Below are 54,921 nucleotides of genomic sequence, written 5' to 3' on the forward strand. Positions count from 1 at the left end.
TCGCTAGCCTCCAGGCTGGTGATCGCCAGCGCGCGTGCTTTGCCTGCCTTTACCTGCGCCATGGCGATGCCAGGCACCATGAAGCCTGCCTGCACATCGTTGTTAAGAATCGATGTAATGATTTGTGGGAAACCAGAGTACGGGATCTGCTGCAGGCTGATGCCGGCCTCATGCTCCAGCATGGCCATGCCCAAATGCGAAGAACTGCCCGGGCCCACCGTACCGTAGTTCAGCTCGCCCGGCTTGGACTTGGCCAGGCTCACGAATTCCTGAACATTCTTCGCTTCGAAGTCTTGTGGCACCACCAGTACGTTCGGGCTCGTGCCCACCAGTGTGATCGGCGCCAAGTCCTTCAGGGGATCGTAGCCCAGTGTCTTCTTGTACAGAGTAGGTGCCGTGACCATAGGTCCATTGATGGTCAGGAGTATCGTGTATCCATCAGGCTTGGCCTTGCTGGCAGCGCGCGTGCCGATGTTGCCGCCTGCACCCGGCTTGTTGTCAACGACTACCGGTTGACCCAGGTCTGCGGCCAAGGGCTCGGCAATGGCGCGTGCCAGAATGTCTGGCGAGGACCCGGCCGGGAAGGGCACAATCATCTGAATGGGCCGTTCGGGCCAGGCCGCCTGCGCCACTGGCGACAAGGCGAAGAAGGCGGCACCGGCAAGCGTCAGGGCCGAGGCGTGCAGACGTCGGCGGGTTATGGAAAATCCAGTCATCAGTGATTCCTTGGGCAGAAAATAACGGTATTTGAAAAGGGTCGAAATATTACTCAGGCCCGGCCTCGCGCGCGAGCAGGTCGGTGACGGCTCGCCCTGGCGCCATGCCGTCGAACAACACTTTGCATACTGCTTCGGTAATGGGCAGGTTGATCTGGTGCTGGCGACCGAGCGCCAGCGCGGCTCGAGCACAGCGCACACCTTCAGCGGTCAGGCCGCCGGCCAGAATGTCGTCCAGACCCTTGCCTTGCGCCAGGGCAATGCCTACTTGCCTGTTGCGTGACAAGTCGCCGGTTGCGGTGAGCACCAGGTCGCCCAGGCCGGTCAGGCCGGCGAAAGTGGCCGCTTGTCCGCCCAGCGCCTGACCCAGTCTTTGCATTTCGGCTAGCCCACGCGTGATCAATGCGGCTCTGGCATTGGTGCCCAGCTTGAGTCCGTCGGAAATTCCGCAAGCAATCGCCATGACGTTTTTCAGTGCGCCGCCGACCTCGACGCCGATGATATCGGTGCTGGTATAGATGCGGGCACTGCTGCCGTGCAAGGCCTTGATGGCCGCCTGTGCGGTCCAATCGTGCCGGGTGGCGACAGTCAGTGCTACGGGCAGGCCTTGTGCGACCTCGAGCGCAAAAGAGGGGCCCGACAGCACGCCCAGGCCCAGTTCGGGCAGGGAGGCGAATGCCTGTTGGGCGATTTGCTGAGGAAGCAGACCCGAGTCGGGTTGGAAACCCTTACACGTCCAGACGATGCTGAGCTTGCCGCGCGGCGGTGTTGCTGCGAGCGATTGCGCCAGCTTATGGCACAGGCTGTGCAGCCCCACTACCGGTACGCCAAGAATAATCAGGCTGTCATCGCGGCCGGTGTTGCAGACGTGATCGATGGCTTGCTGAAAATCAGCCGTGGCGTTCAGTGCCTGGGGCAGGGGCGTGTTGGGCAGATAGCGGGGGTTGGCGTGATCGTGTGCAATGCTCTGGGCAAGATCAGGATTGCGGGCCCATAGCAGGGTGTCGGCCCGTGCACTGGCCAGTACGGCCAGCGCGGTGCCCCAACTGCCGGCGCCCAGCACCGACACGCGTGGACGCTGCTGGCCGTTCATATGCTTACTGACGGGTGGCGCCAGGGGGCAGGATGATGCCGGAATCATCGTTGCCGCCTTGCTGCTGCTGGGCCAGTTCGGCGATGCGCTGCTCGTACATGCTCTGGAAGTTGACTTCGGCCAAGTGCAGGGCTGGTAGCGAGGTGCGGTTGATGGCGTCGGCCACGTTGGCACGCAAATAGGGGTAAAGCATGGTGGGGCAGACGATGCCGATCAGCGGATCGAGTTGCTCGGCAGGAATGTTGGCGGCTTCAAAAATACCGGCCTGGGTCGCTTCGACCAGGTACAGAACCTTGTCTTGAATGCGTGTGGTAACTGTGACGGTAACGGTGGCTTCGTAGACCGTTTCGGCCAGGCGCTGTCCGCCCACATTCAGGGAAACTTCAACGGAGGGGCCTTCCTGCTCCAGGAAAATCTGAGGCGCGTTAGGCATTTCCAGTGACAAATCTTTAACGTAGGTACGTTGCAGGCTGAAGCTGGGATCCTGGCTGGCTTGTTCGCCTTGGTTGTTCTGTTGCTGTTCGGACATGTAGTTTTCCAAAAGTGATATGGGGTAGGGCCGGGGCCGGTCAGGCTCCAGGGTTAAGTTCAGGCTCAGGCATTCAGCAAAGGCATCAGGCCGTCGGCCCGGTCCAGTGCTGCCAGATCGTCATAGCCGCCCACATGGGTATCACCTATGTAGATTTGCGGTACGGTACGCCGGCCAGTGCGTTCCATCATGATGGAACGCTGGTCGGGGTCCTGGTCGATCCGGACCTTCTGAATGTTGGTCACGCCTCGTTGCTTGAGCAGCATTTCAGCGCGAACGCAATATGGGCACACAGCGGTGCAATACATCGTTACTGTAGCCATGGAGATTCTCTTTAGTGCTTCTTGGATAGCAGCATGCCACCCTGGACCCACCCATTCAGGCCTTCGTTCAGGCTCACGGCCTGATCGTAGCCTTGCTTGCGCAGGCTGGCCGCGATACGGGCTGACTCGCGGCCCTTGTCGCAAACCACGATAATAGGCTTGTCTTTGGGCAAAGAACTCAGTTTAGCCTGAACATCGGCGGCCGGCAGGTTGCGTGCTTGAGGTATGCTGCCAGTTTTAAATGCTTCGCTGCTGCGCACGTCGAGAAACAGGCCTTGTTGCTGATTGGCCATTTGGACGGCTTGCTGTACGGTTACCGTTTTGGCGCCGCCCTTCAGCAGGTTGGGCAACATCAGCATGACGCCCGATGCGATGGCAACGAACAGGAAAATCAGATTGTTTTGGTCTAGAAAAAAGTCCACGTTATATCCCGAAAACGCCCTCGGAAAAAGGGCGGAATCCAGGGATTATAAAATGGACAGCGAATTTCAACTTTTGGGCGATTCTTATCATGCATAAACTTGTTCTGATGCGCCACGGCGAAAGCCAGTGGAATCTTGAAAACCGCTTTACGGGCTGGACTGACGTCGATCTGACTGATACAGGACGCGAGCAGGCCTTTCAGGCAGGCAAGCTACTGAAAGAGAAAGGGTTTGAGTTCGACCTGGCGTATACCTCGGTGCTCAAGCGGGCCATACGCACGCTCTGGATTGCTCTGGACGCCATGGATGCCATGCATACGCCTACGGGGCTCAGCTGGCGCCTGAACGAGCGCCATTATGGTGCGCTGCAAGGGCTGAACAAGGCCGAGACCGCTGCCAAGTACGGCGACGAGCAAGTACTGATCTGGCGTCGGGCCTATGCCATTGCACCCAATCCGCTCGAGCTCGACGATCCGCGTCATCCGCGCTTTGACCGACGTTATGCCAAGATCGCAGCCGACAAGCTCCCGGCCACAGAGTGCCTGCAGGATACGGTAGCACGTGTCCTGCCGTTCTGGAACGAATCCATTGCACCGGCCATGCGTGCCGGGCGGCGAGTACTGGTTGCGGCTCACGGCAACAGCCTGCGCGCACTCATCAAGCATCTGGACGGCATTTCCGACGACGACATCGTGCACGTGAACATACCCACTGGCCAGCCGCTGGTGTACGAGCTCGACGATGATCTGCGTCCCATCCGCCATTATTATCTGGGTGACCCGGCTGAAATCGAGGCTGCGATGGCCGCGGTTGCCAACCAGGGCAAGGCAAGGAAATAAACATGCGGCGAGCGTTGGGCTGTTGTGCGCTTTTGTGGGCGGGTCTCGCCTGTGCAGCAGAGCCTTCGCTCACGCAAAAGCAGGCTGACGCCCAGACGCAGCGCACCGAGTTGCGCGCACGCATCGCCAGTCTTCAAGACGAAATCGATCGCAGCGAGTCTTCGCGCCGCGATGCGGCCAGCCAACTGAAAGCATCCGAAACCGCTATTTCGGCCAGCAACCGCCGGCTGGCCGAGCTGGCCGAGCGCCAACGGGCGGCAGAGCGTGAGCTGAAAGACCTCGGGGCGCAAATCGTCGAGCAAAAGCAGCAGCTGACAGTGCGCCAGCACGAGCTTGGCGAGCAGATGCGGGCTCAGTATGCGGGCGGCCTTTCGCCCTGGACGGCGCTGCTGTCGGGTGACAATCCGCAAGCCATCGGGCGCGATCTGCGTTATCTGGGCTATATCACGCAGGCCCAGGCCGATGCGGTCATTGCCGTCAATCTTGCGCTCGACAAACTTGCCAGACTGCAGGCCCGTTCCGAAGAGCAGACGCAGAAATTAGCGCAGCTGGCGCAAGAGACCACCGACGAGAAAAGCAAGCTTGAGGAGCAAAAGGCTGAACACCAGAAGGTACTCAAGCGGATTGAAACCGAACTGCAGGCGCAGCGCGGGCAGGCGGCAGGCCTGAAACAAAATGACGAACGCTTGGGCAAATTGATTTCCGGCCTGGAAGTAGCCATAGCCAAGCAGCGGGAAGCCGCCAGAATAGCTGAAGAGAAACGCCGTGCCGAAGCCGCCCGTCTGGCTGAAGCGAAGCGCCGCGCCGACGTGGCCCGGAAAGCGGAGCAGGCGCGTCAGGCCGAGGCCGCAAGACAAGCCGCTTTGGCCGAACAAAAGGCCAGAACTGAAGCTGACCGGCAGGTGGCCGAGCAAGTACGTCTGCAAGTGGAGCGGGCGCGGGCAGAGGCCCGTGCCAAGGAAGAAGCTGCCGCTGCGAAGGCCAAGACCGAGGCAGCCGCTGCCGCGCAAACGGTCCGCAGTGAGCCTGCCGGCGGCTTCCAGGGGCTGGGCAAGCGCAATCCCTATCCGGTCTCCAGCAACGATATTCTGGGGCGTTTTGGTGCGGAAAGACCCGAAGGCGGATTATGGCGTGGCATTGTGCTGCGGGCCCCGCAAGGCAGCCCCATCAAGGCCATTGCGGCAGGTCGAGTTGTCTATGCCAATTGGCTGAGTGGTTTCGGCAATATCATGATCGTGGACCATGGCGCCAAGTATCTAAGCGTGTATGCTTACAATCAAAGCCTGCTCAAGCGTGTGGGCGATATTGTCGGCGCCGGGGACACCATCGCCACGGTGGGGGCCACAGGCGGACAGGTAGAGTCAGGTCTATACTTTGAAATCAGGCATCAGGGCGTACCAGTGAATCCCCTGCTTTGGTTAAGGCGGTAATTTCGTTACTATTTAGTCGTAGTGCATAATTTACGCCAACTCATGCAATGCAGTCTTGATACGTGGCGTTGAGTGCATTGACTTTATTCATACTACTTCGGGAATGTGCATGAGCACTCGCAGGTTAGGCGGTTTTGGTTTGATGTTGGTGGGCGCGTTAGGCGGTGTCCTGGTCAGTCTGGGCATCACGGCGGCGGCGCAGCGCGGCGATCCCTTGCCGCTCAAAGAACTGCAGCAGTTCGCCAACGTGTTCGCAGCCATCAAAAGCAGCTACGTCGAACCCGTTACCGACGAAAAGCTGGTCAACGATGCCATCAAGGGGCTGTTCAACGACCTCGATCCGCATTCCACCTATCTCGATGCCGAGGCCTTCAAGGAAATGGAAGCCGTCACGCAAGGTGGCTTCGGCGGCCTGGGCATAGAAATCGGCAGCGAAGACGGCATGCCCAAGGTGATCTCGCCAATCGAAGACACCCCTGCTGCACGCGCCGGCATTCTGGCGGGCGACCTGATCACGCACATCGATGGCAAGCCCACCAAGGGCATGACGCTCAGCGAAGCCATCAAGCTTATGCGTGGCGAACCCAAAACATCCATTGTGCTCACCATCAAGCGGCAAAATAACGACAAGCCCATTGTGGTGACTATCGTGCGCGACCTGATCAAGGTGCGCAGCGTGCGCAGCAAGATGCTCGACGGCAATATTGCGTATGTGCGTATTGCACAGTTCCAGGAACGCACTGTCGAAGACCTGGGCCGACAGCTTACCGAGCTTGGCAGCAAGGGCGCTCCCAAGGCGCTTATTCTCGACTTGCGCAACGACCCGGGCGGCTTGCTCGAAGGCGCCATCGGCGTGTCGTCTGCGTTCCTGAAGCCCGATGTCCTGGTGGTGTCCACCAAAGGCCGCATACCTTCGGCCAACCGCGAGTATTTCTCCAAGCAGGGCAGCTATATGCAGAACTTCCTGGGCAGCGCAGACACTCAAGACGGTGCCAAGATCGCGGCCTGGGCCAAGACCGTTCCTATGGTCGTCCTGGTCAACGTAGGTTCGGCATCGGCCTCTGAAATCGTGGCAGGTGCCTTGCAAGACTACGAGCGCGCCAAAATCATCGGCAGCCGCACTTTTGGCAAGGGCTCGGTGCAAAGCGTGTTGCCGCTCAGCGAAGATACAGGCATCAAGTTGACCACAGCGCTTTACTACACGCCCAAAGGTCGCTCCATTCAGGTAACCGGTGTCGAGCCCGATATCGAGGTTGACGATACCGCGCAAGGCAATCTGTTCCGCCTGCCGCGCGAGGTCGATTTGCAACGCCATCTGCTGAACAGCAACTTCCAGGAAGACAAGCAGGAAGCGCCTGCCGAAGAAGAGCGTAAAGTCGAGCCCAAGATGTTCGAGTTTGGTGGCGCCGACGATTATCAACTCAAGCAGGCCATCAATTTCCTTGAAGGGCGTCCCGTCAAAAAGAATAATCCCAGCCTGGTTGCCAAGGCCGACAAACCTAAAGCCGACGGCACCAAGAGCACCGACGCTGAAAAAAAAAGTCCAGTGACGCCAAATGACCCCAACGTCGAGCGTTTCAGGATCACTGCCGACGGAGTGGTGCCGGTAGAGTAATGAACGACGAAGAGCTGCTTCGCTATGCCCGGCATATTTTGCTGGATGAGTTCGGCATAGAAGGGCAAGACAGGCTGCAGGCTGCGCGGGTGCTGATTGTAGGCGCCGGAGGGCTGGGCTCCCCGGCAGCGGCTTACCTGGCCGCATCAGGGGTCGGCCACTTGGTGCTGGCCGACGACGATGAGGTAGAGCTCAGCAATCTGCAGCGTCAAATTCTGCACACCACCGATCGTGTGGGCTGGCCCAAGGCCGAATCAGGCAAGCATATGCTGGCGGCCTTGAATCCCCAGATACACATCCAGGCCCTGGTCCAGCGCCTCGACGACGAAGCCCTGGATGAGCAGGTAGGTCTGGCTGATCTGGTGCTCGACTGTTGCGACAATTTCGCCACCCGCCATGCCGTGAATCGCGCATGCGTCAAGCATCGCAAGCCGCTGGTCTCGGGGGCGGCCATCCGTTTCTCCGGACAAATCAGTGTGTTTGATTTGCGCCGTGACGATGCCCCCTGCTATCACTGTCTTTTTCCAGAAGCAGACGATGCCGAGGAGCTGCGCTGCGCCACCACAGGTGTGCTGGCGCCTCTGGTGGGCATAGTCGGCAGTACTCAGGCGGCAGAGGCCATCAAGATACTGACCGGCATGGGTGAGACGCTGGTGGGCCGCATGCTATGTCTGAATGCCCTGGACATGCAGTGGCAGACCCTGCGTTTCAAGCGCGATCCGGCTTGCCTGGTGTGCGCAGACCGTGACGGCCAGCCAGCAGCTGTCCCACCGAATTAACGCGCAAGTTCACATACAGATTGCGTCCACCGTGCAGGGCTGAAAACGGTGTGCCGGGATGAAACACATGCACGGTGCGCATGCCTACCTGACGCGCACTTTTCAGGTTGCGTAAGGTGTCTTCCACCAAAACCACCTGGCGGGCCGGCACTGACAGTCGGGCCAGCACCTGGCGCATCAGTGAAAGCGATGGCTTGGGCCGCATTTGTCCTTGCATGGTCATCTGATCAATAGCCCATACATGCTCGAAATGATGCAGTATGCCCAGGGTCTTTAACACCTCGCGGGCATAGAACAGTGGCGCATTGGTCAGCAAAATCTTGCGGCCCTTCAGCAATTTGAGCTTGCGGTTCAGGCCACTTTCGGCATGCACCAATGGTGCAATTTGAAAGTCGTGACTGAGAGCGAGGAAATTGTCGGCGTTGACGCCGTGATGGCGCACCATGCCTATGACGGTGGCGCCATAGCGTTGCCAGTAGGTTTTGCGCAAGGCATTGGCTGCATCGGAATCCAGACCCAGGGTCGTGGCCACGGCACGGCCCATCGAGCCGTCTATGGCCTTGAAGATACCTTTGGAACAATCGTGCAGCGTGTTGTCTAGGTCGAACAGCCACACGGTTTCTTTTGCTTGCGTGCGGCTTGCTGGCCGTCGCGGGTAAGCCGCAGCCCTGGCTGCATGAGCCGACTGCATTCAGTGCGAGCTGATCATGGTTCCTACGCCCTGGTCGGTCAGGATTTCGAGCAGCAGGCAATGCGGTACACGGCCATCGACAACATGCACCGACGTGACGCCATTACGTGCGGCGTCGAGCGCCGACGAGATCTTGGGCAGCATGCCGCCAGAGATCGTACCGTCTTGAAAGAGTTCGTCTATGGTTTGCGCTGAGAGGCTGCGCAGCAACTGACCATTTTTGTCGAGTACGCCGGGGGTGTTGGTCATCATGACGAGTTTCTCGGCGCCCAGGACCTCGGCCATTTTTCCGGCAACCACATCGGCGTTGATGTTGTAGGCCCGGCCGTCTTCGCCGTAGCCTATGGACGAAATGACGGGAATGAACTGATCGTCTTGCAAAGCCTTGACGACAGCCGGTTCGATGCGGGTGATATCGCCCACGTAGCCGATGTCAAGCCACTGGCCCGGGTTGTCGTTGTCGGCGAGCATTTTCTTGCGTGTCTGGATGAGGCAGCCGTCTTTACCTGTGAGGCCTACAGCCTTGCCGCCAGCTTCGTTGATCATCATGACGATGTCTTGCTGTACCTGGCCGCCCAACACCCATTCCACGACTTCCATTGTTTCGGCATCGGTAATGCGCATGCCCTGCACGAATGAGCCTTCTTTGCCTATGCGTTTGAGGGCGGCATTGATTTGCGGGCCGCCGCCGTGCACGACAACAGGATTGAGCCCCACCAGTTTGAGCAGCACCACATCGTGGGCAAAGCTGCGTTGCAGGGCTTCTTCGGTCATGGCGTTGCCGCCGTACTTGATGACGACAGTTTTGCCATGAAAACGTCGTATGTAGGGCAGGGCCTCGGCCAGCACGTCAGCTTTCACTGTTGCGGACAGACTGGCGGGGAGGTCGGGGGAAGTGGTCATACCTTCGCGACTCCTTTAATAGTGTTAGCAGGCCCTAGCTGGCCAATGCCTTGTTGACGGTGCTGAGGAATGCTTGCTTGTCGTAGTTGCCAAGATAGCGTTTGATGATATTGCCTTGCTTGTCGATAAGAAAGGCAGTGGGGGTGAGCTGTACATCGCCGAAAGCCTTGGCGATCTCGCCCTGCGCATCGATGGCTACGGTAAAGGGCAAATGCCGTGTTTCGGCATAGTTCTTTACGTAGTTGGCGGGATCATACTGCATGGCCACGGCAATGGTGTCAAAACCCTTGGGCGACAGGTCGTTGTAATGCTGAATGGTGTCCGGCATTTGCGCAATACAGGTAACGCAACTGGTGGCCCAGAACTTGACCAGCACGACTTTGCCGCGCAGGTCCTGCATAGTGGTTTTTTCGCCGGTGAGCGACGTGAAGGTGACGTTCGGGGCAGCCTTGGCCGAGCCGGAAAACTGCCAGATGCCGATTCCGGCCAGGGCTAATGCGGCGATTACGCCAATAAGTGCTTTTTTCATTGGACAGGCATGGTTTCTACGCCGCTGGAAGACTCTGGCGTATTGGTTGAGCCCGTGTTGGATGCATCATCGACGGGAGCCGGTGATGTGTCTGCTGCAATACTTTCGGGCGAAACGATCTGGAACAATTTTACTACTTTGTTGACGCCGGTGACGCTGGCGGCGACTTTGCCGGCACGCTGGCTTTCTTCTTCGGTGACCTTGCCCATCAGGTAGACGATGCCACGCTCGGTGGTGACATTGATGGTGCGGCTGGGCACTTCTTTGGTGTTGATCAGGGATGTCTTGACCTTGGATGTGAGCCAGGTGTCGTTGCTGCGCACGCTGATGGGGGTGACGTCGCCCACACGAATCTGGTTGACAACGCGGCGCACTTTCTCGACACCTTGTGCGGCGGTTTCGGCTTTTTGCTTGTCTTGCTCAGTGGGGACATCGCCGGTCAGCAGCAATAAGCCGGCGTACGATGTGGCATTGACACGGGCTTTTTCTTCGCCGAACAGCCTGCGCATTTCAGCTGCTGTCTTCAGTTCAATGGCCTGATCTTCGACCTGCTCGCCTGTAGTGCGGCGATCAGTGGCCACTACGGCGGTGGCGGCAGCGCCGCCCAGGACTACGGCGCCACAGCCCGCAAGTGTGGTGAGGCTTGCCAGGGCAAGGCTGGCCAGAATAAGACGTTGTGAAAATTGCTTTGTAGACATTAAAGAGTGTCTCCGAGTAGTAGGGCATCGATGCCATCGCACAGAGCATGCAACAGCACGATGTGAACTTCCTGGATGCGCATGGTCCGGTCGTGTGGAACGCACAAGTGGATATCGGCGTCGGTAAGGAGTTCGCCAATCTGGCCGCCGCCTTTTCCGGTCAGGGCGATGACGGCCATTTCGCGATCGTGCGCCGCTTCGATAGACCGGATAACGTTGGAAGAGTTCCCGCTGGTGGAAATAGCCACCAGTACGTCGCCGGGCTGTCCCAGGGCAGTGACCTGGCGTTCAAAGACAGTATCGAAGCCATAATCGTTGCCGACAGCCGTCAGAATGGATGTGTCGGTATTCAGTGCTATGCCTGCCAGGGGCAGGCGATCGCGCTCAAAGCGGCCGACGAGCTCAGCGATGAAGTGCTGGGCGTCGGCAGCCGAGCCGCCATTGCCGCAGGCCAGAATTTTGCCGTTGTTGGCCAGCGCACCGAATAATAGATCTACCCCGGCTGATAATGGCTGGGCCAGTTCGCGGGAGCTGGTCTTGAAAGTGTCGATTGCATCGTCAAAGTGCGATGCCATGAGAGATGTCATGTCCATGGGCCTGATTATCTCATGACCCGCTTGAAAAATTACAGCAAACCATTACAGTCGGTGTCGTGGCTGGGCTTACTCGCCAAATGCGCCGCGTATCCAGCTCAGGCTGAGTGGTTCGACGGCCACAACATCGAAACGGCAGGCCGGCACTCTGCCCCGAAAGAAGCGCCTGGCCAGCATGGGCAAAAAATATTGCGCCGTTCTGGTCAAACGCTGTTGCTTGTCGCGGTTTACACTGGCAGCAGCGCCGCCATACCGGCGGCTGCAGCGGTGACGTACCTCTATAAACACCAGAATCCCGTGATCGTTCGCAATCAGGTCTATTTCGCCTGTTTTGCTGTGCAGGTTGCGGGCCAGTACAACCAGGCCGCGAGCCTGCAAATACTGGCAAGCCAGCTCCTCTGCCCGGCGTCCGGTTTTTTGGCTGGGAGACCACTGCGGTTCGGTTCCTGTTGCCGCAGTGGTGGGTGGTAGTGCCTGTTTGCGGCGTCGGGCCCGGATGGTTTTTTGCTGCGCGGCCCTGGCCAGTTGATAAGGTAGTGTTTCATCGTCCATGCGTTACCCACCCGTTTTACAAGTTTTTTAGGTCCTAGTATGAGCGAGATACGCGAATTTTCAGACTCCCAGGCGACATGGAAACGTCTCACCGAGCGTGTGGAAGGGCAGAATTGGCCTGTCTCCAGTCTTTATGTGATCGCCACGCCCATCGGTAATCTGGGCGACTTGAGCCTGCGTGCCTGGCAAGCCCTGGCACGCTGTGATGTGATCGCAGCCGAAGATACCCGTGCGAGCAGGGCCTTGATGGATGCCTGGGGCATTTCCACGCCGATGGTGGCCGCGCATCGCCATAATGAAGCCGCCGCTGCACAGGCCATCGTGACGCGGCTGGCGGCTGGCCAACGGGTTGCGCTGGTGTCCGATGCTGGCGCGCCGGCGGTGAGCGACCCGGGCGCGCGTATCGTGCGGGCGGTGCGAGAAGCTGGCTACCCCGTCATACCCATACCCGGTGCCAGTGCGGTTATTGCCGCGCTGATGGCCAGCGGGGTTACCTCCGACGAAAATCCCGCTTTTGTATTTGCAGGTTTCATGCCGCCCAAGGCCGGTGCCCGGCAAAAATGGCTCAAGCAATGGTGTGCGGTCCCGGCGCCCATCATTATGTATGAGTCGCCTCACCGGCTGGCGGCTGCCATCAAGGATATGGCACAGGTTTGCGGTCCTGAGCGCATGCTGACGATCGCACGCGAACTGACCAAGCGTTTCGAGCAAGTGCATACCCTGCGGATGGATGAGGCGGCCGACTGGCTGGCGCAAGATACACACCGGAGCCAGGGCGAGTTTGTGCTGATCGTGCACGAGGCCGCGCAACAGGCGGTGGATAGCGATGTGGACCCGGCCATCATAGTGCTGCTGGATGCTTTGCTGGAAAACATGTCGGTTCGTGACGCCGCACGCGTGGCCGCCAAGGTATCAGGCCTGCAGCGCGATGTCTTGTACACGCTGGCACTGGCCCGCAAGGACTCAGTTTAAGGCAATGGCAGGCTGACGCCCGGTTTCCTGCTGTATGCGCATTGCTGCGTTCACGGCTTCCGTGCGCGAAGCATAGGGCCCGACCCTGACCCGATATAACTGCTTTGATTCCTGCACCTTTGCCGGCCGGCTTTCCACGCTTTGAATTTGCGAACTGATTTTTTGCGCCAGATTTTCAGCGGTATGTGCTGCTGAAAATGCGCCGAATTGCAGGTAGATCTGGCCGCTGGGCGTTGCGGCGGCTGTGGACGCTGTGCTGCTGATGACGGCGGCGCGTGCTTCTGTGCCGGGTATGTGGACGGGGTCGGTGTCGGGTGGACTGATGTCCAGACCCCGGCCATCATTGTGCTGCAGTGCGGCCATTGCGTCCGGCGTAGCCGGGAGCGCGGGCGCTGGAGCCTCGGTCTGAGTGACTAATACCGGCTTGGGTTGCACGGGGGGCGCGCTGGGGATGGGCTTGGGCTTGGCTTGTTCAACGTTATTGCTGCGTATGTCCTGATTGGTGATGGCCTCGACGATGACCTGGCCGCTGCCGGGGCCGATCAGGCCCAGCTTGGCCGCCGCCACGTATGACAGGTCTATGATGCGCGAACTGTGGAAGGGGCCGCGGTCATTGATACGCACAATCACCGATTTGCCTGAGGAGGCGCGCGTTACCCGCGCATAGCTGGGTAGCGGCAGTGTGGGATGAGCGGCAGACATGGCGTACATGTCGTAGGTTTCGCCGTTGGCTGTTTTCTTGCCATGAAACTTGCGTCCATACCAGGACGCCTTGCCTTCCTGACGGAAGGGTTTTTCGTCGCTGACGGGTACGTAGCGTTTGCCGAAAACCACGTAAGGTCGGAAGTTGGCCTTTGCATGTTTTTCGATGCGTGGTACGGCGTTGGGTATGGCTTCGATATTGGCGGGGATGTTGCTGCCAGGGCCGTCGTCCTTGTAATAGCCCCCGCCTTTTCCACTACTGCCACTGTCGCTACCCGAGGTCCCGCAGCCGGCCAGGACCAGCAGCCCTGCGCTCAGCACGATGGTGACGGCAGCGCGCAAACTGCTCATGGGAGATCGGGGGGAGGTTGGTTACGGTGGCGCACGAGCAGCGGAGAGTGATCGGCAAAGCGTTGTGCCAGTTGCTCTATGACATAGACCGATCGGTGTTTTCCGCCCGTGCAGCCTACGGCCACAGTCAGGTAGTTGCGTGTGTCCTGCATATAAAGCGGCAGCCAGCGCCGGATAAAGCCGGCGATGTCTTCAATCATGGTCTCCACGCTACCGAACTGCGCCAGCCATTCAGCCACGGGTGCATCGCGGCCCGTCATGGGACGCAAGGTGCTGTCGTAGTGGGGGTTGGGCAGACAGCGCACATCGAACACCAGGTCGGCATCGCCTGGTACGCCTCGCTTGTAGGCAAACGACTCGAAGGTCAGCACGACGGGAGCCCGGTCGGCCTGTACCAGGTCGCGTACCCATGCGCGCAGCTGGCCGGGGGTCAGGTCGGACGTGTCGATCACGTGCTCTTGTTCGCGCAGAGGCGCCAGTAATTCTCTTTCGGTATCTATGCATTCTTGCAATGAGGGTGATTTCCCTCCTTGCTGCAGACGATCAGTGAGTGGGTGGCGGCGCCTTGATTCAGAGTAGCGCTGTTTGAGCGTGTGGTCGTTGGCATCCAGGAAAATAACCCTGAAGGCCGTGCCCATGGCGCGCAGGCCGGTGATGACATCGGGCAGTTCGGCCAATTCGCCTGGCGAACGAACGTCTATGGCTACGGCGACGCGTTCGAGCTTACTTTCACGGGTGCTGGCGATGAACTCATGCAAAAATCGAACAGGCAGGTTGTCGACGCATGTGTAACCTGCGTCTTCGAGCAGGCGCAAGGCAACAGATTTGCCGGAGCCTGAAATGCCTGTGATCAGAACTATTTTGAACATGGTTGAAGGGTCCTGCAGTATGTACTGCTAAAAACTTTGTGGCCAGGATCTGTTGTGGCGAGCTGAAAGATCCTAGTCTTGACGGCTACTCTCCATAATGGCCAGTGCCTGGCGTTCGATGAACTCGCCCATGGTGTCGATGCCCCGCAAGGTAAGAATGGTATTGCGTACGGCGGCCTCGACCAGCACGGCCAGGTTGCGGCCCGCGGCAACCTGCAGCATGACACGCCGTATGGGAATACCCAGGATGTCTTCGGTCTGATCCTGAACCGGCAGCCTTTCAAAGGCTTCGGGCGAAGAGCGTATCAGCTTGACGACCAGTTTGAGCTTCATTTTGCGACGCACTGACGTTTCGCCAAAGATCGTACGTATGTCGAGCAGGCCCAGGCCCCGGACTTCAAGCAGGTTTTGCAACAGCGACGGGCACTGGCCCTCGATGATGTTGGGCGCTGTACGCGAGAGTTCTACGGCATCGTCGGCAACCAGGCCGTGCCCGCGTGAAATCAGTTCAAGGGCCAGTTCGCTTTTGCCCAGACCGGATTCGCCCATGATCAGTACGCCCAGCCCCAGGACGTCCATGAACACCCCATGCGCTGTGGTTTTTGGGGCCAGCCGCTTGCCCAGGTAAATACGCAACAAATCAATGAGCTGGGCGGCATCTATGGTGGTCGACAGCAGGGGAATCTGCTGTTTGTTGCAGAACTCGCTCAAGTCGGCGGGGGCCTGCATGTTTTCGGCCAGCAATATGGCGGGCACGCCGCCTGCAACCAGGTCTTCGAGGTGATGGATGCGCCGCTTGACATCGAAGCGGGTGTAATACGAAAGCTCTTCTTTGCCGAACACCTGAATACGCGACGAGTGGATGAGGTTCAGGTGCCCCACCAGGTCGGCGCCGGACATGCCCAGGTCGGGAATAAGCCTGTGCGCAGCGCTCAGGCCAGCTACCCAGGTGAACGGAATTTTGTCCGCGTTATCACTGACGAGTTCCTGGATAGTCAGCATGGCTCTCTCTTATTCGGGCGAGCTGGTCAGAAGCCGATGTATGACTGCCGGATCGGTTTCTGTGTTGAGGGCCTGGCGCAAGCTGGGGTCGGACATCAGGCGGGCAATTTCTGCAAGCAGGTCGAGGTGCAGCTGGGTGGCGGTTTCAGGGACCAGCAGAATGAACAGCATGCTGGCCATGCGGCCGTCGGAGGCGTCGAAGCGTACCGGATCGGCCAAGCGTATGAATGCGGCGCAGGGCTCTTTCAAGTCTTTGATGCGGCCATGTGGAACGGCCACATGGTGGCCGAGTGCCGTCGAACCGAGGCGTTCGCGAGCTATCAGGCTTTGAAAGACAGCGGTGCGGGCAATGCCGTGGTGGTTCTCGAAGAGCAGGCCGGCCTGTTCGAACGCCCGCTTTTTGCTGGTAGCAGCCAGATCAAGCACAACATTCGACAGCGGCAAGATACGCGACAATAAATTCATAGCAATCATTATATGGGCTTTGGCACCGGCCTATGCAAGTGCCATAACTAAGGCCTCAATCACGCAAGGCAATTGAGGCCGGTTACCGGTACGCCAGAGGCATTATATGGGCAGGGCTTGAACCCTGCAGGCATGGCGAAACAGCGGGGAGTTACTCGGTGGCGGGTAGTTCTTGTCGCTTTACCGGCTCGTGAGCGTGGTTCTGCATTTTGGTTTTGTACTTGATGACCTGGCGGTCGATTTTGTCGGCCAGCAAGTCAATGGCAGAGTAGAGGTTTTCGTCGACGGCCTCGCAGTGGATGTCTTTGCCACGCAGTCGCATGGTGACTTCGGCGGTATGCTTGAGGCGGTCTATCGAGAGTATGACCTGTGTGTCGATAACATTATCAAAATGTCGAGATACCCGTGCCATTTTATTCATAACGTATTCACGAATGGCTGGGGTTACTTCCAGATGACGACCAGTGATGCTCAGGTTCATATTGGGCTCTCCTTGCAAGAAAATGAATTGCGCTTGCGCGCGGTTTGCTAAATAAAAAATCCTCCTTAATAAGTTCGTAATGATTTCAGTGTATAGATTGTGCTGGGTAAATCAAGTGAGCTGGATCAAATTTTGACGTTTTTGATGAAGCACGGACTAAATGCTTGCTGCGGACGCCTTGTTTTAAATCTTTGAAATCAGCAGCTTGTGCTGATTTCAAAGGCAACTACATTTTGAAGTTCTTGCCCAGGTAGACCTTGCGTACGGCCTCGTTGTCGATGATTTCGCTGGGGTGGCCATTGGTCAGTACCTTGCCTTCGCTGATGATGTAGGCGCGGTCGCAAATGCCCAGGGTTTCGCGTACGTTGTGGTCGGTGATCAGCACGCCAATATTGCGGCTTTTCAGAAACTGTACGATGCGCTGGATTTCGATGACGGCAATGGGGTCGACCCCAGCAAAGGGTTCGTCCAGCAGGATGAAGCGCGGATGTGTAGCCAGTGCCCTGGCGATTTCCACCCGCCTGCGCTCGCCACCCGACAGCGATATGGCGGTATTGCGCCGTATGTGCCCGATTTGCAGTTCGTCGATCAGTGATTCCAGGTTTTCGCCAATTTTGGCTGAACTCAGTTGTCGCCCGTTTTCGTCTACTTGCAATTCAAGTACGGCACGTATGTTTTCTTCGACGGTCAGCCGTCGAAAGACCGAAGCGTCTTGGGGCAGGTAAGAAAGCCCCAGGCGCGCACGCTTGTGCATGGGCATGCTGGTGATGGGTGTGCCGTCAATTTCGATGCGGCCCGTATCGGTGGGGATGATGCCCACGATCATATAGAAACTGGTGGTTTTTCCCGCTCCGTTGGGACCGAGCAAGCCGACGACTTCGCCGCTGTCGACTGATAAGGAGACGTCGTGCACGACGGTACGCTTGCCGTAGGTTTTACGCAGGCCTGTAGCGTGCAAACTCCCGTGTGCGGCATTGGGAGAGCGGGTAGGAGTTTGCTTGGACGTGTGGTCAGGGTGCATATCAAGAATGGATTCGGCCAGGGTCGGCGGGCTGGTGGATGGCTATTGGGATTTCTGCTTGCATTCTGCGGCGGCTTTCTCGGAGCTGGCACGCGGTTTTGCCAGTGAGCGTACGCGTCCGCCGGCAGCGGCTGAATTGGGGCCGCCAAAGGCTTGGTAGGTGTCGGACTTTTGCTTGTAGATGACGCGTTCGCCGCGGATGCTGTCAAATGGCTTGCCACAGACGTAGCGGGTGATCACGGCCTGGCCAATCATTTCAAGTTCTTCGGTCTTGCCGTTGTACTCGGCGCGCAGGCCTTCGGCTTTGATGACTTCAAACCCCTCGGGCTTTTCCTGGCGTATGCGAACCAGCTTGCCTTTTTCGACGGTGGCCGTGCCGTATTGAAAGCCTTCGGCGTCTTCCCGCATGGTGAGCTTATCGGAATGCAGCGTCATGGGGCCACGCGTCATGATGACATTGCCGGTAAAAACACTTTCTTTCTTAACGTCGTCGTAATCGAGCGTGTCGGACAGAATCAGCGTGTCGGGTTCTGCGGCAGGTTGCTCGCCGCTGGTTGGCGCAGCGGCGTTTTGTGCGCCGGACTGCGATGTTTGCGCCAGGGTGGGCAGGGTCATGCAAGCCATGGCTACGGTCAGCAGCCATGCGACGCTAGAGCGGGGGCGTTGTAATGTCATGGTTTTTCTTCTGTGGTGTCGGATTTTTCGGATTGCTTGGGCAGGGAATCCTGGCCTGAAATCTTGACATCTGTTGCGGAAAACACCTGCAACTGCCGAGTGCTGTTATCGTAACGCATGCCCTTGCCATGCATGGTCGAGCGCCCGTTGACGACCAGGGCGGGTAAGTCGGTAAATACCACGTCTTCGTCGGGCAGCAGGGTCAGTTGCTCGCTGCTTACATCGATGGCCGAGCGGTCGGGGCCGGGCTGGCGATGTACATGGGCGTTGCCCTTCATGATGATGCGGGCGCCGTCCTGATCCATGATGGCGATATCGGACGTGCCTATGGTAATGGGTGAGTCGGGCCTTTGCCCGATGGCTTTAGCCTGAGTGATTTCATAGGAGTCGTCATCAGGATAATGCTTCATGGTCTCGCCCTCAAGGCGGTTGTTCGCCACCCCTTGCGGGTCTGTGCGTACCATGACGAAATTACGTGCCCAGGAGTCAGGCTCGTGGGTGACCCGGCGCGGTGGATCGATAGGGATGGCGCGTTGGGCAAACTCGGCGGCCCACCATGTGCCTATGACCAGGACCACAAGCAGCAGCAAAGCGACCAGCGCGGGGGCTCGTTCTCTCATTGTATGACGCCGCTCATGCGTGTGGCGCCCGGATTGAAAAAGGCGCTGAGCTGACCTTGTGCGGCCAGGATCAGGTCGCAACATTCGCGTACCGCACCGGAGCCACCGGGCCGCGTTGAAACCCAGTGGGCGACTTGTGCGACGTAAGGCGGTGCATTGGGTACGCTGGCGGCAAAACCCACTCGTTGGAGTGCGACCAGGTCGATGATATCGTCGCCCATATAGCCAGTTTCAGCGAGCGAGCAACCCTGCTCTTGCGCCAGTTCGGCAATGACCCGGGCTTTGTCGCGCACGCCCTGGCGTACCAGGGCGATACCCAGTTCAGCTGCGCGGCGGTCTATGATGGGCCCTGAGCGGCCGGTTACCAAGGCCACAGCAATACCGCTTTCGCCCATCAGGCGCAGACCATGGCCATCGAGTGCATTGAAGCGTTTGATGAGTTCACCCTGTTCGCCATACCACAGGCTTCCGTCTGTAAGGATGCCGTCGACATCGAAGGCCATCAAGCGCAGTTGTTTGGCCCGCTCTATGACGGCGGGAGCGACTTTTGCCAGAATCAGAGCCTCGGCGGGATGGGGCAGATGAGGTAGGTTCATGATCAGATCACTTTTGCAGCCAGCAGGTCGTGCATGTGTAAAGCGCCTAATAATAGCCCGCTATCGTCCACTACGAGCATCTGGTTCAGTCGCCCGGCATCCATTTGGGTTGCGGCTTCGACAGCCAGCGCGTCTGGCTCTATGGTTTTTGGATTGCGGCTCATGCCCTGGGCGACACTCAGGGGGCGGATGTCGCCGTGGCGGGCAATCAGGCGGCGCAAGTCGCCGTCGGTGAATATGCCCACGGGTTTGTGGTTGTCGTCGAGCACGATGGCCATGCCCATGCCTTTGGATGACATTTCGATCAGCGCTTCGGCAACCGGTGTGTTGGCCTGGACGATGGGCAAAGCATCGCCGCGGCGCATGATGTCGTGCACGAAGGTCAGCAGGCGTCGGCCCAGTGCGCCGCCAGGGTGCGAGCGCGCAAAGTCTTCGCGGCTGAAGCCACGAGCCTCAAGACAGGCTACCGCCAGGGCATCGCCCAGAACCAACGCCGCCGTTGTGCTGGCGGTGGGGGCCAGGTTCAGCGGGCAGGCTTCGTGTTCAACGTGTGCGTCCAGATGCAGGTCGGCGCTGAGCGCAAGCTCAGACTGCGGATTGCCAGTCATGGAAATGAGTTGGGCTCCCATTCTTTTAACGACCGACAGGACGGTGATAAGTTCAGCTGCCGTGCCTGAATAAGAGAGGGCCAGCACGATATCGTGACCGGTCAGCATGCCCAGGTCGCCGTGTATGGCTTCTGCGCCATGCATGAAGAAGGCGGGGGTGCCGGTTGATGCGAGCGTAGCCGCGATTTTGCGGGCAATGTGCCCCGATTTGCCTATGCCTGTGACTACGATTCGGCCCTGGCAGGCGAGCAGCATGCTCACCGCTTTCTGGAAGCTGCCGTTCAGGCGCGCATCAAGCGCCTGCAACGCCTGGATTTCTGTGGCGAAGGTGCGATGGGCCGAAGCCAGGGGGCTATGGTCGGCAGTCGAGGGTGTTGTATTCATTTGTTGATTTTAAACGCACAGAGGCTGCATGCCACATTGTTGCAGAATTGTGTTTGATTCGTGAATTGTTTGCACCAGCCGGTTGGCTCTGTCGATAGTGGCTGCAATCTTGTAAACTCTCTGATGTCACCACGCCCAAACCTGGGGTGGGCTGGGCCGCAGGGCATGCCGCCGTGCTTCGCTCCCGAATTCTCCTGTTTTGGCGTTTTACATGCACATTGATCCCGCCGTTTATGTACGCAACACGATACGTAGCGTTCCCGACTGGCCCAAACCCGGTGTCACTTTCCGCGATATCACTCCGGTACTGCAAGATCCGCGTTCATTTCGGGTACTGATTGATTTATTCGTTTACCGCTATATGCGGCACAGGCTTGATTTGGTGGCGGGTGTTGATGCTCGCGGTTTTATCCTGGGGTCTGTGCTGGCCTATGAGTTGAATCTGGGTTTTGTGCCGGTGCGCAAGAAGGGCAAGCTGCCTTTCCGGACGGTGGCTGAGGAGTATTCGCTGGAGTACGGGAATGCTTCGGTCGAAATGCATACTGATTCTGTGCGGCCGGGTCAGCGGGTGTTGCTGATCGATGATCTGATTGCGACGGGCGGTACCATGTTGGCGGCGTCCAAGTTGTTGCAGCGCTTGGGTGCCAATGTTATTGAGGCCGCGGCGATTATCGATCTGCCTTATCTGGGTGGCTCTGCAGCCATGAAGGAGACGGGGCTTGATATTTATACGGTGTGCAGTTTTGATGCGGGCGATGCCTGATCTCACGGTACGCTGATCGCCATCCACGCACGCGTTCCTGCTTGATGGTGCCACCCACCATAGGCCGTTTATATCCCCGTGAGACCCCTCCGTACACGTTGTCTGGTGTGGCAAGGGGGGGTGGACCGGCACGGCGTGCTTGTTTCCGCCTCTTCCTCGTCCAGCCGGGCGTCGGCCGAACTCGCTCGCTGCGCTCACTCAGACAGCGGCCGACGAATACCCCCGGCCTCCCTTCGGAAGCAGGCGGCGCACGCCTGACCGCCGGCCCACCCCCCTTGCCACACCAGACAATATGCATGGATCACAACGGGCCTAATATTTGACGAGCCCGCACCGCCTGGCCGAAAGACGCTGGGATTGCCAGCCCAGCGCTGCCGGCAATGTTGCTGCCGGCTGCACCTTGCTTTAGTTAAACCAGAACGCGTTCTATGCCGCCGGCGTTGGCGTCACGAACGTAGTCCTGCATCCAGCTTTCGCCCAGAATATGGCGAGCCATTTCGACCACGATGTAGTCGGCGTCCATGCCGGTTTCGCCTTCGTAGCGGGACAGGCCTTGCAGACATGAGGGACAGGATGTGAGCATCTTGACCTCGCCGGTATAGCCGTCGGCACGTATCGTGGCCGTGTTCTTGACGAGCTCTTCAGACTTGCGGAAGCGGACCTGGGTGGAGATGTCGGGGCGCGACACGGCCAGCGTACCCGACTCGCCGCAACAACGGTCTGTCTTGATGGTTGTATCGCCCACCAGTGACTTGACCGTTTTCATGGGGTCCTGCAGCTTCATGGGCGTATGGCAGGGGTCGTGGTACATGTAGCGCACGCCTTGCACACCCTCAAGCTGTATGCCTTTCTCAAGCAGATACTCGTGGATGTCGATCAGGCGACAGCCGGGGAATATTTTTTCGAATTCGTAGCCAGCCAACTGGTCGTAGCAGGTGCCGCAGCTGACCACCACGGTTTTGATGTCGAGGTAGTTCAGGGTGGTGGCCATGCGATGGAACAGCACGCGGTTGTCGGTGATGATTTTCTCGGCCTTGTCGGTCATGCCGTTACCGCGCTGTGGATATCCGCAGCACAGGTAGCCGGGTGGCAGCACGGTTTGCACGCCGGCGTGCCACAGCATGGCCTGGGTGGCCAGCCCTACCTGTGAGAACAGGCGCTCGGAGCCGCAGCCAGGAAAGTAGAACACCGCTTCCGTGTCGGCCGATGTAGCGGCCGGGTTGCGGATGATGGGCACGTAGTCAGGGTCTTCGATATCGAGCAGCTTGCGCGCGGTTTGCTTGGGTAGCCCACCCGGCATTTTCTTGTTGATGAAGTGAATCACCTGTTCGCGTATGGGCGCCTTGCCTACGGTGGCGGGAGGCTGGTCAGTCTGTTTGTGCGACGGAGCCGTCAGAACATCGTGCGCCATCCGCTGTGCCTTGTAGCCCACGTCTATCATGGCCTTGCGGGTGGCCTTGATGACGCGCGGGTCTTTGGCGTTCAGAAAGAACATGGCGGCGGTGGTGCCGGGGTTGAAGGATTTTTTACCCATGCGACGCAGCAGCGAGCGCATTTCCATCGAGACATCACCAAAGTCGATATCTACCGGACAGGGGTTGTAGCACTTGTGGCATACCGTGCAGTGGTCGGCGACATCTTCAAATTCTTCCCAGTGCTTCAGGCTGACGCCGCGCCGGGTCTGCTCTTCGTATAGAAATGCTTCGATGAGCAAGGAGGTAGCCAGGATTTTATTGCGGGGCGAGTACAGCAAGTTGGCGCGCGGTACGTGGGTGGCGCATACCGGCTTGCACTTGCCACAGCGCAAGCAGTCTTTGATGGCGTTGGAGATCGAGCCGATTTCGCTGCGCTGCATGATCAGGGATTCATGACCCAACAGGTTGAAACTGGGTGTCCAGGCGTGGCGCAGATCGGCGCCGGGCAGGAGTTTGCCGGCGTTGAAGCGCCCGGTCGGGTCGACTCGCTGCTTGTAGTCCTGGAAGGGGGCGAGCTCTTCTTGCGTCAGGAATTCGTATTTAGTCAGCCCTATGCCGTGCTCACCTGAAATCACACCATCAAGGTTGCGAGCGATCTGCATGATGCGGGCAACGGTTTCGTTGGCCTCGCGCAGCATCTCGTAGTCGTCGGAGTTGACGGGGATGTTGGTGTGTACATTGCCGTCGCCGGCATGCATGTGCAGGGCCACGAAAACACGGCTTTTCAGTATGCGGTCGTGTGTGGCCTGGATTTCTGCCAGCACGGCGGCGCAGTCGGCGCCTGCGAAATAGCGCTCCATCTGCGAGCGGACTTCGGTCTTCCAGGATATGCGGATGGTGTGATCCTGGACTACGTCGAAGATGGTGGCTTCAGGCTGCTGTGCCAGGCGCTCGGAGAGGGCGGTTTCCAGGTCTTGCAAACCGAGGGACGACAGGGCTTGCAAACCCTGGGCCAGTGGCATGTCGAGATTGTTGAGCAACCAGTGCCAGCGTGTGCGCACAGCTTGCAGGCATAGCGCGGCGTCGTGGGTGCGTTCGGCCAGTATCTCTTCGCGGGTATGCTCGGCGTCGTCGTGGTCTTCGGTTTTACCTATGGGCAGATCACCTTGCAAGAAGCGTTCCAGCGCGTCCAGCAGCTTTAGCTTGTTGCGCGTGGATAGCTCTATGTTGATGCGCTCGATGGCGTCGGTGTATTCGCCCATGCGATTGAGCGGGATGACCACGTCTTCGTTGATTTTGAAGGCGTTGGTGTGGCGGGCAATGGCGGCGGTGCGTGAGCGGTCGAGCCAGAAGCGTTTGCGGGCCTCGGCACTGACGGCCACAAAGCCTTCGCCGTGGCGGGTATTGGCAATGCGCACGACTTCGCTGGCGGCCAGTGCCACTGCGTCGGGATCGTCGCCGACGATATCGCCAATAAGCACCATCTTGGGCAGGCCGCCGCGCTTGCTTTTGGTGGCATAGCCGACGGCGCGCAGATAGCGCTCGTCCAGATGCTCCAGGCCTGCCAGGATGGCGCCCTGCTGGCGCCCCGCTCCGTCGAGGTAGTTCTTGACCTCGACGATGGATGGCACGGCATTACGTGCCTGGCCGAAGAACTCCATACAGACGGTGCGCGTATGGGCAGGAATACGATGCAAAACCCAGCGGGCCGAGGTGATCAGGCCGTCGCAGCCTTCCTTCTGGACTCCGGGCAGACCGGACAGGAATTTGTCGGTCACGTCTTTGCCCAGGCCCGCCTTGCGAAAGCGTGCACCTTCGATGACCAGGGTTTCGCTGCGCAGCAACACGGCGCCCGGTGCGGCCTTGCCGTCGAACCATTTGAGTTCGAAGCTGGCTTGCTGGACATCGTGTATTTTGCCCAGATTGTGCTCCAGCCGGGTGACTTCCAGCCAGTTGCCGTCGGGGTCGACCATGCGCCACCAGGCCAGGTTGTCGAGCGCAGTGCCCCACAAAACGGCCTTTTTGCCGCCGGCATTCATGGCGACGTTGCCGCCCACACAGGATGCGTCGGCAGAGGTAGGGTCAACCGCAAATACCTGGCCGGCCGCTTCGGCGGCTTCGGCTACGCGTCGGGTTACAACCCCTGCGCCTGTCAGCACGGTGTGTACAGGCTCGGCCACGCCGGGAAGCTGGGTGACTTCGACGGCGCCCAGCGTATCCAGCTTTTCGGTATTGATGACGGCCGATTGCGCGCTCAGTGGAATGGCGCCGCCTGTATAACCGGTGCCGCCGCCGCGCGGAATAATAGTCAGGTCCAGCTCTATGCAGCCTTGTACCAGTGCGGCAATTTCACTTTCGTTGTCGGGCGTCAGTACCACGAAGGGGTATTCGACGCGCCAGTCTGTGGCATCGGTCACGTGCGACACGCGCGACAGGCCATCGAACTTGATATTGTTTTTGTGGGTAATGCGTCCCAGGCGCTTCAGAACTTTTTTGCGTAGTTCGCGGGTAGTGATGAACTCGTGCTCGAAGGCGGCGACAGCGGACTGGGCCGCGCCCAGCAGACGTGCAACCTTGGTATCACGTTCGGCAACGTCGGTATCGCGACGCTTGTCGATTTCGCCCAGCCGGTGCTTCAGGGCGTGCACCAGCAGATGCTGGCGCTTGGGGTTGTCGAGCAGGTCGTCATGCAAATAGGGGTTGCGCTTTACCACCCAGATATCGCCCAATACTTCGAACAGCATGCGCGCCGATCGCCCGGTGCGGCGTTCGCCGCGCAGCTCGGACAGCAGCTGCCAGGCTTCGTCGCCGAGCAGTCGGACAACAATCTCGCGGTCGGCGTATGAGGTGTAGTTGTATGGGATTTCGCGCAGGCGCGATGTGGTGGCAGGTGCCTGGGTGGCAAGCAGGTGACTGGCTACAGGGGCGTTCATGGCAGATAAAAAGGAGGGCCCTTAAAGCATTAGTGTAAGGGATAACGCTGGGTTTATCTTGTGTGGCAGCTGTGAAGCTAGTGGGTGTCAGGAAATATCCATAGCAAGGCAGCCGTCATGGTCAGGTAGCGCAAGAACTTTCCGACAGCCATATAGAACATACACGGCCAGAACGATAAGCGCAGCCATCCGGCGACTGCGCACAAGGGATCACCGACCACAGGCAGCCACGAAAACAGCAATGCGGGAGGCCCCATTCGGTGCAGCCAGTAGCTAACATAGTCATGCCAGCGCCCACCCGTTTTGCTACGTGGCGCATCGGAACTTCCTTCCTCGTGGGCGCGTTTGTGTTTCCAGTGCTCGTAGGCTTTCTCGGCACCCAGCCCCATGACATAGCTGATGGCCCCGCCCGTGGTGTTGCCCAGCGTGGCAACCAGTATGGCGGGCCAGAACATGTCGGGTGCCAGCTTGAGATAGCCGAATACCGCAGGTTCGGAACCCAGCGGTAGCAAGGTGGCTGACAGCAGGCTGATCAGGAAAATGGTACTTAGCCCCACCTTGGGCAACGCCAGGGTAAGGAGTAGCCAATGCACCGATGCTTGCAACCATGCTTCCATACTGCCTGAGTCCGTTAATGCTGAAGTTGCGCTATGTTATTCTGTTTCTGCATTTTTACTAGCTTTTTTCAGCCGTTCGGCAACCCACCTCTCCCCTCTCCGCATCATGTCAACAGACTATCTAAAGCGCATTCTTACATCCAAGGTTTACGACGTCGCCGTTGAATCACCCCTGGAGTTCGCTCCCCAGGTTTCGGCACGCATACACAACAAGGTTTACCTCAAGCGCGAAGATACTCAGGCTGTTTTCAGCTTCAAACTGCGTGGCGCCTATAACAAGATGGCCAATCTCAGCAGCGCCGACCTCAAGCGCGGCGTGATCGCCGCGTCAGCGGGCAATCACGCTCAGGGGGTGGCTTTGTCGGCCCGCAAGCTTGACTGCCGCGCAGTCATCGTCATGCCGGTCACTTCGCCCCAGGTCAAGGTCGATGCGGTACGTGCGCTGGGCGGTGAGGTTGTGCTAGAGGGCGAAAGCTTTACCGAAGCCTACGAGCATGCCAGGGAGCTCGAAAAAAAGGAAAAGCTCACCTTTGTCCATCCCTTTGACGATCCAGATGTGATCGCTGGTCAAGGCACCATAGGTATGGAGATCCTGCGCCAGCGCCCTGGCCCCATCGATGCTGTGTTCATTTCCATAGGCGGCGGCGGTCTGATCGCCGGCGTGGCGGCCTATATCAAGCAACTGCGTCCTGAAATCAAGGTAATAGGTGTGCAGACGGTCGATTCCGCAGCCATGGCGCGCAGTGTGCAGGCGGGGCGGCGTATAACCCTGAATGATGTGGGCCTGTTCTCGGATGGCACTGCAGTCAAGCAGGTGGGCCTCGAAAATTTCAAGCTGGTGCGCCAATACGTTGACGACTTTGTGTTGGTCGATACCGATGCCATCGCCGCCGCGATCAAGGATGTCTTCCAGGATACCCGCAGCGTGCTCGAGCCGGCCGGTGCCCTGGCCCTGGCCGGCGCCAAGCGCTATGCCATGCAGAACAAATGGAAAGACAAACACCTGGTGGCCATTGCCAGTGGCGCCAACATGAATTTCGATCGCTTGCGCTTTGTGGCCGAGCGTGCCGATGTGGGCGAGGCGCGCGAAGCACTGTTTGCCTTGTCCATACCGGAAAAGCGGGGCAGCTTCCTGCGTCTGTGCGAGGCGGTGGGCAGCCGCAGCGTAACAGAGTTCAATTATCGTATTTCCGATGCCGAACAAGCCCACGTTTTCGTCGGTTTGCAGATCAGCGCCGAGGCCGAGATCGAAAAGCTGGCCAATGCTTTTCGCAAGAAGGGCTTTGCCACGCTCGACCTGACCGGCAACGAAATGGCCAAGACGCATTTGCGCTATATGGTGGGTGGTCACTCCAATCTGGCCGAACATGAGCTGTTGTTTCGCTTCGAGTTTCCTGAAAGGCCGGGGGCCTTGATGAAGTTTCTGGGCGCCATGAGCCCCGACTGGAACATCAGCCTGTTCCATTACCGTAATCAGGGTGACGACTATGGCCGCATTCTGGTAGGCATACAGGTGCCGCCCGCCGATAAAAAAACATTCAAGGCATTTCTGGATGGGTTGGGCTATCCGCACTGGAATGAAAGTGACAATCCCGCCTACCGGCTCTTCCTCTAGCGCTTTTCAAACAAAAAAACGAGCCCATGGCGCCAGACGGCCTGTACCTCCAGATAGTGAACAGCATGCCGGCATTGCGTTCGGCCGGCATGCGGGTCGCACCCGGGCATGTGCGGGCTTGGCTGTACCAATTTGTGGATGATGCCGGGACGCAGGAAGCACTGCTTTCGCTGTTGTCCAAAGACGAGTTGGAACGCGCCCGGGCTTTTATAGCGCCGGCGGCTCGCCGGCACTATATCCAGGCCCGGGCGGTCCTGCGCATGCTGCTGGGGGAGGTGCTTGAGACGTCCCCCCAGGAGCTGGTTTTTGATTATGGTTGTTATGGTAAGCCGTCGCTGCGCGACGCCGCCGCTTGTTGCTTCAATATCGCTCATTCGGGCGACTATGCGCTGCTGGCGGTTGCCCAAGGCTTGTCGGTTGGCGTGGATATCGAGCGGCAACGCGAAACGGCAGACCTGGATGCTTTGGCGCGCATGGTGTTGTCGCCCGCCGAGACAGACAGTTGGGCTGTCCTGCCGCCTGCCGATCGTGCCCCTGTGTTTTTTTCCACCTGGACAGCCAAGGAGGCTTTGGTCAAGGCGACAGGTCGAGGTCTGGGGCTGGGCCTGTCAGCGTTGGAGGTGGGCCGTTTTCCAGGCGGTGTTCCTGACGCGGGCTGCTGTGTTCAGATGGGCGAGTCTGGCGTTTTCCGCCTGGTGCCGCTGGATGCGCCCTTGGGCTATGCGGCGGCCCTGGCGGTGCATGAGCCCTCGCTCGGCCTTTCAGGCAAACAGCTCGCGTAGTGGCGCCAGGCTCAGCCTGAGGTGGGCAAAAGCGTCTTCGTGCCGGGCGTCCAGTTGCTGAGCCTGTTCCAGGCTGATTTCCATAAAACGCAGGGTTTCGCCGGGCATGCCCTGGGCAATAAAAGGCAGGTCTACGGTGGCGACATGGGCTATCTTGGCATATCCGCCCGTGGTCTGGCGGTCGGCCATCAAAATAATGGGCTTGCCGTCTGGCGGTACCTGCACGCTGCCGAAACTGGTTGCCTCAGACAGCAGTTGGGTGGTGCTGAGCAGTTTCAGTGCGGTGCCTTGCAGCCGGTAGCCCATACGCTCGGATTGCGGACTTATCTGATACTCGTCCGAAAAAAAACTCTGGACGGACGCATCCGTAAAAAGAGGTGCATGAGCGCCACGCACAGTCCGTATGGCCGACTTTGGATTCATGCCCAATATGCTTGGCAGATAGACCTTGATTTGCCATAACTCGTGCGCCAGCTCGTCCAGATTATGTTTGCGCAGATCGACATTGAGCGTCAGCGTGTCATCCTTGCGCAAGGCGCGTCCCTGGTAGCCGCCAAAGCCGCCGCGCAGATATGTGCTGTGGCTGGCCATTACAGACGTCAATGCGATGCCACCATGCCAGGCAATATAGGCACGCAATCCTATTGCCCTGGCGCCAAATGCCAGGATGTCGCCGCGTCGAACAATCAATGGGCGATTATTGGGTACGGGTTCTTTATTTAGCGTTGGGTTTAGCTGGGCGCCGCAGATCGCGATGCAGGCGGGTGCATCGAAACGCAGCGTGGGCCCGGTCAGTGTGACCTCCAGCGTTGCCTCGTTTTCGTCGTTGCCTACCAGCAGGTTGGCCAAGCGATGAGCCCGGCTGTCCATGGCCCCGCCTACCGGCACGCCCAGATGCTGGTAGCCTGTACGCCCCAGGTCTTGAAAGCTGGACAGCATGCCGGGCTTGATAACCAGTATGCTCATGTCTGCTTGTCCTTCAAGGCCTGGAATTCCGTTGGGCTGATGGGAACAAAGCTTACCGTATCGCCAGGCGCTAACAAGGTGGGTGGTTCTTGTTCCGGATCGAACAGCACGGCTGGCGTCGCGCCTATGACATGCCAGCCGCCCGGCGAGGCGTTGGGGTAGATCATGGTCTGAAGGTTGGCAATGGCGACCGAGCCGGCCGGCAGCAAAGTGCGCGGTGTGGCGCGACGGCCTATGGCCAGCCTTGTGTCGTGCACGCCGATATAGGGTGCGCCCGGAGCAAAGCCCAGCATGAATACATACGCCGGCTGATGACTGTGCAAATGGATGACTTGCTCTGGAGTCAGCCCACAATGCTCTGCCACATGCTCCAGATCGGGGCCATGTTCGCCACCGTAGCAGACAGGGATCTTTATTTGGCGTGAGGTGTCGGCCTGGGCTGGGTCCGCGAGTGCCGCCAGCAGTGGTTTTTGTATGGCCGATATCAGCTGCGTATGGCGATCGATGGTGTCGGGCAGGCCCGGTTGATAATGCAGGGCAAGCTGATTGAATGAAGGCACGATATCGCTGACGCCCGGAATATTGGCTGCGCGCAGGGCGGCAGCCGCCCGAGCGCAACGACGTCCCGTCTCGATATCGATCTGCTCGCCAAAGACCAGCAGCAGGGTCCGGTCGCCCTGAGGGACGATGCGCCAGTCAGGTTTGCCGGTTTCGGTGAGACCAGCCATGCGTGCTTTATTTTGCGAACAGGGAGTCGAGGTCTTTGAAGGACTTGAACTCCAGCGCGTTGCCCGATGGGTCGAGGAAGAACATGGTGGCTTGTTCGCCCGCTTCGCCCTTGAAGCGCACATAAGGTTCGATCACGAACTTGGTACCGGCATCTTGCAGCTTCTTGGCCAGCGCTTGCCAGACAGACATTTCGAGCACTGCGCCAAAGTGGCGTACAGGCACGTTGTGCTCGTCGACACTGCTGGTTTGCGTACTGCCGCATTCGTCGGGCGACAGGTGGGCAACAATTTGATGGCCGTGGAAATTGAAGTCCACCCATTGATCGGATGAACGCCCTTCGGGGCAGCCCAGCAAGTCGCCGTAAAAGGCGCGCGCCGCAGCCAGATCGTGTACGGGAAAGGCCAAGTGGAAGGGTGGCAAAGTAGTGCTTGCGGACATAAGATGCTCCATCTAGGGGTGGGTCGCCGGCGTCGTGAGTCCAACGGCGTGCAGGCAGTCATTTTATGTGTTTTTGCGCAGCTTTGCCCCATGCCTTTTTATGGGCGATGGGCCTGGTCAGTCAGTCGGCCTTGCTGACCCGGGTTGGCGGGAAAATTACCGAAAACAGGCTGCCGGCGCCAAAGCGGCTATGTATGCTTAGTTCGGCATTGTGCCGCATGGCCACGTGCTTGGTAATGGCCAGGCCCAGCCCGGTACCACCGGTTGCCCGGGAGCGTCCGCGATCTACGCGGTAAAAGCGTTCAGTAAGTCGGGGAATGTCTTGTGCCGCAATGCCGATGCCGGTGTCTTGTACTGAATAACAGGCGTGACCCTGTTCCGTGACATACCAGCTTACGGTAATTGTGCCGTCTTTCGGCGTGTAGCGGATGGCGTTGGTGAGCAAATTCGATACCGCCGAGGCAAGTTCGGTTTCTATGCCGTCCACGCAAAGAGTGTCGTCTATGTTTTCAATGAAGACATGCTGGCCGTTCGATAGGACACGGCCTTGTTGCAAGGTGTTGTGGATGATCGCGCTCAGGCGTACCGGCCTGCCTTCGGCCGAGGGCGAGGATTCCAGTGTAGACAGGGTCAGCAGGTCTTCCACGATTGCCTGCATTCTTTGTGCCTGTTCCAGCATCATCGCCAGGTAGCGCTGCCGCTGTTCATCGCTCAAGGATTCGTCCGGCATATCGTGCAGGGTTTCCAGGAAGCCGGACAGCACCGTCAGGGGCGTACGGAGTTCGTGCGACACATTGGCGACGAAATCCTTGCGCGTGGTTTCCAGCTTTTCTACCTGGGTGACGTCGCGGGTGACAACCAGGAACTGCCCCAGGCCGTAGCGTGTGAGCTGTACCAGCAGCGCTTTTTCGTGACCATCGCTGGTCAAGTGCAGCAACAGGGGTGCAGGCCAGTCCATCTGGCGGGCGTAGCGTGCAAACTCCGGTGCGCGCAGTATGTTGAAAATGCTGTAGTTGCGGTCAGATTTCAGGTCGAGGCCCAGATGTTCGCTGGCCATTTTGTTGCCCCAGATGAGGTGCATGGACTCGTCCAGGGTGATGGCGCCGTCGGGCAAGGCCTCGGCTGCCAGCATAATGCTATCGACATACCGGTTCAGCGAGTCGATTTCATGCTTGTCTTTACGCAGCTTGCGATAAATGGTGGCCAGGATGTTGTCCCAGGGCCCTACCGATGGGGGGGGCGGGGCTTCGATGCTGGCTGTCCAGCGTTCTATCAGTGCCAGTTGCCAACCACTGATCAGAATCATGCAGACCAGCCCCAGGGCGAAAATGCCCCAGCCCACATGGACTCCTAGCCAGGACCCGCAAGCCCAGCCAAGTATTGCCCACAAACCTATGGAAATAACGGTTTTTATCATGATGACAACGGTTCAGGCCCCAGGGCAAGTGCTTTCGGCAGGGTGCTTCCGGGTAATGCTCAGGAGGGGTTGGGCAATTGTGCAGTGAAGCGGTACCCGGCTCCGCGTACTGTTTCGATGTGGTTCTCGAGCTTGGCGGGCTCCAGGGCTTTGCGCAGGCGGCGTATATGGACATCCACCGTGCGCTCTTCCACAAAAACATGGTCGCCCCAGACCTGATCCAGCAACTGGGCGCGCGAAAACACTCTTTCAGTATGCGTCATGAAAAAGTGTAGCAGACGGAACTCGGTTGGTCCGACGGTCAGCGCGTGCCCTTCACCTGTTACACGGTGAGTGGCCGGATCCAGTTTGAGGCCACCAATCTGGATGAGGTCATCGGTCAGTTGAGGGGCGCGCCGACGCAGCACGGCTTTGATGCGTGCTATCAGCTCTTTGGGTGAAAAAGGCTTGGTGATGTAGTCATCGGCGCCAGCTTCCAGGCCTTCGACCTTGTCATGTTCAGCGCCCTTGGCTGTGAGCATGATGACCGGCACATGCCGTGTACGCTCGTCGGAGCGGAGTGTGCGGGCCAGAGTAATACCTGACGCACCCGGCAGCATCCAGTCCAGCAGTATCAAATCGGGAAGTTCCGCCCTGATCAGGGTCTGGGCTTGCTCGGCGTCAAAGGCGCGCAGCACCTTGTGACCGGCAAAAGACAGATTCACGGAAATAAGCTCCTGGATGGCAGGCTCATCTTCTACAACGAGTATGGTAGTGCTCATGGCGCGTGTTAATAGTACGTTAGGTAAACAGGTTCTGATGAAAGCCGCTAATGGCGGAACGCCCGGACCCCTGAGGGACGGCTACGCTGCGATGCCTCACATAATATGGCGTGATTGTGACAGGTTTGTGAAAATTGTTGGGCTGGGCGGCCGAGCGTGGCATTTTGACGCCCCGGGCCTGACTTGCATCACGACCCGGTACGGATAATGATGTACGATTAACAAACCATGCAAAATACCCATTCTTCTTCTCAGGCCGACGCAACGGCAGACCCGTCCCAGGCCAGTACGCACTTTGGCTTTCAAACCGTAGCTGAAACAGAAAAGGCCGGCAAGGTGGCCGAGGTTTTCCATTCGGTGGCCCAGCGCTACGACGTCATGAACGACTTGATGTCAATGGGCCTGCATCGCGCCTGGAAAGTCTTTACGGTAGGCCGTGCCGACGTGCGGCCAGGCATGAAAGTCCTGGATATCGCCGGCGGTACCGGCGACCTGGCCCGTGCGTTTGCCAAGAAGGCGGGCGCCAGCGGCGAGGTCTGGCTGACCGATATCAATGACTCCATGCTGCGTGTGGGCCGCGATCGCCTGGCCGACCAGGGCCTGTTGCTGCCCACCACTGTCTGCGACGCCGAAAAACTGCCGTTTCCCTCGGGCTACTTCGATCGGGTCAGCGTGGCGTTTGGCTTGCGCAACATGACGCACAAAGAGCATGCGTTGGCCGAGATGCGACGTGTATTGAAGCCGGGTGGCAAATTGCTGGTACTGGAATTTTCACGGGTGGCCAAGCCGCTGTCGCCCGTCTACGACTGGTATTCCTTCAATATTCTGCCCTGGCTGGGCCAGAAAGTAGCAGGCGATAAAGAAAGCTACCGTTACCTGGCCGAGTCCATACGCATGCACCCCGACCAGGATACGCTGGCTGGCATGCTCGAAGACGCGGGTTTGTCGCGCGTGCGGTATTTCAACCTGAGCGCCGGGGTAGTTGCCCTGCACGAAGGCGTGAACCTGGGCTAGGCACTTGCGGGTGCATGGTGCCCGCGTTTTTCCCGCTTGTGAACTAATTTTCTGCCAGCGTGTCCAACTTTGTGCTAATGTTCAGCTTCCAGTAAGCTTGGCCGTCAGGCAACAACTGCGGCGGCTTAAATCAAATATATCTGCATTGCGCCGGGGCGCGATGCATAAAGGAGCACTACATGTCCCAGCGATTTTCCCGGCTGCTCGCGGTAGCCATGCTTGTCTTTTCGGCGGGGGCGATGCTGACGGCTTCGTTCGACGCTGAAGCGCGCCGGATGGGCGGCGGCGGCAGCTTTGGTCGTCAATCGTCCAATATTACCCAGCAGCGCCAGGCTGTCACGCCTCCCACTACTTCCACGACAACACGCAGCACCGCGGCTGCGGCAGGCACGACGGCCAAAAGCGGTATGTCGCGCTTTCTGGGGCCTATTGCCGGCATAGCCGCTGGCCTGGGTATTGCGGCCTTGCTGTCCAGCATGGGCCTGTCGGGCGCGTTTCTTGAGTTCATGTCCAGCCTGGTGCTGATCGGCTTGCTGGTCTTTGGCGTCATGTACATCGTGCGTCGCCTGCGTGGTGATGCTGCGCGTCCCGCCATGCAGCAGGCAGGCATGAACCGCGAAAACGCACCATCGCAAAATGCCTGGCAACAGGCCGGCCAGCCCGCTGCATCGGCAGCCACAGCGGCTGCGGCTGCTGTGCCGGCAGCCCCCGTCGATCAAAGCTGGTTCATTCCTGGCGATTTCGATACGCCCACCTTTTTGGCCAATGCCAAGGCCCAGTTCATTGAAATCCAGGCAGTCTGGGATAGCGGCGACCTGACCCGGCTGACCGACTACATGACTGACGATCTTGTTGCCGAGATCAAACCTGAACTGATGACACGCACCGAAGGCAATGTGACCGAGGTCGTCTTGCTTAATGCAGAACTCCTGGGCATAGAAGCGGTATCGGGTGGTCACTTGGCCAGCGTCCGTTATTCCGGCATGCTGCGCGAGTCCAAAGACGCCGAAGCCTTCCGCTTCGAAGAGGTCTGGAATCTGTACAAGGCCGATAACGCAGGCTGGTTGCTGGCCGGCATTCAGCAAATACCGCTAGAGTACGCCAGCTAAGCAGGTTCAAGCGGTATTTGCCAGGGTCTATCAAGGGCAACAGATACCAGGAGCAAGAATGGGTCGCCGCTGGGCGGCCCATTGTTTCTTCTTAAAACCGTTAAACTGGGACTCTTGCCTGCAACACGGTTTGTCCGCCACTCATACCATGCTTTCTTTGCCGTCCTTTCTTACCCCTGCAGCTGTCTATGCGCGCATGCTGAACAAGCTCTTGCAACGCGAGAGTTGGGCGCGCGACCGGCTAAGCCGACATGCGGGGAAAACCGTCGGCTTCAAAGTGGGCAGCATCACCATGGGTTTGTCCATACAGGCAGATGGTCTGGTTCAGGCATCCGATAGGGCGGTGGTGCCTAACGTTACGCTCACCATTCCCGCAAACCAGTTGGCCGAATTGCCAGGCGTATTGCGCGCCCGCGATCCTTCACTGTTGACTGAGCTGCTGCATGTCGAAGGCGATGCCGGACTGGCGCAAGTGGTGTCTGAGCTGGCTCGGGATCTACGCTGGGACATAGAAGACGACTTGTCGCAGGTGGTGGGCGATGTTGCCGCAGCCCGTATGGTGCAAGCCGCCGATGCATTAAAAACAGGTGTGCAGACGGCGACGTCGCGCCTGGCGGGCAATGCCAGCGAATACCTGATCGAAGAAAGCGCCTTGCTGGCCAATCGGCCGGCGTATGACGACTGGTCGGAAAAGCTGCAGGCCATACGCCTTCGGCTCGACCAGCTCGATCGTCGTGTTTCGGCCGTTGCGCCGCATTCGGTACGCGAGGCCTGACTCATGTTCACCTTGTTCCGTCTGCTGCATATTCTTTTCGTTGCCCTCAGATACCGTCTCGATGAACTGGTACTGTCTGGAATCAAGCATCCCGTCGCCTATGGGTTGTTGCGCGTCGTCCGCTTTGGCAGGGCACCCAAAACGCCGCGCGGCGTGCGTTTGCGCCTGGCACTTGAGTCGCTGGGTCCCATTTTCGTCAAATTCGGCCAGGTACTGTCTACACGGCGAGACCTGATCCCGCTCGATATCGCCATTGAACTGGCCTTGCTACAAGATCGTGTGCCGCCTTTTCCGTCCGACAAGGCGGCCGCCATGATCGAAGAGGCACTCGGTGCATCGCCTCATACACTGTTCAGGCACTTTGAAACCGACCCGGTCGCGTCGGCCTCGATTGCTCAAGTGCATTTTGCGGTCTTGCATGACGGCCGCGAGGTTGCGGTCAAAGTCTTGCGTCCGGGCATGCGCGACATCATCGAAAAAGACTTGTCCCTGCTGCGTGTACTGGCTGGGCTGGTCGAGCGCCTGGCCGCTGATGGGCGGCGCCTGAAACCGCGCCAGGTCGTCGCTGAATTCGACAACTACCTGCATGATGAACTTGATCTGATACGCGAAGCGTCCAATTGCAGCCAGTTACGGCGCAATTTTTCGCCCGAAACAGGCCGCGAACATCTGCTGCTGATTCCAGAAGTTGTGTGGGAGTTCTGTGCCACCACCGTCTTCACCATGGAGCGCATGCGGGGTATACCAGTCAGCCAGGTCGAACGCCTGAAGCAGGCCAATATCGATACCCGCGAGCTGGGCCGAAAAGGGGTCGAGATATTCTTCATGCAAGTCTTCTCCGATGGCTTTTTTCATGCGGACATGCACCCCGGCAATATATTCGTTTCCGACGAACCCGCCACCCTGGGCCAGTATATTGCCCTCGATTTCGGTATTGTGGGCTCGCTCTCCGAGTTCGATAAAAACTATCTGGCACAAAACTTCCTGGCCTTTTTCAGGCGCGATTACCACCGGGTTGCGCAGCTGCACATCGAGTCCGGCTGGGTGCCGCCTACAACCCGTGAAGAAGAGCTGGAAGGCGCCGTACGCGCTGTTTGCGAACCCTATTTCGACCGGCCTCTGTCCGAAATTTCGCTGGGGCAGGTTTTATTGCGTCTGTTCCAGACCTCGCGCCGCTTCAATGTCGAAATACAGCCTCAGCTGGTGCTTTTGCAAAAAACCTTGCTGAACGTAGAAGGCATGGGGCGTGAACTCGATCCCACGCTGGACTTATGGAAGACGGCCAAGCCTTATCTGGAACAATGGATGCACGACCGCATAGGCCTGGCCGGTTTGCGCAAGCAGCTCGACAAGGAAGCCAGCCAATGGGCGCAGTTGCTGCCACAGATTCCCAGATTGGTGCATGCCAACCTGAATCGTCCCGATACCGGCCCTGGGTTAAACTTGGAACTCGAGCGCATGCGGCGTGCCCAGGAGCACACAAATCGCTTGCTGGTGGTGTTGTGCTCTATTCTGGCGGTTGCCCTGGGAACCGCCATCTGGGCCTTGACCCGTTGAGCAGGCCATAATTGCGACCTATACATAAAATCGTGCTGAAATATTCCTGTTAACAGCCTGACATATAGTGCCACGGTACACATGGCGCCCCTTTAGCGGAGCTTCCTCCGTTACTTAAGAGAGATTCCTATGCTTTACCCCGAACTGTTCAAATCAATGGAAGCCGTGCGCTGGAATATGAGTAGTGATATTCCCTGGGACGATTTCGACGCCAGCAAGCTGTCCGATGATCAGGCGTACACCATCAAGATGAATGCCATCACCGAGTGGGCTGCCTTGCCCGCCACCGAAATGTTTTTGCGCGATAACCGCGACGACAGTGATTTCTGCGCCTTCATGTCAATCTGGTTCTTCGAAGAACAAAAACATTCCCTGGCCCTGATCGAATACTTGCGCCGATTCCGTCCTGAACTGGTACCGACCGAAGAAGAGCTGCACAAGGTTCGCTTCGAGTTCGATCCCGCACCTGCCCAAGAAACCCTGATGCTGCATTTTTGCGGTGAGGTTCGCCTGAATCACTGGTACCGGCGCGCTGCTGACTGGCATACCGAGCCGGTCATCCAATCCATTTACAAAATCATTGCGCAAGACGAGGCACGCCATGCCGGCGCTTACTTGCGCTACATGAAGCGCGCCCTGGTTCATCAAGGAAAAGAGTTCGGCCATAATGCCCGTATCGCTTTTTCGAAGATTGGTGTCCTGATGGCGTCGGCCCATCGCACACCTCAGGCATTGCATCCAACCAACCTGCATGTCAACAAAGACCTTTATCCGCAAGATACGGTGCAGTCCAAATTGCCATCGCCCGGCTGGCTGGAAAACTGGCTCGACAACCAGATCTGCTTCGATAACGAGTGGGAGACCAAAGTCAGCACCCGCATACTGCACAATATGTCGCTGCTCATGGACACTACTTTCAATACTGTGCAGGATCTGAATCGCTACCGCAAGGAATTGATCAAGACGGCTACGCCGGCCTGATCGCTGGGCAAGGCACCAGAGTCGCGTCATGACTGCCAGATTCGAATCGAAAATACTGTCGCGGCCCGACTGTGTGGCGGCTGTAGGGGCCGGTGCCTTGCCGCGTCCTATTATCTTCACCAACGGTGTGTTCGATATCCTGCATCGTGGGCATGTCACCTACCTCGACGAGGCCGCACAATTGGGTGCAAGCCTGATTGTGGCCATCAATACCGACGAGTCGGTACGGCGTCTGGGCAAAGGCGACGACAGGCCCCTGAACAATCAGGCTGATCGGGCCGCCTTGCTGGCCGCCCTGGCCTGCGTCACCGTGGTCACCGAGTTTGACGAAGACACACCGCAGGCGCTAATTGAAGCGTTGCGGCCCGATGTGATCGTCAAGGGGGGCGACTACGATATGGAAACCTTGCCCGAGACTGCCAGTGTCAAGCGTTGGGGAGGCAAAGCCGTGGCTATTCCCTTCGAGTTCCAGCGATCGACCACATCGCTGATTGGCAAGATACGCGGCTAGAGTCTGCTTTGTTGCTGCACAGCGCACCGTATCTTGTGCGCGTGGCGCTGTCAGGGGTGGGCTGAGAGCAGCTCGTTGATGGCGACGATGTCCTGATCAGTCAGGACGCCGCTGCTGGCCTTGAGTCGCAGCCCGTTCATCAGGGTGTCATAGCGGGCACGTGCCAGACTGCGCTGGGTTTCGAACAGTTGCTGCTGTGCATTGAGTACGTCGATGTTGATTCGTACACCAACTTCGTAGCCGGTTTTATTGGCCTGCAGCGATGCAAGGCTGGATTGTTCGGCCGCACGCAGAGCACTGATACGCGCCAGACCGGATGTAACCCCTGAAAAATGTCGCTGTGTTGATTGCACTGCCTGGCGCTTTGCATTCTCGAGCTCATAGCGTGCCTTTTGCAGGCGTGAGGTCTGCTCGCGGACGACGGAAGAAATTTCTCCACCGGTAAAGATCGGGATGGACAGCTGCAATCCAATGCTGCTGTTGAGCGAGCGTGGGCCGCCGTCGGTGTTGTACAAACCCCGGTCGGTGGCGCTACCGGTTTGCGCTTGCAGGCTCAGGCGCGGATAGTGCTCGCTTTTGGCGATGTCTATCTGCTTCTCGGCGATTTTGGTTGCCAGTTCGGCGTGAGTCACGGTCAGACTGCTATGCCTGGCTTGCTCGACCCAGTCAGTCAGCCGGTTGGGTGCGGGGCTGGGCAAGACTGTGTTGGAGGGCAAGGTAGCCAGTTTTCCTGGCCGCTCGTTGATGAGCCTGGCGAGCTGATCCACGCTCAGTTGCAACACATTTTCAGCCAGCAGCTCACTGGCGTTGATCAGGTCGAGTCTCGCCTGTGCTTCGTAGGTATCGGCAATGGTGGTGCTGCCCAGCTCGAAGCCCTGGCGGGCGGCTCGCAATTGTGTATCGACAGCCTCTTTTTCTGCCTTGAGCGCTCGCAGCGTGTCCTGAGCGGCCAGCACATCGAAATAGGCTTGCGCAACCCGCAGTATCAGCTCCTGATAGGCATTGGCCTGTTGAACGTCGGCCAGGCCGGCAACATATTCGGCGCGCTGCAGCCCGCCCCAGGCGCTCAGGTCAATAATGGGCTGAGTCAGGGTCAGGGACCACAGGGCGCGGCCTTCGCCATTATTGTCATTCAGGCCGCTGATGCGGCGGCGATCATTCTGCTCGGCTACGCCATCCGCCGTCACATAAGGCAGCAATTGTGCTCGTGCCTGTGGGATTTTTTCTTGCTCGGCGTTGCGTTCGGCCTGGCTGGCGGCATAGATGGGGTCGCGTTGAACCGCCATTTGCCAGATTTCCAGCAAATCCTGGGTCTGGCTTTGTTGGGTAAGACCAGGGCTGGCCCAAGCGGCAAGCAGCAGGGCAATGCCCAGCCGGGCGTGTCCGGCCCGTACCATTTAGAATTTGAATTGAGTGACGGTGGTACCGCGCAAAGGCTTGATAAGCGTATCGAACAGGCGATCGGTTTCGAAGCTGGCTGCACTGGTGCGAGTGATACGGCAGGCTGTCATGACAGGAGCCTGGCCGACAACAGCTACAAGCCGACCGCCAACGCGCAGCTGGTACTTTAGGGCATCGGGCACACTAGGAACCGACCCGGTAATCAGTATGGCGTCGTATTCGGTGGTGCCCCAGCCCGCGTGCGCATCGCCGGTTTCAACATTGACATTGCCGACTTGATTACGTTGCAAATTTTCGACGGCAAAGCAGGCCAGGCGGCTGTCGACCTCGATGCTGGTGACTTGTTGCGACAACTTGGCCAGCAAGGCGGCCTGATAGCCCGACCCGGTGCCGATTTCGAGCACGCAGTCAGTGGGCTTGAGCTGCAGTTCCTGAGCCAGGCGGGCTTCGACCTTGGGGGTCAGCATGCTCTCGCGGGTGTCGACTGAATTGATGATCAGGGGCAGTTCAACGTCGGAGAAGGCGAGGCCCTGCATGGGAGCGGGTACGTAGCGCTCGCGCTGGACTTCGAACAGCGCCTGCAAGATCCTTGCGTCCAGTACTTCCCAGGGACGGATCTGCTGCTCGATCATATTGAATCGAGCGCGTTCGATATCTGACAGGGCAGTAACGTTCATGGCTTCTACAAATAAAAACAAGGGTAAAGAATAGTATTGTATTGGGCGTTCGAGCAGGCTGGACGGCAGTCGAGCACCCTATGCCTACTATAGCGTATTTGCATAGCGAATAGTATCAGCGGGGTTTATTTGGGTGTTGGCCACCAGGCATGGAAATGCTGCACCGGACCGTGGCCTGTGCCTACCTGGAGGTCGCCAGACCGGGCGATGGCCTTGACCAGGTAGTCCTTGGCCTGCCTGGCAGCTTCGGGTACGTCGTTGACCTGCGGCAGCAGCGCAGCCAGGGCGGCCGACAAAGTGCAGCCGGTACCGTGGGTGTTGCGGGTGTCGATACGCTGACCGGGTAGTTCTATCAGGCGGTCGCCGTCATGCAGCACATCAATGGTGTCATTGCCCGGCAAGTGGCCGCCTTTAAGAAATACCCAGCGCTCGCCCGAGTCGTTCAGCAGACGACGTAGTTTCTCGGCCGTGCGACGCATTTCTTTCAGCGTTTCGACTGGCGACGCCGACAGCAGTACACCCGCTTCGGGCAGATTGGGAGTAATCATGCTGGCCAAAGGAAGCAGGCTTTCGCGCAGCTCGTTGACGGCGGTACGCTCGAGCAGATGATCGCCGCTTTTGGCTACCATGACCGGATCCAGCACCAGGTGAGCGGGCTTCCAGTGGGCAAGGCGGTCGGCCACCGCGCGGGTGACTGATTGCTGGCCCAGCATGCCGATTTTTACGGCGTCTATGCGTACGTCGGCAAACAAAGTGTCGATTTGGGCGGCTACGAAGTCGGGCGGTACAGGACAAATGCTGGTTACGGCATGGGTGTTCTGCGCTGTCAGGGCAGCAATGACAGCAGTACCGTATGCACCCAGCGCACTCATGGTCTTGATGTCGGCCAGGACGCCAGCGCCGCCGGAGGGGTCGACGCCAGCTATGGAAAGCGTATTCGGGATCATGGCACTTTACTTGCGGGGCTCGAGGAGGCCTTCAGCAGGCGAACTTGGGTCGGCGCTGTATAGCTTGCGCGGTACACGGCCGGCCAGGAAGGCTTCGCGGCCCGCCTCAACCGCCTTTTTCATGGCGCTGGCCATCAGGATGGGGTTGCGGGCGCCGGCTATGGCGGTATTCATCAGAATGGCGTCGCAGCCAAGCTCCATGGCCACGGCGGCATCAGAGGCAGTGCCGACACCGGCGTCGACCAGAACCGGCACGGTGGCCTGGTCGATGATCAGGCGCAGATTCCAGGGGTTCAGTATGCCCATGCCCGAGCCTATGAGCGAGGCCAGCGGCATGACGGCCACGCAGCCTATGTCTTCAAGCATGCGGCACTGGATGGGGTCATCAGTGCAATACACCATGACCTTGAATCCATCTTTGACCAGCGTACGTGCGGCGTCCAGGGTTTCGGGCATATTGGGGAAAAGGTTATCTTTGTCGCCCAGAACCTCGAGTTTGACCAGATCATGGCCGTCGAGCAGCTCGCGTGCCAGGCGCAGGGTGCGCACCGCGTCGTCAGCGGTAAAGCAACCAGCCGTGTTGGGCAGTATGGTGAACTTTGACGGTGGCAGAAAATCGAGCAAATTGGGCTCGTTGCTGTTCTGGCCGATATTGGTCCGGCGTATGGCAACGGTAACGATTTCAGCACCACTGGCATCAATGGCCTGGCGGGTTTCTTCGAAATCTTTGTATTTGCCCGTGCCAACCAAAAGGCGTGAGTGGTATTGGCGTCCTGCAATATCAAGAGTATCTGCGTGGTTCATGTGTGTGCTGCGTGTTGGTGGTTTGGCGAGGCGGGAACGCCTGACGCTGTATGCTTATGCCTGGTGGGCTGCGTGTGATGACAGTCTGGTGACAAGGCAATATGAAAGGATAATCCATTTGAGCCGCTTGCGTCAGGCCAGGAGCGCAAAAACCTGCCCCGATCAACAGGCGCCGGGGTGTGTTGGGCCTGCGCTGGTTTAGCGCGCCTGGTCCAGTGCGCGACATAGCGCTTCGGTGGCGTCGACCAGGCGCGGCCCGGGCCGAAACAAGGTATCGGGATCAATCATGTACACATGCCCGTTCACGGCCGCAGGCAATTGCAGTGCCGTCCAACGTTGGCGGGCTTCATCTTGCGCCGCCCGATTTCTAGCCGGCGTAATGACCACGTCAGGGCGCTGGACCAATATGCTTTCCACGCTGACTTGTGGTGCCGCCACGCTGGAGTTTGCGTAAATATTGATGCCGCCGCATAGCCGCAGTGCATCATTCAACAAAGGGTCGGCGCCTATGGTGTACAGGGGGGAAGTGCCCACTTCAATAAAGACCGTTACTGGCGTTCTTTGCGCATATTGCCGGGCGAGCGTATCCAGGCGCTGTGTCAGGGCTTGTGCCGCAGCATTAGCCTGATCTTGTGTGTTGAACAGCTGACCGTAGCGGATAATTTCTTCAGGAATGTCGCGCAGCCTGCCCGGGCGTGAGAGAAGCAGCGGAATATTCAGTCTGGACAAAGCGGGGCTCAGCGCTTGTGCTACCCCCTGAGGCTGCCACGTGATGACGGCACTGGGCTGGAACGCAAGGATTCTTTCCACGCTGACTTCCAGCCCATTGCCTACTCTGGGGATGTCACGAGCGGCGGGTGGGTAATCGCTGCTGAGTACGGTCGCTACGATCTTGTCGCCTGCGCCCGCCGCAAAGACCAGCTCGGTGATGTGCGGCGCCAGGGTGACGATGCGTATGGAGGAAGTGTCGCTGGCGGGCGCGGAATTCGTCTGTGCAGGCACGGCGGCCGCTACAGGCGGGGGCACCCATACCGGCCAGAGCGCGCTGATGCCCATCAGCGCCATCAATGCCTTATGCAGCATGCGGCTACCTGCGCCGTGCCTCATGTGCTACATCCCCGTGCCTCATGTGCTACATCCGCAAAGATAGGTTTACAAACACGTTTGAACCAGCCGTGTTGTAGCCGTATACATTGGCGTAATTCTTGTCCAGCAGGTTGTTCCAGCGAATATGCACACTGGCGTTCTTGCTGAAATCATAGGCTGCCGTCAAGTTTACCAAGCCATACCCGCCCAGGGTAACCCGCTCCGCCGGGAAGGTATTGAAGTCGTTGTCGTAGCGTTTGCTTGTGAACTGGTATTCGGCGCCTAAGCGCAGTGCATTGAGCCGGTGCTCGGCGCTCAGGTGAAAGACGCGTTTGGCACGCTGAATAAGCTGGTCGCCGGTTTCGTCGTCCACGGGGTTCATGAAGTCGGCACTTGCGCGCAAGGTGGTGTTGCCAACGACTTGCTCGGCCGTCAGGGTAATGCCGCGTATGGTTGCCCGATTGATGTTCTGGGCGGTGTTGGCACTGATCAGTGGGTCGAAAACCGACCCTACGATCAAGTCTTTGATCTTGTTCTGATATACGACCAGGCCCAGTCGGGTCGTGTCCGTATTGTATTGGATGCTGGCTTCGATATTGCGCGACTTTTCCGGTTTCAGATTGGGATTGTTCTGGTACCTGGGGCCCCAGAAGGACGCGGGCGTATCCGGTGCGTACAAATAGGCAAATGTGGGCGCCTGAAAGCCCGTGCTGCCCGCAAGGCCGATACGCCAGTTGTCGGTCAAGTCAAAGTTGTAGGCCAGGCTACCAGTGGTTTCGTTGCCGTAACTCGTAATATTATCGTTGCGCACGCTGGCCTGCAGATGATGCGCATCGAAATCGCCACGATATACCAGGCCTGCCGAGTTGGTATCGCGGCGGTTGGCCAGATAGTTTGATTCGCCCTCTACTCGTTCTTCGAGCCTTTCCAGAATAAGCGATAGCTGCTGGTGCTCCAGGAACTCGAAATTGTTTTGCCAGGTGTAGGAGCGTTGCAGACTACCCGCAGTGGAGTCAAAGCCGGGTATGCGGTTGTCGATGGCTTCTTTGGAAAAACCAAAGCGCAAGATACTTTGCCAGTAGTCGGTAAGATTGTTTGTGCTGGTCAGGTTGTATGCCTGCTGTCGCGTGAGGGTACGAATGGGACCAGGGCCGGCATCGAAATCGCCGCTGATATATCCGTTATAGGCAGTCAGCCCGATATGCTGGCCGGCCGCCCAGCGATAGCCCAGTGATCCGGAGAGCGCGTGCTGGCTGTAACCGTCAGCATCCGGGTCATACGTATACGGGCCCGCCATTTCGTTGGTGGCACTGAAGCCGCTGCTGTCTGCCATACTGCTCGACAGAGCGTAGTCCCATCCGTTCTGGGCACCAGAAAAACCTACACTCGACTTGAAGGTGTCATAGCTGCCGTAGCCGATATTGGTCCAGGCGCTCAAAGGCCGGTCTTCACCGCCTTTCTTGGTAATGATGTTGATGACGCCTCCGATTGCGCCCGAACCATACAGGCTGCTACTGGCGCCACGCACAATCTCAATTCGTTCGATCAATGCCGGATCGATGGCGTTCCAGTTGCTCACTCCCGTTGTCAGGCTGTTAATGCGAACGCCATCGACCAGCACTTGAGTATGCTGCGAAGGTGCACCGCGCAGAAAGACGCTTGTAGCGGTTTGTGGGCCACCATTGTTGCTAATCTGGATTCCAGGCTGCTTGGCCAGTATCTCGGCCACGCTGTTCTGGCCTTCTTTCTCAAGATCCGCTTTATTGATGAGTGTTACATCACCGATCACATCCTTTTCCAGCTGCAGGCTGCGGCTGGCCGTGACGACGATATTGTCGAGCTGGGGAGGAGGGGTGGTTTGAGCGTGGGCCGTAGCGGCAACGAAACAGGAAAGCACGGCAAGGATTTGCCGTTTGGGTGTGAAATACATGATGAGCCCTGAATAACGTGCGTCCCCGCACGTTGCAAACAGAAAAAACATTTCCGGGCCAAGCCTGGACGGGCGTTGATGCCGCCAACAACTTGTTGCCTGAAAGTGGACCAAGGGGCGGATAAGGCTGGTATCGGGCTGGCATGCTTGGCATGCTTACCGTTGCGGGGGCAGCACAGATTGTTCGGGCCTGACTTGCAAAGACAGGCAGGCGCGAAGGCTGTTTCCCATTTGACTTTCGCAGTGTGTGGAGCGGCATGATTGACATGGCGTCGCCTTTCACAAACCGAAAGCACCTCTTCCGTAAGCGAATATATCACAGCCGAAGGTGGGTGCATTCATGGCATATTTTCCGGGCCATGGCCTGCCTGAATGGCTGCGGTAGCCTCCGGCGATACAATAGAGAACTATTTCATCCAGTCCGGACGCGCCCTGTGGGGCATGTGGTTGCCTTCGAGTGCTTGCGTCCAATACTCATCAAACGGGTCAGCCGAGTGTCTTATCCTTCTTTACCATATCCGCTTTCTGCTTATACGCAGGGTTCCGAGTTTGCGCGTCTGCTGGGCGAGCGCATTCTGATTCTTGATGGCGCCATGGGCACCATGATTCAGCAATATAAGCTCAGCGAAACGGATTTCCGGGGCGAGCGCTTTGCCGAGCATGTCAAGGATGTCAAGGGCAATAACGAATTGTTGTCGCTGGTCCGCCCTGACATCATTACCGATATCCATCGTCAATATCTGGAAGCGGGCGCAGATGTCATCGAAACCAACACTTTTGGTGCTACTGCCATCGCACAGGGCGACTACGGCCTGCCTGAACTGGCTTACGAGCTGAATGTGGCATCGGCCAGGCTGGCGCGTGCCGCCTGTGATGAATACAGTACACCCGAGCGTCCGCGCTTTGTCGCCGGGGCATTGGGGCCGCAACCCAAGACTGCGTCCATTTCCCCCGACGTGAATGACCCCGCCGCGCGCAACGTCACGTTTGAGCAGTTGCGCGATGCCTACACCGACCAGCTGAATGGCTTGCTCGACGGCGGCATCGACATCGTCCTGATCGAAACCATTTTCGACACGCTCAATGCCAAGGCGGCCATTTTTGCAGTGGAAACAGTGTTTGAAGAGCGTGGCGTGCGCCTGCCCGTTATGGTTTCCGGCACGGTTACCGACGCTTCGGGCCGTATCCTGTCGGGGCAAACTGTCGAGGCGTTCTGGAACTCGGTACGTCATGCCCGCCCCATCACCATAGGTCTTAACTGTGCACTGGGGGCGGCTCTCATGCGCCCTTATGTGGCCGAGTTGTCGAAAATCTGCGATACCTATGTTTGCGTCTATCCGAACGCGGGTTTGCCTAATCCCATGGCCGAGACCGGTTTCGACGAAACCCCGCAAGACACCTCATCCCTGTTGGAAGAATTCGCGCAGGCAGGACTGGTCAACATGGCTGGAGGCTGCTGCGGTACCACGCCCGAGCATATTCGTGCGATTGCCGACAAGGTGGCCAGCCTGCCGGTGCGCCAGGTTCCACAGGTGCCGGTCAAGACCCGGCTGTCAGGGCTGGAAGCCTTGAATATCGACGAAGACTCTCTGTTTGTGAACGTGGGCGAGCGCACCAACGTAACCGGCAGCAAGATGTTCCTGCGCCTCATACGCGAAGAAAAATACGATGAGGCACTGACGGTCGCGCGCCAGCAGGTTGAAAACGGTGCGCAGATCATCGACATCAATATGGACGAAGCCATGCTGGACTCGGCCGTGTGCATGCGCCGTTTCCTGAACATGATTGCATCCGAGCCCGACATCGCGCGGGTTCCCATCATGCTGGACAGCTCCAAGTGGGAAGTGATTGAACAGGGCTTGCGCTGTGTGCAGGGCAAGGCAGTGGTCAACTCGATTTCCATGAAAGAGGGCGAGGCCGCTTTTCTTGAGCATGCGCGCCTGTGCCGCAAATACGGGGCTGCCGCCATCGTCATGGCATTCGACGAAAAGGGCCAGGCCGATAACCTGCAGCGGCGCAAGGATATCTGCGAGCGTGCCTACCGCCTTCTGGTCGATGAAGTCGGCTTCCCGCCAGAAGATATTATTTTCGATCCCAATGTGTTCGCGATCGCCACCGGCATTGAGGAGCATAACCACTATGCGGTGGACTTCATCGAAGCCACCGCCTGGATCACGCAGAATCTGCCGCACGCGCGGGTGTCGGGTGGTGTTTCCAACGTCAGCTTTTCCTTCCGTGGCAACGAAACCATGCGCGAAGCCATACATGCGGTCTTTCTGTATTACGCCATACAGCAAGGCATGACCATGGGCATCGTCAACGCCGGGCAGCTGGGCGTGTACCAGGATATCGACAAGAAAGTGCTGGACATGGTCGAGGACGTGGTGCTCGACAGGGCCGAGCCCTTGGGCAAGACCGACCCGGCCGACGAACTGACGTCCACTGAACGGCTGGTGGAGCTGGCCGAAACCATCAAAGGTTCGGGTGCCAAAAAGGAAGAAGATCTGTCCTGGCGTGAACAGGGTGTCGAGGGACGCATATCGCATGCGCTGGTGCATGGCATTACCGCCTTCATAGTCGAAGACACTGAAGAGGTGCGGGCAAAAATCGCTGCAGAGGGCGGGCGCCCCATACAGGTTATCGAAGGCCCGTTGATGGACGGCATGAATATCGTCGGCGACCTGTTCGGCGCGGGCAAGATGTTTCTGCCGCAGGTAGTGAAGTCGGCGCGGGTCATGAAGCAGGCGGTGGCGCATCTGATTCCCTTCATCGAAGAGGAAAAGCGCCAGATCGAAGCGGCAGGCGGCGATGTGCGCTCCAAGGGCAAGATCGTCATCGCCACGGTCAAGGGCGACGTGCACGACATAGGCAAGAATATTGTGTCTGTCGTGCTCGAGTGCAATAACTTCGAAGTCGTGAATATGGGCGTGATGGTGCCGTGTTCCGAGATCCTGGCCAAGGCCAAGGAAGAAAACTGCAATATGGTCGGCCTGTCGGGGCTGATTACGCCCAGCCTGGAAGAAATGGCCTATGTCGCATCGGAAATGCAGCGTGATGAATACTTCAGCAGTCGCAAGTTGCCGCTGCTGGTAGGCGGCGCAACCACCAGTCGTGTGCATACGGCGGTAAAAATTGCCCCCAACTACGACGGACCCGTTATTTACGTTCCCGATGCCAGTCGTTCAGTGGGTGTAGCCACCAATCTGATGTCGGACCAGGTCGATACTTATCTGGCCGAGGTAGCCGAGGAATACGAGCTGGTGCGCACCCGCCATGCCAATCGCAAGGCGACACCCCTGGTCAGCCTGGCCGAGGCGCGCGCGGGCCGGCCTCAGATCGATTGGGCCAACTATACGCCGCCGCGGCCCAAGTTCATTGGTCGGCGTACCTTTCAGAACTACGATTTGTCGGAAGTCGTGCAGTTTCTCGACTGGACGCCTTTTTTTCAGACCTGGAGCCTGTTTGGCCAGTTTCCCGCCATTCTCGATGACAAGGTCGTGGGTGAGCAGGCGCGCAAGATCTACGCCGAGGGCCAGGCCATGCTCAAGAAAATCATAGAGGGACGGTGGCTGACGGCCAGTGGTGTAGTGGCTTTCTACCCGGCCAATACCGTCAACGACGAGGACATTGAAGTCTATCGCGATGAATCCCGCTCCGAAGTGCTGTTCACCTGGCGCAATGTACGCCAGCAAACGGTCAAGCGTGAAGGTGTCGACAACAAATGCCTGGCCGATTACATTGCGCCCAAAGAAACCGGTATTGCCGACTATATAGGTCTGTTTGCCGTAACTGGCGGCCTGGGCATAGAGAAGCATGACAAGGCATTCCTGGACGATAACGACGATTACTCCAGCATCATGCTCAAGTCTATCGCCGACCGGCTTGCCGAGGGGTTTGCAGAGTGTCTGCATGCCCGTGTGCGCCGTGATCTGTGGGGCTATGTACCCGACGAGTCGCTTGGCAACGAAGAAATCATTGCCGAGAAATACCAGGGCATACGCCCGGCTCCCGGCTATCCGGCTTGCCCCGAGCACGTGGTCAAGAAAGATATGTTCGAGGTGCTGGATGCCGAGGAGATTGGCATGCAGCTGACAGAAGGCTACGCCATGTATCCGGCTTCCAGTGTGTCGGGCTTTTACTTCAGCCACCCCCAGTCGCAATACTTTAATGTAGGCAATATTGGCGATGACCAGGTAAAAGACTATGTACAGCGTAGCGGTCGCGACGAAGACGATGTGCGGCGCAGCCTGGCCAGCACCTTAAGGTAAAGGCGGCCCAGGCCATGCGCAGCGACAACTCCGGTGTGCAGCCGTCTGCCGAGCAGGCTGCTTCGGTCCGGCGCAAGGCCTTGGGCGACTTCCTGCGCCAGGCCCGGGGGCGTGTACAACCAGAGTCCGTCGGCTTGCCGCCTGGCGTTCGGCGGCGTACGCCAGGTTTACGGCGCGAAGAGATCGCCCAGTTATGCGGCATCAGCGTCACCTGGTACACATGGATAGAACAAGGCCGTGATGTTTCGGTGTCGGCCAGTGTCTGGGCAAGGCTGGCCTCTGTGCTGGGGCTGGCCCGGGCCGAGCGCCATTATCTGTTTGAACTGGCCGAGTGTGCCGACCCCGAGCATGGTCATGATTACGTGACGCCGCTGCCAAGCTACCTGGCTGACTGTGTTCACAGCATTACCGCGCCCGCCTATATTCTTGACCGTTGCTGGAACGTGCTGGCGCGCAATGCGCCCTTGTTGCGGCTGTTCGATGGCTGGCCAGACCGTCATGACAGCCCGAATCTGCTGCGTTATATTTTTACCGATCCGGCCGCCCGCGACCTGGTGGTAGATTGGGAGCAGCGCGCCAGTCGTGTGGTGGCCGAGTTCAGGGCCGATGCCGCTGCTCATGCCGATGAGCCCGACGTCCGGACGGTGCTCGACGGTCTGCAGCAGGCCAGTCCGGTGTTTGCCCATTGGTGGACGCGGCATGCCGTGGTAGACAGGGAGGGCGGTTTAAGGGAGTTCAATCATCCCCAGGATGGCATACTGCGCTATCAGCAGATCACCTTTCGCCTGGCGACGCGACCTGATTGCAAGCTGGTCATGCTGCTGGAAAGTGAATTTGGCGGGAGTGAAGTAAACTCAAGCTTTGCAGGTTAAATCACATCTGGCATATTAGTATCATGGCAAAGAATTACGAATCCGAAGTAACCCAGTTCCTGAAAAAATATAAAAAGGAACACTCCGATACCGAGCTGCGTCAGCGTGAAGGGCGTGCGCGCCTCTGGGACAAGCACATTGACCCTGAGCAGCAAGAAGGCTTTCGTGCGGGCAAGGTGCCGCAAAAGCCGTACGTCTATCAAACCAACTGACCACGCTTCATGTCCGTGCACAAGTCCGGAGCGGCCGCGCTGAATGCCTTGGTTGAACCCGACATAGACAGCACGCCCGACGTGGTCGACAGCGTGGCATTGGCTCGCCTGTATGGCGAGCCTTTGTTTGCCATGCCGCAAGACCTGTACATCCCGCCCGATGCGCTCGAGGTTTTCCTTGAGACCTTTCAGGGGCCGCTCGATCTGCTGCTGTACCTGATACGCAAGCAGAACTTCAATGTGCTCGATATTCCCATGGCCGAGGTCACGCGGCAATATTTGTCTTACGTCGACCAGATACGCGAGCAGAACCTTGAGCTCGCGGGCGAATATCTGCTGATGGCGGCGCTGCTGATCGAGATCAAATCGCGCATGCTGCTGCCCGTCAAAAAATCCGACACTGGCGAGGATGTCGACGATCCGCGTGCCGAACTGGTCAGGCGTTTGCTTGAATACGAGCAAATGAAGCTGGCGGCAATGCAGCTCGATACCTTGCCGCGTCTGGGGCGCGACTTCCAGCGGGCACAAGCAGCCGCCAACCTGAAAGTCGAACACATGCTGCCCGAAGTCAGCCCGGACGACTTACGCAATGCCTGGCTCGATATCATGCGCCGCGCCAGACTCAACGCTCATCACCGCATCACGCGCGAGCAATTGTCTGTACGCGATCACATGAGCCAGATTCTGCGTCGCCTCAGCGATGTACAGTTTATGGAGTTTGGCGAGCTATTCATGGAACGCATAGACCAGGGCGACGCCGTGGCGGTTGTTGTCGTGCATTTTCTGGCCATGCTTGAGCTGGCCCGTGAATCCCTGCTTGATATCACGCAGGCTGAACCATACGCGCCCATCTATGTGCGCTTGTCCTATATCCGGGCCGCTGCCTGATTGGCGCCCGCCTGCTTCCCGAACGGAGTTTGTATTGAAAGTCGTGCACACCATTGAAGAGTTGCGTGATCAGTTGCGTGGACAGTTGCGGGTGGCGTTCGTACCCACCATGGGCAATCTGCACCCGGCACATCTGGCCTTGATGAAGCTGGCACGCCAGCATGGTGATCCGGTGGTCGCCAGCATTTTCGTGAATCGCCTGCAGTTCGGACCCAACGAGGATTTTGATCAGTATCCGCGCACCCTGGCGGCCGACATCGAGAAGCTTGAACGTGAGCGCGATGTCTATGTGCTGTTTGCGCCCAACGAGCGCGAAATGTACCCGGAGCCGCAAAACTTCCAGGTTCAGCCTCCATCCGACCTGGGCGGCATACTCGAGGGTGAGTTCAGGCCGGGTTTCTTTGGCGGCGTCAGCACGGTGGTATTGAAACTGTTTTCCTGCGTGCAGCCCAGCGTGGCGGTATTCGGCAAGAAAGACTATCAACAGCTCATGGTCATCCGCAATATGTGCCGGCAATTCCAATTGCCGGTCAATATTCTGGCCCATGAAACGGTTCGCGATGCAGACGGACTGGCACTGTCTTCGCGCAATGTATTCCTGCAGCCCGCTGAACGGGCGGAAGCCCCCCAGCTTTACGCGACACTGCAATCAGTACAGGCTGATATCCAGGCGGGCAGCACGGATATCCATGCGCTTGAAGGGCAGGCCGTCCAGGCCTTGAACTCGCGTGGCTGGGATGTCGATTACATTTCCCTGCGCCGTCAGCGCGATTTGCTGGTTCCCAGTCAGGAAGAACTCAGCGCCGGCGAACCCCTGGTGGTGCTGGCCGCTGCAAAACTGGGCGGAACGCGCCTGATTGACAACCTGGAAGTCTGTAAGAAGTGACAGCTGACGCTTGTGGGGTGGTATGCAAGAATCGCTTACCGCTATCCAACAAGGAGTCAAACGTGGCAGATATTCAGCATCCCGCCGTTACGCCTTTTTCGGTGCTAACTCCCCGCGAGCGCGACGTCATGGATTACGTGGCGCGGGGCAAACCCAATAAGATCATTGCAGCCGAACTCGGGGTATCACAGCGCACCATCGAAGCACACCGTGCGCGTATTTTTCAGAAAATGCAGGTGCGCAATGCCGTCGAGCTGGCGCACTGCGTGCTGGCTCAGCGCAATTGAATTGAACTGAGCCGTGCTGCTCAGTCGCACTGCAGCGGCGTCTTGTCGGTGATCTCTTTTATGCCATCCACATCAGCTTGACGCGTAAGGCGGTGCTCAAGCCGCGGCTGTATGTCGTTAATCATGTTGATGCGCAAGACGTTGTCATTGATGAAGGTCAGGTTGGCCCTGCTGGCCCCATTCTTTTGCTGCAAAATGATGCGTAGGGGCTGGGTGCCTATGACATCCCAGCAGCCTTGCTGAGCAATGTTGTTCTGGGCATCGGGGCGGTCAAGAAATACTGTGCGCGAACGCCACTCGCCGCTGGGTGCCAGCGTCAGGGTGATGCGGGTGGCCGAGCAACCGGTGTCTGCACTGAGGCACGGAACCGTACCCAGAAATGTACGGGCTTCGGCCAGTGGGCGGGCCTTGATCACGGGCTCGTTTTGCGTTGCAGCCGCTTCTGCCGCAACAGGTTTGGCGGCTTGGTTCTCGCCAAAGCCCAGTTGTATTTGCGATGGTGCCCGCGTAGTGTTGCGCCCTTGTGCTGCTTGTTGTGCGTCGGCAGCCGTAGAGTCGTGCTGAACTGCATAATACCCGGCTGGTTTTTGCTGGGCGCAGCCCGCCAGGACCAGCGCCAGCAATGCGGCGCCCCATAATTTTACGTAGCGGTTTTGCAAGGCAAGAGGGCTTGAGCTGGGCATGGTGGTTCCAAAGGCGGGTTTACAAATGGCCAGGCATGCACGTGTCGCGCCTTGCCCATACACTACGCATTCTACTTATTAATCGGTGCACTCGTAAAACGGGAAAGCTTGTTTATGTGGCTCCAGGGCGAACTTCAATTATGGCAAGCCGGCGCAGTGCTGGCCATGGCCGCATTGGGCGCGATGTTGGGTGTTTGGTGTGCGCAAGCTGCTCTCGTCTATGGGCGCCTGCTCGAGGCCGATGCCCACGCCGATGCAGGCAGCTTGCTTGCGGCCTTGCGTATTGCAAGCCGGCGCAAGCCTGGCGCAGCTCTGGCCGATGCCTCGCCACGCGTACCGTCCGTCGTCAAATGGCTCAGTGCAAGCATTCTGGCCATCGTATTTGGGGCGGCGCTTGCACACTACGGATTCACGCCCCGAAGCTGTCTGTTGATGATCGCGGCCACCATGCTGTTGTTGCTGGCGCATATCGATACCAACACCCGTTTGCTGCCCGATGCCCTGACTCTACCTCTGTTGTGGCTGGGGCTGGGCGCGGCCTGGCTGGGCTGGGCGAACATCTCTTTATACGATGCGGTGGCGGGCGTGATGGTCGGCTATGGTGCCTTATGGTTGTTGTTGCAGGGCTTTCGCTTGCTGCGTGGCATCGAGGGCATGGGTTATGGCGACCTCAAGCTGGTTGCCGCCCTGGGTGCCTGGCTGGGCTGGCAGGCCCTGCCGTGGGTCTTGCTGGCAGCCTGTCTGACCGGTATCGTATTTGCCATGGTACGCCATAAAACCTTGTTTCCATCTGGTGCCTATCCCTTTGGGCCGTTTCTGGCGGCGGCTGGTGCCGCTGTATTCATGGCGGCGCCTGGGTTACATTTGTATTTTTACTGACAAGGGTGTGCCTGAATGTACAAGATTGGCCTGACGGGCGGCATAGGCTCCGGTAAAAGCAAGGTAGCAGATCTGCTGGCCGGGTGGGGTGCTGCCATTGTCGATACCGATGTCATTGCCCACGATCTGACCGCACCCGGGGGCGCTGCCATTGAACCTATACGCCAGCAGTTCGGCCCTGATGTCATTGCACCTACCGGGGCCCTCGACCGACGGGCCATGCGCGATCTGGTATTCGAAAGCCCCGAAGCCCGGCATCA

57 protein-coding genes and 1 riboswitch (2 of these 58 only partly in view) are annotated in these 54,921 nt (G+C 58.5%); of the genes, 22 read left to right on the top strand and 35 right to left on the bottom strand.

From position 1 onward, the window contains the following. From ERD84_RS05420 to ERD84_RS05440, 5 genes are all read right to left on the bottom strand, one after another. Positions 1-716, bottom strand: the 5' portion of a protein-coding gene (locus ERD84_RS05420; RefSeq protein WP_130038574.1) for a Bug family tripartite tricarboxylate transporter substrate binding protein. The gene continues 283 nt to the left of window position 1, outside the view; only the first 716 of its 999 coding nucleotides appear in the window; the start codon lies at positions 714-716; the stop codon falls past the left edge of the window. Positions 717-765: 49 nt separating this feature from the next. Further along, positions 766-1,809: an NAD(P)H-dependent glycerol-3-phosphate dehydrogenase gene (locus ERD84_RS05425; RefSeq protein ID WP_130038575.1), complete on the bottom strand. Its 1,044-nt coding sequence runs from the start codon at positions 1,807-1,809 to the stop codon at positions 766-768. A gap of 4 nt (positions 1,810-1,813) precedes the next feature. Continuing rightward, positions 1,814-2,338: a protein-export chaperone SecB gene (secB, locus tag ERD84_RS05430; protein ID WP_130038576.1), complete on the bottom strand. Its 525-nt coding sequence runs from the start codon at positions 2,336-2,338 to the stop codon at positions 1,814-1,816. Between the two features lie 65 nt (positions 2,339-2,403). Beyond that, positions 2,404-2,661 (bottom strand): glutaredoxin 3, encoded by a 258-nt coding sequence (gene grxC, locus ERD84_RS05435; protein ID WP_130038577.1) that lies wholly within the window; start codon positions 2,659-2,661, stop codon positions 2,404-2,406. A gap of 11 nt (positions 2,662-2,672) precedes the next feature. Next, positions 2,673-3,083 carry a rhodanese-like domain-containing protein gene (locus ERD84_RS05440; RefSeq protein WP_130038578.1) on the bottom strand — a complete coding sequence of 137 codons (411 nt, stop codon included), beginning with the start codon at positions 3,081-3,083 and terminating at the stop codon, positions 2,673-2,675. An 89-nt stretch (positions 3,084-3,172) separates the two neighbouring features. On the opposite strand from ERD84_RS05440, the gene gpmA reads away from it, so the two are divergent. The 4 genes from gpmA to ERD84_RS05460 all read left to right on the top strand — a co-directional run bounded on the left by gpmA (position 3,173) and on the right by ERD84_RS05460 (position 7,746). Next, positions 3,173-3,922 (top strand): 2,3-diphosphoglycerate-dependent phosphoglycerate mutase, encoded by a 750-nt coding sequence (gene gpmA / locus ERD84_RS05445; RefSeq protein WP_130038579.1) that lies wholly within the window; start codon positions 3,173-3,175, stop codon positions 3,920-3,922. 2 nt (positions 3,923-3,924) lie between these two features. Continuing rightward, positions 3,925-5,352 carry a murein hydrolase activator EnvC family protein gene (locus ERD84_RS05450; protein ID WP_130038580.1) on the top strand — a complete coding sequence of 476 codons (1,428 nt, stop codon included), beginning with the start codon at positions 3,925-3,927 and terminating at the stop codon, positions 5,350-5,352. 109 nt (positions 5,353-5,461) lie between these two features. Further along, on the top strand, positions 5,462-6,967 hold the full coding sequence (locus ERD84_RS05455; protein ID WP_130038581.1) for a S41 family peptidase: 1,506 nt from the start codon (positions 5,462-5,464) through the stop codon (positions 6,965-6,967). Continuing rightward, positions 6,967-7,746 carry a HesA/MoeB/ThiF family protein gene (locus ERD84_RS05460; RefSeq protein WP_130038582.1) on the top strand — a complete coding sequence of 260 codons (780 nt, stop codon included), beginning with the start codon at positions 6,967-6,969 and terminating at the stop codon, positions 7,744-7,746. The genes ERD84_RS05455 and ERD84_RS05460 overlap by 1 nt, the downstream gene beginning before the upstream one ends. Here ERD84_RS05460 and ERD84_RS05465 read toward each other — a convergent pair. From ERD84_RS05465 to ERD84_RS05490, 6 genes are all read right to left on the bottom strand, one after another. Then, complete coding sequence (locus ERD84_RS05465; protein ID WP_130038583.1) at positions 7,676-8,437, bottom strand: pyrimidine 5'-nucleotidase; 762 nt, start codon at positions 8,435-8,437, stop codon at positions 7,676-7,678. The two genes, ERD84_RS05460 and ERD84_RS05465, sit on opposite strands and share 71 nt — an antisense overlap. Then, the gene (gene argB, locus ERD84_RS05470) at positions 8,438-9,340 is read right to left on the bottom strand and encodes an acetylglutamate kinase (RefSeq protein ID WP_130038584.1); all 903 of its coding nucleotides are present in this window, start codon (positions 9,338-9,340) and stop codon (positions 8,438-8,440) included. A gap of 34 nt (positions 9,341-9,374) precedes the next feature. Further along, a complete protein-coding gene (locus tag ERD84_RS05475) occupies positions 9,375-9,869 on the bottom strand; it encodes a peroxiredoxin family protein (RefSeq protein ID WP_130038585.1) in 495 nt (164 codons plus the stop codon). Continuing rightward, positions 9,866-10,567, bottom strand: coding sequence for a BON domain-containing protein (locus tag ERD84_RS05480; RefSeq protein ID WP_130038586.1), 702 nt, complete (start codon positions 10,565-10,567; stop codon positions 9,866-9,868). The genes ERD84_RS05475 and ERD84_RS05480 overlap by 4 nt, the downstream gene beginning before the upstream one ends. Further along, a complete protein-coding gene (locus tag ERD84_RS05485) occupies positions 10,567-11,160 on the bottom strand; it encodes a phosphoheptose isomerase (RefSeq protein WP_167667263.1) in 594 nt (197 codons plus the stop codon). The genes ERD84_RS05480 and ERD84_RS05485 overlap by 1 nt, the downstream gene beginning before the upstream one ends. A gap of 69 nt (positions 11,161-11,229) precedes the next feature. Further along, the gene (locus tag ERD84_RS05490) at positions 11,230-11,712 is read right to left on the bottom strand and encodes a YraN family protein (RefSeq protein ID WP_130038588.1); all 483 of its coding nucleotides are present in this window, start codon (positions 11,710-11,712) and stop codon (positions 11,230-11,232) included. Between the two features lie 39 nt (positions 11,713-11,751). Here ERD84_RS05490 and rsmI point away from each other — a divergent pair, with 39 nt between their 5' ends. Beyond that, positions 11,752-12,684 carry a 16S rRNA (cytidine(1402)-2'-O)-methyltransferase gene (gene rsmI / locus ERD84_RS05495; protein ID WP_130038589.1) on the top strand — a complete coding sequence of 311 codons (933 nt, stop codon included), beginning with the start codon at positions 11,752-11,754 and terminating at the stop codon, positions 12,682-12,684. Here rsmI and ERD84_RS05500 read toward each other — a convergent pair. The 10 genes from ERD84_RS05500 to ERD84_RS05545 all read right to left on the bottom strand — a co-directional run bounded on the left by ERD84_RS05500 (position 12,676) and on the right by ERD84_RS05545 (position 20,458). Continuing rightward, a complete protein-coding gene (locus ERD84_RS05500; RefSeq protein ID WP_167667265.1) occupies positions 12,676-13,737 on the bottom strand; it encodes a septal ring lytic transglycosylase RlpA family protein in 1,062 nt (353 codons plus the stop codon). The genes rsmI and ERD84_RS05500 overlap by 9 nt on opposite strands. After that, positions 13,734-14,606 carry an RNase adapter RapZ gene (gene rapZ, locus ERD84_RS05505; protein WP_130038590.1) on the bottom strand — a complete coding sequence of 291 codons (873 nt, stop codon included), beginning with the start codon at positions 14,604-14,606 and terminating at the stop codon, positions 13,734-13,736. Before rapZ ends, ERD84_RS05500 begins: the two co-directional genes overlap by 4 nt. A gap of 72 nt (positions 14,607-14,678) precedes the next feature. Continuing rightward, positions 14,679-15,608, bottom strand: a complete 930-nt coding sequence (gene hprK, locus ERD84_RS05510; RefSeq protein ID WP_130038591.1) for an HPr(Ser) kinase/phosphatase — start codon at positions 15,606-15,608, stop codon at positions 14,679-14,681. 9 nt (positions 15,609-15,617) lie between these two features. Further along, positions 15,618-16,073, bottom strand: a complete 456-nt coding sequence (locus ERD84_RS05515) for a PTS sugar transporter subunit IIA (protein ID WP_167667267.1) — start codon at positions 16,071-16,073, stop codon at positions 15,618-15,620. A 151-nt stretch (positions 16,074-16,224) separates the two neighbouring features. Continuing rightward, the gene (hpf, locus tag ERD84_RS05520) at positions 16,225-16,554 is read right to left on the bottom strand and encodes a ribosome hibernation-promoting factor, HPF/YfiA family (RefSeq protein ID WP_130038593.1); all 330 of its coding nucleotides are present in this window, start codon (positions 16,552-16,554) and stop codon (positions 16,225-16,227) included. A gap of 226 nt (positions 16,555-16,780) precedes the next feature. Next, a complete protein-coding gene (gene lptB / locus ERD84_RS05525) occupies positions 16,781-17,575 on the bottom strand; it encodes an LPS export ABC transporter ATP-binding protein (RefSeq protein WP_130038594.1) in 795 nt (264 codons plus the stop codon). Positions 17,576-17,617: 42 nt separating this feature from the next. Then, positions 17,618-18,250: a lipopolysaccharide transport periplasmic protein LptA gene (gene lptA / locus ERD84_RS05530; RefSeq protein WP_130038595.1), complete on the bottom strand. Its 633-nt coding sequence runs from the start codon at positions 18,248-18,250 to the stop codon at positions 17,618-17,620. Continuing rightward, positions 18,247-18,870 (bottom strand): LPS export ABC transporter periplasmic protein LptC, encoded by a 624-nt coding sequence (lptC, locus tag ERD84_RS05535; RefSeq protein ID WP_130038596.1) that lies wholly within the window; start codon positions 18,868-18,870, stop codon positions 18,247-18,249. Before lptC ends, lptA begins: the two co-directional genes overlap by 4 nt. Further along, positions 18,867-19,472, bottom strand: a complete 606-nt coding sequence (locus tag ERD84_RS05540; RefSeq protein WP_371743149.1) for a KdsC family phosphatase — start codon at positions 19,470-19,472, stop codon at positions 18,867-18,869. Before ERD84_RS05540 ends, lptC begins: the two co-directional genes overlap by 4 nt. Beyond that, positions 19,469-20,458, bottom strand: coding sequence for a KpsF/GutQ family sugar-phosphate isomerase (locus ERD84_RS05545; RefSeq protein WP_130038598.1), 990 nt, complete (start codon positions 20,456-20,458; stop codon positions 19,469-19,471). Before ERD84_RS05545 ends, ERD84_RS05540 begins: the two co-directional genes overlap by 4 nt. A gap of 211 nt (positions 20,459-20,669) precedes the next feature. Here ERD84_RS05545 and ERD84_RS05550 point away from each other — a divergent pair, with 211 nt between their 5' ends. After that, positions 20,670-21,221 (top strand): adenine phosphoribosyltransferase, encoded by a 552-nt coding sequence (locus ERD84_RS05550; protein ID WP_130038599.1) that lies wholly within the window; start codon positions 20,670-20,672, stop codon positions 21,219-21,221. 409 nt (positions 21,222-21,630) lie between these two features. On the opposite strand, the gene ERD84_RS05555 is transcribed toward ERD84_RS05550, so the two are convergent. Both ERD84_RS05555 and ERD84_RS05560 read right to left on the bottom strand, forming a co-directional pair. Beyond that, on the bottom strand, positions 21,631-25,569 hold the full coding sequence (locus tag ERD84_RS05555; RefSeq protein WP_130038600.1) for a DUF3683 domain-containing protein: 3,939 nt from the start codon (positions 25,567-25,569) through the stop codon (positions 21,631-21,633). A gap of 77 nt (positions 25,570-25,646) precedes the next feature. Next, entirely contained in the window at positions 25,647-26,186 is a 540-nt protein-coding gene (locus ERD84_RS05560) for a YqaA family protein (protein WP_130038601.1), read from the bottom strand. On the opposite strand from ERD84_RS05560, the gene ilvA reads away from it, so the two are divergent. Then, positions 26,185-27,801 (top strand): threonine ammonia-lyase, biosynthetic, encoded by a 1,617-nt coding sequence (ilvA, locus tag ERD84_RS05565; protein ID WP_371743148.1) that lies wholly within the window; start codon positions 26,185-26,187, stop codon positions 27,799-27,801. The two genes, ERD84_RS05560 and ilvA, sit on opposite strands and share 2 nt — an antisense overlap. Before the next feature lie 26 nt (positions 27,802-27,827). Further along, a complete protein-coding gene (locus ERD84_RS05570) occupies positions 27,828-28,583 on the top strand; it encodes a 4'-phosphopantetheinyl transferase family protein (protein WP_130038603.1) in 756 nt (251 codons plus the stop codon). Here ERD84_RS05570 and ERD84_RS05575 read toward each other — a convergent pair. From ERD84_RS05575 to phoB, 5 genes are all read right to left on the bottom strand, one after another. Further along, positions 28,563-29,549 (bottom strand): 5-oxoprolinase subunit C family protein, encoded by a 987-nt coding sequence (locus ERD84_RS05575; protein WP_130038604.1) that lies wholly within the window; start codon positions 29,547-29,549, stop codon positions 28,563-28,565. The genes ERD84_RS05570 and ERD84_RS05575 overlap by 21 nt on opposite strands. Further along, the gene (gene pxpB / locus ERD84_RS05580) at positions 29,546-30,277 is read right to left on the bottom strand and encodes a 5-oxoprolinase subunit PxpB (protein ID WP_130038605.1); all 732 of its coding nucleotides are present in this window, start codon (positions 30,275-30,277) and stop codon (positions 29,546-29,548) included. The genes ERD84_RS05575 and pxpB overlap by 4 nt, the downstream gene beginning before the upstream one ends. Before the next feature lie 7 nt (positions 30,278-30,284). Next, positions 30,285-30,716, bottom strand: coding sequence for a VOC family protein (locus ERD84_RS05585; RefSeq protein WP_130038606.1), 432 nt, complete (start codon positions 30,714-30,716; stop codon positions 30,285-30,287). Positions 30,717-30,837: 121 nt separating this feature from the next. Further along, entirely contained in the window at positions 30,838-32,133 is a 1,296-nt protein-coding gene (gene phoR / locus ERD84_RS05590) for a phosphate regulon sensor histidine kinase PhoR (protein ID WP_130038607.1), read from the bottom strand. 59 nt (positions 32,134-32,192) lie between these two features. Then, a complete protein-coding gene (gene phoB / locus ERD84_RS05595; RefSeq protein ID WP_130038608.1) occupies positions 32,193-32,894 on the bottom strand; it encodes a phosphate regulon transcriptional regulator PhoB in 702 nt (233 codons plus the stop codon). A gap of 228 nt (positions 32,895-33,122) precedes the next feature. Between phoB and ubiE the strand changes: the two genes are divergently transcribed. From ubiE to rfaE2, 6 genes are all read left to right on the top strand, one after another. Further along, on the top strand, positions 33,123-33,908 hold the full coding sequence (gene ubiE / locus ERD84_RS05600) for a bifunctional demethylmenaquinone methyltransferase/2-methoxy-6-polyprenyl-1,4-benzoquinol methylase UbiE (protein WP_130038609.1): 786 nt from the start codon (positions 33,123-33,125) through the stop codon (positions 33,906-33,908). A 179-nt stretch (positions 33,909-34,087) separates the two neighbouring features. Continuing rightward, on the top strand, positions 34,088-35,017 hold the full coding sequence (locus tag ERD84_RS05605; RefSeq protein ID WP_130038610.1) for a Tim44 domain-containing protein: 930 nt from the start codon (positions 34,088-34,090) through the stop codon (positions 35,015-35,017). A 130-nt stretch (positions 35,018-35,147) separates the two neighbouring features. Next, the gene (locus ERD84_RS05610; protein WP_245150612.1) at positions 35,148-35,792 is read left to right on the top strand and encodes a ubiquinone biosynthesis accessory factor UbiJ; all 645 of its coding nucleotides are present in this window, start codon (positions 35,148-35,150) and stop codon (positions 35,790-35,792) included. A 3-nt stretch (positions 35,793-35,795) separates the two neighbouring features. Beyond that, entirely contained in the window at positions 35,796-37,349 is a 1,554-nt protein-coding gene (ubiB, locus tag ERD84_RS05615; RefSeq protein WP_130038611.1) for a ubiquinone biosynthesis regulatory protein kinase UbiB, read from the top strand. 129 nt (positions 37,350-37,478) lie between these two features. Then, positions 37,479-38,330: a ferritin family protein gene (locus tag ERD84_RS05620; RefSeq protein ID WP_130038612.1), complete on the top strand. Its 852-nt coding sequence runs from the start codon at positions 37,479-37,481 to the stop codon at positions 38,328-38,330. Positions 38,331-38,358: 28 nt separating this feature from the next. Further along, complete coding sequence (gene rfaE2 / locus ERD84_RS05625; RefSeq protein WP_130038613.1) at positions 38,359-38,841, top strand: D-glycero-beta-D-manno-heptose 1-phosphate adenylyltransferase; 483 nt, start codon at positions 38,359-38,361, stop codon at positions 38,839-38,841. A 50-nt stretch (positions 38,842-38,891) separates the two neighbouring features. Here rfaE2 and ERD84_RS05630 read toward each other — a convergent pair whose 3' ends face one another. The 6 genes from ERD84_RS05630 to ERD84_RS05655 all read right to left on the bottom strand — a co-directional run bounded on the left by ERD84_RS05630 (position 38,892) and on the right by ERD84_RS05655 (position 45,686). Next, positions 38,892-40,238 (bottom strand): TolC family outer membrane protein, encoded by a 1,347-nt coding sequence (locus ERD84_RS05630; protein ID WP_130038614.1) that lies wholly within the window; start codon positions 40,236-40,238, stop codon positions 38,892-38,894. After that, entirely contained in the window at positions 40,239-40,919 is a 681-nt protein-coding gene (locus tag ERD84_RS05635) for a protein-L-isoaspartate O-methyltransferase family protein (RefSeq protein ID WP_130038615.1), read from the bottom strand. 125 nt (positions 40,920-41,044) lie between these two features. Further along, the gene (gene thiD, locus ERD84_RS05640) at positions 41,045-41,866 is read right to left on the bottom strand and encodes a bifunctional hydroxymethylpyrimidine kinase/phosphomethylpyrimidine kinase (protein ID WP_130038616.1); all 822 of its coding nucleotides are present in this window, start codon (positions 41,864-41,866) and stop codon (positions 41,045-41,047) included. Positions 41,867-41,872: 6 nt separating this feature from the next. Further along, a complete protein-coding gene (locus tag ERD84_RS05645; protein WP_130038617.1) occupies positions 41,873-42,670 on the bottom strand; it encodes a thiazole synthase in 798 nt (265 codons plus the stop codon). 198 nt (positions 42,671-42,868) lie between these two features. Then, a complete protein-coding gene (locus ERD84_RS05650; protein WP_130038618.1) occupies positions 42,869-43,777 on the bottom strand; it encodes a cobalamin-binding protein in 909 nt (302 codons plus the stop codon). 25 nt (positions 43,778-43,802) lie between these two features. Further along, entirely contained in the window at positions 43,803-45,686 is a 1,884-nt protein-coding gene (locus ERD84_RS05655; protein ID WP_130038619.1) for a TonB-dependent receptor domain-containing protein, read from the bottom strand. A 124-nt stretch (positions 45,687-45,810) separates the two neighbouring features. Next, a riboswitch (cobalamin riboswitch) is annotated at positions 45,811-45,984 on the bottom strand. 196 nt (positions 45,985-46,180) lie between these two features. Between ERD84_RS05655 and metH the strand changes: the two genes are divergently transcribed. From metH to ERD84_RS05685, 6 genes are all read left to right on the top strand, one after another. Then, on the top strand, positions 46,181-49,954 hold the full coding sequence (gene metH / locus ERD84_RS05660) for a methionine synthase (protein WP_130038620.1): 3,774 nt from the start codon (positions 46,181-46,183) through the stop codon (positions 49,952-49,954). A 14-nt stretch (positions 49,955-49,968) separates the two neighbouring features. Further along, a complete protein-coding gene (locus ERD84_RS05665) occupies positions 49,969-50,826 on the top strand; it encodes a helix-turn-helix transcriptional regulator (RefSeq protein ID WP_130038621.1) in 858 nt (285 codons plus the stop codon). A 23-nt stretch (positions 50,827-50,849) separates the two neighbouring features. Then, on the top strand, positions 50,850-51,038 hold the full coding sequence (locus ERD84_RS05670) for a DUF3460 family protein (RefSeq protein WP_130038622.1): 189 nt from the start codon (positions 50,850-50,852) through the stop codon (positions 51,036-51,038). 9 nt (positions 51,039-51,047) lie between these two features. Beyond that, entirely contained in the window at positions 51,048-51,926 is an 879-nt protein-coding gene (locus tag ERD84_RS05675) for a segregation and condensation protein A (protein ID WP_130038623.1), read from the top strand. 34 nt (positions 51,927-51,960) lie between these two features. Next, positions 51,961-52,812 carry a pantoate--beta-alanine ligase gene (gene panC, locus ERD84_RS05680; RefSeq protein WP_130038624.1) on the top strand — a complete coding sequence of 284 codons (852 nt, stop codon included), beginning with the start codon at positions 51,961-51,963 and terminating at the stop codon, positions 52,810-52,812. A gap of 62 nt (positions 52,813-52,874) precedes the next feature. After that, positions 52,875-53,099: a response regulator transcription factor gene (locus ERD84_RS05685; protein ID WP_130038625.1), complete on the top strand. Its 225-nt coding sequence runs from the start codon at positions 52,875-52,877 to the stop codon at positions 53,097-53,099. A gap of 20 nt (positions 53,100-53,119) precedes the next feature. Here ERD84_RS05685 and ERD84_RS05690 read toward each other — a convergent pair whose 3' ends face one another. Then, positions 53,120-53,782, bottom strand: a complete 663-nt coding sequence (locus ERD84_RS05690) for a copper resistance protein NlpE N-terminal domain-containing protein (RefSeq protein WP_130038626.1) — start codon at positions 53,780-53,782, stop codon at positions 53,120-53,122. Between the two features lie 114 nt (positions 53,783-53,896). Here ERD84_RS05690 and ERD84_RS16095 point away from each other — a divergent pair, with 114 nt between their 5' ends. Continuing rightward, positions 53,897-54,661: a prepilin peptidase gene (locus tag ERD84_RS16095; RefSeq protein WP_130038627.1), complete on the top strand. Its 765-nt coding sequence runs from the start codon at positions 53,897-53,899 to the stop codon at positions 54,659-54,661. Positions 54,662-54,676: 15 nt separating this feature from the next. Next, on the top strand, positions 54,677-54,921 hold the start of the coding sequence (gene coaE / locus ERD84_RS05700; protein ID WP_130038628.1) for a dephospho-CoA kinase. It continues 403 nt past the right edge of the window; only the first 245 of its 648 coding nucleotides appear in the window; the start codon lies at positions 54,677-54,679; its stop codon lies beyond the right edge, outside the window.

It is taken from the genome of Pollutimonas harenae (assembly GCF_004153685.1).
Classification (GTDB): domain Bacteria; phylum Pseudomonadota; class Gammaproteobacteria; order Burkholderiales; family Burkholderiaceae_B; genus Pusillimonas_C; species Pusillimonas_C harenae.

What these genes read in the sequence shown, in the direction of transcription:
- ERD84_RS05555 (WP_130038600.1), bottom strand. Translation starts at nt 25,569, where the DNA reads ATGAACGCCCCTGTAGCCAGTCACCTGCTTGCCACCCAGGCACCTGCC.
- ubiB (WP_130038611.1), top strand. Translation starts at nt 35,796, where the DNA reads ATGTTCACCTTGTTCCGTCTGCTGCATATTCTTTTCGTTGCCCTCAGA.
- ERD84_RS05575 (WP_130038604.1), bottom strand. Translation starts at nt 29,549, where the DNA reads ATGAGCATACTGGTTATCAAGCCCGGCATGCTGTCCAGCTTTCAAGAC.
- ERD84_RS05560 (WP_130038601.1), bottom strand. Translation starts at nt 26,186, where the DNA reads ATGGAAGCATGGTTGCAAGCATCGGTGCATTGGCTACTCCTTACCCTG.
- lptB (WP_130038594.1), bottom strand. Translation starts at nt 17,575, where the DNA reads ATGCACCCTGACCACACGTCCAAGCAAACTCCTACCCGCTCTCCCAAT.
- ERD84_RS05585 (WP_130038606.1), bottom strand. Translation starts at nt 30,716, where the DNA reads ATGTCCGCAAGCACTACTTTGCCACCCTTCCACTTGGCCTTTCCCGTA.
- ERD84_RS05500 (WP_167667265.1), bottom strand. Translation starts at nt 13,737, where the DNA reads ATGAGCAGTTTGCGCGCTGCCGTCACCATCGTGCTGAGCGCAGGGCTG.
- ERD84_RS05665 (WP_130038621.1), top strand. Translation starts at nt 49,969, where the DNA reads ATGCGCAGCGACAACTCCGGTGTGCAGCCGTCTGCCGAGCAGGCTGCT.
- lptC (WP_130038596.1), bottom strand. Translation starts at nt 18,870, where the DNA reads ATGAGAGAACGAGCCCCCGCGCTGGTCGCTTTGCTGCTGCTTGTGGTC.
- ERD84_RS05630 (WP_130038614.1), bottom strand. Translation starts at nt 40,238, where the DNA reads ATGGTACGGGCCGGACACGCCCGGCTGGGCATTGCCCTGCTGCTTGCC.
- ERD84_RS05620 (WP_130038612.1), top strand. Translation starts at nt 37,479, where the DNA reads ATGCTTTACCCCGAACTGTTCAAATCAATGGAAGCCGTGCGCTGGAAT.
- ERD84_RS05635 (WP_130038615.1), bottom strand. Translation starts at nt 40,919, where the DNA reads ATGAACGTTACTGCCCTGTCAGATATCGAACGCGCTCGATTCAATATG.
- argB (WP_130038584.1), bottom strand. Translation starts at nt 9,340, where the DNA reads ATGACCACTTCCCCCGACCTCCCCGCCAGTCTGTCCGCAACAGTGAAA.
- hpf (WP_130038593.1), bottom strand. Translation starts at nt 16,554, where the DNA reads ATGAACCTGAGCATCACTGGTCGTCATCTGGAAGTAACCCCAGCCATT.
- ERD84_RS05490 (WP_130038588.1), bottom strand. Translation starts at nt 11,712, where the DNA reads ATGGACGATGAAACACTACCTTATCAACTGGCCAGGGCCGCGCAGCAA.
- ERD84_RS05425 (WP_130038575.1), bottom strand. Translation starts at nt 1,809, where the DNA reads ATGAACGGCCAGCAGCGTCCACGCGTGTCGGTGCTGGGCGCCGGCAGT.
- rapZ (WP_130038590.1), bottom strand. Translation starts at nt 14,606, where the DNA reads ATGTTCAAAATAGTTCTGATCACAGGCATTTCAGGCTCCGGCAAATCT.
- ERD84_RS05460 (WP_130038582.1), top strand. Translation starts at nt 6,967, where the DNA reads ATGAACGACGAAGAGCTGCTTCGCTATGCCCGGCATATTTTGCTGGAT.
- ERD84_RS05645 (WP_130038617.1), bottom strand. Translation starts at nt 42,670, where the DNA reads ATGAACCACGCAGATACTCTTGATATTGCAGGACGCCAATACCACTCA.
- ERD84_RS16095 (WP_130038627.1), top strand. Translation starts at nt 53,897, where the DNA reads ATGTGGCTCCAGGGCGAACTTCAATTATGGCAAGCCGGCGCAGTGCTG.
- ERD84_RS05475 (WP_130038585.1), bottom strand. Translation starts at nt 9,869, where the DNA reads ATGAAAAAAGCACTTATTGGCGTAATCGCCGCATTAGCCCTGGCCGGA.
- ERD84_RS05690 (WP_130038626.1), bottom strand. Translation starts at nt 53,782, where the DNA reads ATGCCCAGCTCAAGCCCTCTTGCCTTGCAAAACCGCTACGTAAAATTA.
- ERD84_RS05545 (WP_130038598.1), bottom strand. Translation starts at nt 20,458, where the DNA reads ATGAATACAACACCCTCGACTGCCGACCATAGCCCCCTGGCTTCGGCC.
- ERD84_RS05465 (WP_130038583.1), bottom strand. Translation starts at nt 8,437, where the DNA reads ATGCAGTCGGCTCATGCAGCCAGGGCTGCGGCTTACCCGCGACGGCCA.
- phoR (WP_130038607.1), bottom strand. Translation starts at nt 32,133, where the DNA reads ATGATAAAAACCGTTATTTCCATAGGTTTGTGGGCAATACTTGGCTGG.
- thiD (WP_130038616.1), bottom strand. Translation starts at nt 41,866, where the DNA reads ATGATCCCGAATACGCTTTCCATAGCTGGCGTCGACCCCTCCGGCGGC.
- pxpB (WP_130038605.1), bottom strand. Translation starts at nt 30,277, where the DNA reads ATGGCTGGTCTCACCGAAACCGGCAAACCTGACTGGCGCATCGTCCCT.
- ERD84_RS05515 (WP_167667267.1), bottom strand. Translation starts at nt 16,073, where the DNA reads ATGAATTTATTGTCGCGTATCTTGCCGCTGTCGAATGTTGTGCTTGAT.
- rsmI (WP_130038589.1), top strand. Translation starts at nt 11,752, where the DNA reads ATGAGCGAGATACGCGAATTTTCAGACTCCCAGGCGACATGGAAACGT.
- ERD84_RS05450 (WP_130038580.1), top strand. Translation starts at nt 3,925, where the DNA reads ATGCGGCGAGCGTTGGGCTGTTGTGCGCTTTTGTGGGCGGGTCTCGCC.
- phoB (WP_130038608.1), bottom strand. Translation starts at nt 32,894, where the DNA reads ATGAGCACTACCATACTCGTTGTAGAAGATGAGCCTGCCATCCAGGAG.
- ERD84_RS05480 (WP_130038586.1), bottom strand. Translation starts at nt 10,567, where the DNA reads ATGTCTACAAAGCAATTTTCACAACGTCTTATTCTGGCCAGCCTTGCC.
- ERD84_RS05675 (WP_130038623.1), top strand. Translation starts at nt 51,048, where the DNA reads ATGTCCGTGCACAAGTCCGGAGCGGCCGCGCTGAATGCCTTGGTTGAA.
- ERD84_RS05570 (WP_130038603.1), top strand. Translation starts at nt 27,828, where the DNA reads ATGGCGCCAGACGGCCTGTACCTCCAGATAGTGAACAGCATGCCGGCA.
- hprK (WP_130038591.1), bottom strand. Translation starts at nt 15,608, where the DNA reads ATGCTGACTATCCAGGAACTCGTCAGTGATAACGCGGACAAAATTCCG.
- grxC (WP_130038577.1), bottom strand. Translation starts at nt 2,661, where the DNA reads ATGGCTACAGTAACGATGTATTGCACCGCTGTGTGCCCATATTGCGTT.
- rfaE2 (WP_130038613.1), top strand. Translation starts at nt 38,359, where the DNA reads ATGACTGCCAGATTCGAATCGAAAATACTGTCGCGGCCCGACTGTGTG.
- ERD84_RS05550 (WP_130038599.1), top strand. Translation starts at nt 20,670, where the DNA reads ATGCACATTGATCCCGCCGTTTATGTACGCAACACGATACGTAGCGTT.
- ERD84_RS05455 (WP_130038581.1), top strand. Translation starts at nt 5,462, where the DNA reads ATGAGCACTCGCAGGTTAGGCGGTTTTGGTTTGATGTTGGTGGGCGCG.
- ERD84_RS05655 (WP_130038619.1), bottom strand. Translation starts at nt 45,686, where the DNA reads ATGTATTTCACACCCAAACGGCAAATCCTTGCCGTGCTTTCCTGTTTC.
- ERD84_RS05670 (WP_130038622.1), top strand. Translation starts at nt 50,850, where the DNA reads ATGGCAAAGAATTACGAATCCGAAGTAACCCAGTTCCTGAAAAAATAT.
- ubiE (WP_130038609.1), top strand. Translation starts at nt 33,123, where the DNA reads ATGCAAAATACCCATTCTTCTTCTCAGGCCGACGCAACGGCAGACCCG.
- ERD84_RS05650 (WP_130038618.1), bottom strand. Translation starts at nt 43,777, where the DNA reads ATGAGGCACGGCGCAGGTAGCCGCATGCTGCATAAGGCATTGATGGCG.
- gpmA (WP_130038579.1), top strand. Translation starts at nt 3,173, where the DNA reads ATGCATAAACTTGTTCTGATGCGCCACGGCGAAAGCCAGTGGAATCTT.
- secB (WP_130038576.1), bottom strand. Translation starts at nt 2,338, where the DNA reads ATGTCCGAACAGCAACAGAACAACCAAGGCGAACAAGCCAGCCAGGAT.
- ERD84_RS05605 (WP_130038610.1), top strand. Translation starts at nt 34,088, where the DNA reads ATGTCCCAGCGATTTTCCCGGCTGCTCGCGGTAGCCATGCTTGTCTTT.
- lptA (WP_130038595.1), bottom strand. Translation starts at nt 18,250, where the DNA reads ATGACATTACAACGCCCCCGCTCTAGCGTCGCATGGCTGCTGACCGTA.
- ERD84_RS05485 (WP_167667263.1), bottom strand. Translation starts at nt 11,160, where the DNA reads ATGGACATGACATCTCTCATGGCATCGCACTTTGACGATGCAATCGAC.